The following is a 56,541-nucleotide window of genomic DNA, read 5'->3' as shown; positions in this document are numbered from 1 at the left end:
GTCGTCCAGGCGCAGGGTCAGGCCGATCCGCTTGCGCTGGACGTCCACGCTGGTGACCTTGGCGCGGACGATGTCGCCGGGCTTGACCACCTCGCGCGGGTCCTTGACGAAGTTCTTCGACAGCGCGGAGACGTGCACCAGGCCGTCCTGGTGGACGCCGACGTCGACGAAGGCGCCGAACGCGGCGACGTTGGTGACCACGCCCTCCAGCACCATGCCGACCTCCAGGTCGGAGAGCTTCTCGACGCCGTCCTTGAAGGTGGCGGTCTGGAAGGCGGGGCGCGGGTCGCGGCCGGGCTTGTCGAGCTCGCCGAGGATGTCGGTGACGGTCGGGACGCCGAAGGTCCCGTCGGCGAAGTCGCCCGGCCGCAGCGCGCGCAGCGCCGGGCCGTTGCCGATCAGTTCGCGCAGCTGCCCGCCGGTGGCGGCGAGGATGCGGCGGACCACCGGGTACGCCTCGGGGTGGACGGCCGAGGCGTCCAGCGGGTCGTCGCCGTCGGGGATGCGCAGGAAGCCCGCGCACTGCTCGAACGCCTTGGGGCCGAGCCGGGCGACGTCCTTGAGCGCCTTGCGGGTGCGGAACGGCCCGTTCGCGTCCCGGTGGGCGACGATGTTGTCGGCGAGCGTGCCGGTGATGCCGGAGACCCGGGTGAGCAGCGGCGCGGAGGCGGTGTTGACGTCGACGCCGACGGCGTTGACGCAGTCCTCGACCACGGCGTCCAGCGAGCGGGAGAGCTTGAGCTCGCTCAGGTCGTGCTGGTACTGGCCGACGCCGATCGACTTGGGGTCGATCTTCACCAGCTCGGCCAGCGGGTCCTGGAGGCGGCGGGCGATGGAGACCGCGCCGCGGATCGAGACGTCCAGCCCGGGGAGCTCCTGGGCGGCGAACGCGGAGGCGGAGTAGACGGACGCGCCGGCCTCGCTGACCATCACCTTGGTCAGGCCCAGCTCGGGGTGGCGCTTGATCAGGTCGGCGGCCAGCCGGTCGGTCTCCCGGGACGCGGTGCCGTTGCCGATCGCGACCAGGTCCACCCGGTACTGGGCGGCGAGCCGGGCCAGCGTGGCGAGCGCGGCGTCCCACTTGTTGGCGGGCTGGTGCGGGTAGACCGTCTCGTGCGCGACCACCTTGCCGGTGGCGTCGACCACGGCGACCTTGACGCCGGTGCGGAAGCCCGGGTCGAGGCCCATGGTGGCGCGCGTCCCGGCGGGGGCGGCGAGCAGCAGGTCGCGCAGGTTGGCGGCGAAGACCCGCACCGCCTCGTCCTCGGCCTCGGCGCGCAGCCGGGTGCGCAGGTCGATGCCGAGCCGGACCAGGATGCGGGTGCGCCAGGCCCAGCGGACGGTGTCGGTGAGCCACTTGTCGGCGGGGCGGCCGCGGTCGGCGATGCCGAAGCGGGCGGCGATCCGCTGCTCGTAGTCGCTCGCGCCGGGCAGGTCGGCCTCCTGCTCGCCGTCGTACGGGGAGAGTTCGAGGTCGAGGACCTCCTCCTTCTCGCCGCGCAGCATGGCCAGGATGCGGTGCGAGGGCAGCTTGGTGTACGGCTCGGCGAAGTCGAAGTAGTCGGCGAACTTGGCGCCGTCCTGCTCCTTGCCGTCCCGGACCTTCGCGACCAGCCGGCCGCGGGTCCACATCCGCTCGCGCAGCGAGCCGACCAGGTCGGCGTCCTCGCCGAAGCGCTCGACCAGGACGGCCCGGGCGCCCTCCAGGGCGGCGGGCACGTCGGCGACCTGCTCGTTCAGGTAGGTCGCGGCGAGCGCGGCCGGGTCCCGGCCCGGGTCGGCGAGCAGGGTGTCGGCGAGCGGTTCGAGGCCGGCCTCGCGGGCGATCTGCGCCTTGGTGCGCCGCTTGGGCTTGTACGGGAGGTAGATGTCCTCCAGCCGGGCCTTGGAGTCGGCGGCGAGGACCTGCGCGCGCAGCGCGTCGTCCAGCCGGCCCTGGGCCTCGATGGACTCCAGGACGGCGGTGCGGCGCTCCTCCAGCTCGCGCAGGTAGCGCAGCCGCTCCTCCAGGGTGCGCAGCTGGGTGTCGTCCAGGGCGCCGGTGGCTTCCTTGCGGTAGCGGGCGATGAAGGGAACGGTCGCACCCCCGTCGAGCAGGCCGACGGCGGCCTGCACCTGGTTCTCGCGGACGCCGAGCTCCTCGGCGATCTTGCGTTCGACGGGCATGGTCACGGTGCCGGTCACCCCTTCAGACGGTTGGGCGGTGTCGCCCGTGCATTCTGGCAGGTCCGACCGACGGACCTCCGGTGGACCGGGTGGCCGCTCCGGGCGTGGCGCGTTCCGGGGACGCGGGGGGACACGCGCCGGGGCGACCCGGAGGACGCCCGAATCGTCTGGTATGAGAGGTGAACGACTGTTTTGCGATCCTCCGTCAGCGCCGCTGCCGGAGCCCCCGTCAGCGCATGGGAGGACCAGGTGGCGCAGGCCCCCGCCCCGGCCGTCCGGACACCCGACCGGCCGGTCCGCTGGACCCGCCCCGCCACCTGGCCCCGCGAGGTGCTCGCCCTCGCCGCGTACTGGGTCGCCGGTCGGGTGCTGATGGTCGGGCTGATCCGCTCCGGCCGGACCGAACCCGCCATCGAGGTGCACCGGCTGTACCACGGCTGGTACCGGGTGCTGCGCACCGGCACCTTCCCGGTCGACGACGTCACCTGGCAGTACCCGCCGGGCGCGGCGCTGCCGATGCTCGCGCCGGGCCTGCTGCCGTTCCTCAGCTACCTCCAGGCGTTCGTGCTGCTGGCGCTGCTGGCCGACGCCGCCGTGCAGGCCGCCCTGCTGGCGGCCGGCCGCGGCCCGGGGCGCTCGGTCCGGGGGGCGTGGGCCTGGGCGCTGGCCCTGCCGCTGCTGCTCGGCCTGCCCTACGGGCGCTACGACCTGCTCGCCACCGCGCTCGCGGTCGGCGCGCTGCTGCTGCTCCCGGCCCGGCCCCGGCTCGGCGGGGCGCTGGCCGGGATCGGCGCGATGGTCAAGGTGTGGCCCGCGCTGGCCGTCCTGGGCACCCCGCGCGGCCGCACCACCCGGCAGGCGTGGACCGCCGCCGCGCTCTCCGCGCTGGCCCTGCTGCTGGTCCTCGCCGCCTGCTTCGACCACGCCCTCGGCTTCCTGCACGCCCAGGGCGGGCGCGGCGTGGAGATCGAGTCGCTGGGCGGCAGCGTCCTCCAGGTGGCCCGGCAGTTCGGCTGGTCCGGCCGGGTCGAGCAGCACTACGGCTCGTTCGAGTTCCTCGGCCGGTACGTGCACCGGATCTCGCAGCTGTCGCTGCTGCTGAGCGCCGCGGCCTTCGCCTGGCTGCTGCTGTGGCGGGTGCGGGCCCGCCGCTGGACGGCCGCCACCCCGTACGACGCGGCGCTGACCGCGGTGCTGCTGTTCACCGTCACCAGCCGGGTGATCTCCCCGCAGTACCTGGTCTGGCTGATCGGCCTGGCCGCCGTCTGCCTGACCGTGGAGAGCACCACGCAGTGGCCGGTCGCCCTGCTGCTGCTGCCGGTGGTCGGCGTCACCACCGTCGACTACCCGCTGTTCTTCGACGCGATGCAGGCCGGCGGCTGGTGGCCGACCGGGGTGATCCTGCTGCGCAACGGGCTGCTGCTGACCGCCGCGCTCTGGTCCGCCGCCCGGCTCTGGCGGGCCACCGCCTCGCCCGGGCCCGCGCCCACGCCCCGCGCGACCGACGCCGCCGGCACCGGCACCGGCACCGGCACCGACGCGCAGGACGATCCGCGCGGCGACCCGGACCCCGTCCCGACGGCCTGACGGACTGGCGGGCTGACGGGCTGCCGGGCTGCCGGGCTACCGGACTGACGGGCTACCGGACTGACGGCCTGTCAGGCCGCCAGGGGACGTACACTCCAGCAATGGCCGACACCGCACTGGACCGGCTCGCCGCCGGCAAGTACCTGCTGATCACCAGCTACAAGAAGGACGGCAGCGCCGTGCCCACCCCGGTGTGGGTGGTCCGGGACGGCGACGCGCTGGGGGTGTGGACCACCGCCGGGTCGTGGAAGGTCAAGCGGATCCGGCGGCGCGGCGAGGTACTGGTCGGGCCGTGCGACGTGCGCGGCAACCCGACCGGCAAGCCGCTGCCCGCCACCGCCGAGATCGCGGACGCCGCCACCACCGAGCGCTACCGGCAGCTGCTGGCCCGCAAGTACGGGCTGGTCGGGCGGCTCACCCTGCTCGGCAGCCGGCTGCGCCGCGGCAAGGACGGCACCGTCGGGATCACCGTCCGCCTCGACCGGGGCTGACCCGGCGTCAGCCCTCGTACGGCAGCAGCTCGGGGCGCTTGGCCGGGCGCCCGTCCCCGGAGGAGCGCCCGCGCAGGCGGCGGCCGATCCACGGGCCGACGTGGGTGCCCAGCCAGCGGGCGTCGGCGCGGGCCCGCTGGACGCGGGTGCGGGGGTCCGGCTCGGCCAGCGGGGCCCGCCAGTCCTCGGCGGCCGGGCGGCCGAGCGCCTCCAGCACCGCCAGCGCGACCCGACGGTGGCCCTCCGGGGACAGGTGCAGCCGGTCCTCGGCCCAGAGCCGGCGGTCGTCGAACACCGGCGCCGAGAACAGGTCGACCAGCACCACCCGGTCCGGGTGGTCCCGCACCACGCCCTCGACGAACGCCTTCATCCGCAGGATCGCGGGCAGCAGCCGGCGGCTGCCGGCCATCCGCCGGGTCGGGTCGGTGGAGGTGAACAGCACCACGGTGCGGTCCCCGGCGAGCAGCGCGCGGGTGCACGCGCCGAGCTGCCGCTCGACCTCGGCGATGTCGCAGCCCGGCCGGAGCACGTCGTTCAGGCCGCCCGCCAGCGTCACCAGGTCGGCGTCGGTCGCCGCGGCCAGGTCGACCTGCTCGTCCCGGATCTGGCCGATCAGCTTGCCGCGCACCGCCAGGTTCGCGTACCGGAAGCCGTCCGCCCCCGCCTCGGCGGCCAGCACGGCGGCGACCCGGTCCGCCCAGCCGCGGAACTGCCCGTCGGGCAGGGTGTCGTCGCACATCCCCTCGGTGAACGAGTCGCCCACCGCCACCATCGCCCGGTACTGCCGCACACCGCCTCCTGGAGTCGTCCGTCGCGGCCCCACCCTACCGAGGCGTACCGGACGGGCGGGGAGGGCGGCGGCGGTCAGGCCGAGGTGAGGGTGACCGCGGCCTCCGGGGTGTGGAGCTGGAAGGTGAGGGACTCCTGGAGGTAGAGGTGGACGGTGGTGTCGTCGTGGGAGAGGTAGCCGATCGAGAGGTCCTCGCCGAGGTGGAGCTCGAAGTCGCCGCCGCGGGCGGAGAGCAGGACGGCGCCCTCGACGGCGGGGGCCCAGATGATCTCGCCGTCGAGCAGGCGGGCCAGGTGGTTGTGGACCGGGTAGCCGTGGTCGGAGGTCTCGTTGACGGCGGTGAAGGTGTCGGCGCCGAGCAGCAGCGAGTAGGGGCCGCCGACCCCGGCCAGGCGCAGCACGGTGAGGGCGCGGCTGACGGCGTTGGGGTACGCGCGGACGTCGGCGGGGAGTTCGACGGGATGGTGGGAGGAGCCGTCGCGGATGCCGGTGATGCCGGCGGCCTGGTAGCCCTCGAAGACCGTGCGGTCCTCGGCGAGGGCGATGGTGCGGGCGGCGTCCTTGACCGGGTCCCAGTCGGAGTCCTTGGAGCCGCGTTCCACGTCGTCCACCGCGGCCCGGGTGACGGTGAAGGGGACCCGCAGCTCGACCACCCGGAGGGACTCGCGGGCGCGGGCCCGGACGCCGTTGCCGGGGGCGGCGATGTCGGCGAGGTGCCCGGTGCCGACGGCCGCCAGCTCGGGCCCGTCCGGTCCGGCCAGGTCGACCACCCGGCGTCCGGCGAGGTGCAGCCGGAAGGTGCGCCGGGCCTCCTCCTCGATCTCGGCCCAGGCGGCGGCGGAGACGGGCGCCAGGGCGCGGTGCAGGTTGTTCACGGTGCGGTGCTCCTTTTCAGACTGCCGATGCGGAGGCTGCCGTCCCGGACCGGCACGGGGACGGCCGGGGCTTCGGCCCGGGCGCCGGGGGCGGGCGGCGGGTCGTCCAGGAAGTCCGCGCTGGGCACGTGGAAGAAGGTGCCGGTGACGGCGGTGGAGAAGTCCAGCAGCCGGTCGTGGGCGGCGGGGCCGCGGCCCAGGAACATGTTGCGGAGCATCTCCTCGGTGACCTGCGGGTCGCGGGCGTAGCCGATGAAGTAGGTGCCGCACTCGCCGCCCTCGGCGAAGGAGCCGAACGGCATGTTGAGCCGCCAGATGTCGCGGTCCTCGCCGTCGGGGCCGGTGACGGTGTTCAGCGCGACGTGCGAGTCGGCGGGCTTGGCGGCGTCGTCGAGTTCGACGTTGTCGAGCTTGGTGCGGCCGATCACCCGTTCCTGGTGCTCGACGCTGATCGCGTTCCACCCGGCCATGTCGTGTAGGTACTTCTGCACGATGACGTAGCTGCCGCCGGCGAAGTCCGGGTCCTCGTCGCCGATCAGGACGGCCGCGGCGGCGTCCCGCCCGGTGGGGTTCTCGGTGCCGTCGACGAAGCCGATCAGGTCGCGGCAGTCGAAGTACCGGAAGCCGTGGGTCTCGTCCAGCACGGTGACCCGGTCGCCGAGCCGCCGGCTGATCAGGGTGGCCAGCTCGAAGCAGAGGTCCATCCGCTCGGCCCGGACGTGCAGCAGCAGGTCGCCGGGGGTGGCCGGGGCGAGGTGCCGGGGCCCGGCGAGTTCGACGAAGGGGTGCAGCTGGGCGGGGCGGGGCCCGGCGAACAGGCGGTCCCAGGCGTCGGAGCCGATGCCGAGCACCAGGCTGACGTCCTGGCGCGGGGCCCGGGAGCCGACCGAGCGGGTCAGGCCGCCGAGGTCCGGCAGCAGGTCGCGGACGGTCTGCTCGCCGCCGTCCTCGATCCCGAGCACCAGGAACACGGCGGCCCCGGTCAGCGTGGAGAGGACCGGTTGGGGCTGCGGCATGGCGGTGCTCCCAGAGGGCTGCCGGACGTTCGGACGCCCGCCGACCATACCCGGCAAAAGGTTCCAGACACCGCGATAGTGCCCGAATCGGGCGTGTCCGGCGGGGGCTTGGGCCCGCCGGGCTCGTCGGGGCCGCCGGGCTCATGGGGGCCGCCGGGCTCGTCAGGGCCGCCGGGCTCGTCAGGACCGTCTGGCCTGCCGCAGCTCGGCGAGCTCCTCGGTCATCCGGGTCAGGAAGCGCACCACGGTGGCGACCTGCTCCGGCGCGAACTCGGCCCGGACCCGGTCGGTGCAGTCCGCGACGGGGGCGAACCACTCCCCGGCGATCCGGGCCGCGTCCGGGTGGTAGTGCACGTGCACCTGCCGCCGGTCGGTGGCGTCCTTGGTCCGGTGGACGTGCCCGGCCCGCTCCAACCGGTCCAGCACCGCGGTCACCGCCCCCGACGTCAACCCCAGCTCGGCCCGCAGCCCCCCGGGCGTGATCCCGGGCGGATCGGCCGCCCGCAACACCGCCAGCAACGCCTGGACGTCCGTCGCGTGCAGGCCCGAGGCCGCCGCGAAATCATGTCCGAGCAGGTTCATCTCGGACGCCAGCCCCTGCAACAACCGCCCGAACTCCCGCTGCGCCACCGGCCGCTCCTCCACCACACCCCTCCACCCACCTGCCGCCCTGCCCGCCCGACCCTGCCGCCCCGACCCTAGCGCGACCACCTCCGACCGGCCGCGCAGGCACCGCAACGCGGCGGAACGGCGACAAGCACCCCCGGCGGGGCCCGGCGCACCCGGAACGCGGGCCCGCCCGGCCGGACGCGGGGACCGACGGCGAGCGACCACTTCGCCCCGCACCCCCGCCCGGCCCCGACTCCCGCCGGAGGCAACGACGTTCCCCTCACCGCCCCGCTCCACCCGCGCCCAGCGGAACCGGCAGACCGTAGGGACCGACCGCAGCGAGAACCCCCCGGCACTCCCCCCAGCCGACGCCGCGACACGAAGCGGACATCCACCCCGGACATCCCGGCCGAACACCAGGACCGACAGGGCCGACAGCGGGCGGGCACCCCTCACCACTCCCCCGCCCGGCCCCGACTCCCGCCGGGGGCAGGGGCGTTCCCCTCACCGCCCCGCTCCACCCGCGCCCAGCGCGCCCGTCAGCAGGGCGAGGGCGCCCGGGAGGTCGCGGGGGGCCAGGGCGTCGGGTGGGCGGGTGGTGCGGTGCCAGCCGGGGCCGGCGGCGAGGAGGGTGGGGCGGACCCGGGAGCCGCGGCCGCCCCAGGCGGTGGTGGCGGTGGCGCGGACGGGGACCGGGTCGGCGGTGGCGCGGGTCTGCGACCAGAGCAGGACGGCGGCGGGGCCGGTGCGGCGGACGGCTTCGGCGAGGGCCTCGGCGGGCACCGCGGCGCCGAAGACCCGGAAGGGCAGGCCGCGTTCGGCGAGGGCGGCGGCCACCGCCTCCAGCGGGAGGGTGTGCTGCTCGCCGGGCATCGCGGCCAGCAGCACGGGCGGCCCGGGGGCGGTGGCCGGGGGTTCGGCGACCCGGCGCAGCGCGCTGGAGACGTGCCAGGAGAGCAGGTGCTCGACCTCGACGTACCGCTCCCCGCTGCGGACCCAGCGGCGTCCGGCGGCGCGCAGCGCGGGTGCCATCACGTCCGTCCAGGCGGTGACGGCGCCGAGCCGTTCGACGCTGCCGTGCAGGATGCGGGCGACCTCGGGGCTGTCCAGGCGGCGGGCCGCGCGGGCCAGTCCGCGCACCTCGGGCCGGACCGCCCCGGCCGGTCCGGGGGCCGTCGGCGGCGGGCCGTCCGCCGTTCCGGCCAGCGCGGGGGCGAGCCGGGCGGCCTCGGCGGGCGGCACCCCGCGCGCGGTGAGGCGGCACATCGCCTCCAGCACGGCCACGTCCCGGGGCGTCCAGCGCCGGTGGTGCCCGGCTTCGCGTTCGGCCGGGCCGATGCCGTAGCGGCGTTCCCAGGAGCGGACGGTGGTCGGCGACACCCCGAGCCGCCGGGCGACCGCCCCGGTGCTCGTTCCCGCCTCGGCCGGTTCTGCTGACACCACGTCAGCCTAGGGCCTGCCGGGCACTCCGGACGCCGCTACCGCCGTCAACACCGCGTGGACTCGGTGCCCCAAATCTCTCAATGATTGAGATATTCTCCGCTCATGCCGACTCCCGCCCCGCCCGCACCCCCCGCGCCCGCGCCCCCGTCCGCCCCGCGCCGGCTGCGCTTCCTGCTCCCGCTCGTGCTGCTGCTGGTCTGGCTGGCGCTCGGCGGCGCGCTCGGGCCGTTCGCGGGGAGGCTGGGCGAGGTGTCGACCAACGACGGGGCGGCGTTCCTGCCGCGCAGCGCGGAGTCGACCCGGGTCGCGCAGCTGGAGAAGGACTTCCGGACCGAGGCGACGCTGCCGGTGGTGCTGGTCTGGGAGGCGCGGTCCGGGCAGGTCGACGAGGCGCTGCGGGCCGCCGCCGGGCAGGCGCTGGCCGCGGCGGCGGAGGTGCCCGGCACCACCGGGCAGGCGTCGCCGCTGCTGCCGTCCGAGGACGGGCGGGCGCTGGAGGCGGTGGTGCAACTGCGCTCCGACCTCGGACCGGATACCAAGGTCGCGGTCACGGCGATCCGCGAGCGGGCCGGGCAGGTGCCGGACGCGGTGGCCGGGGTGGCCGGACCGGCGGCGGTGCTGGCCGACCTGTCGGGGGCGTTCGCGGGCATCGACGGCCTGCTGCTCGGGGTGGCGCTCGGCGTGGTGCTGCTGATCCTGGTGCTGGTGTACCGGGCGGTGCTGCTGCCGGTGCTGGTGATCCTGGGCGCGGTGTTCGCGCTCGGCGTGGCCTGCGCGATCGTGTACGCGCTGGCGCAGCACGGCGTGGTGCGGGTGGACGGGCAGGTGCAGGGGCTGCTGTCGATCCTGGTGATCGGCGCGGCCACCGACTACGGGCTGCTGCTGTCCGCCCGCTTCCGCGAGGAACTCGCCACCGGACCGGACCGGTTCACCGCCGCCCGCACCGCGCTGCGCCGCTCGGCGGAGCCGGTCGCCGCCTCGGGCCTGACGGTCGGGCTGGGCCTGCTGGTGCTGCTGCTCTCGGACCTGACGAACAACCGGGCGCTCGGCCCGGTCGGCGCGATCGGCATCGCCTGCGCCGTGCTGTCCGCGCTGACCTTCCTCCCGGCGGTGCTCGCGCTGTGCGGCCGGGCCGCGTTCTGGCCGGCCCGGCCCGCCGCCGACGGCCGGGGCGGCTCGCACCGGGTCTGGCAGCGGGTCGCCGACCTGGTGGGCCGCCGTCCGCGCGCCCTGTGGGTGGGGACGGCGGCGGTGCTGGCGGCGCTCGCGGCCTGCTCCCCGCTGCTGGACGCCCGGGGCGTGCCGCAGTCCGAACTGTTCACCACCGCCCAGCCCTCGGTCGCCGCGCAGCGCCTGCTGTCGGCGCACTTCCCGGGCGGCTCGGGCAACCCGGCGGTGATCGTCACGAACGCCGGTCAGGCCCGGGCGGTGGCGGCGGCCGCGCAGGTGCCCGGCGTGGCCTCGGTGCGCCCGTACACCGGCGGCGCGCCGAGCGACCCGCCGGTGACCGCGAACGGCCTGGTGCGGCTGGACGCGACGCTCACCGACCCGGCCGACAGCGACGCCGCGCTCGCCACCGTCGGCCGGCTGCGCACCGCCGTGCACGCCGTGGACGGGGCCGACGCGCTGGTCGGCGGCTACTCGGCGCAGCAGGCCGACACCCGGGCCACCGCGGAGCGCGACCGGACGCTGATCATGCCGGTGGTGCTGCTGTGCATCCTGGTGGTGCTGGTCCTGCTGCTGCGCTCGGTGCTGGCGCCGGTGCTGCTGGCGGCGACGGTGGCGCTCTCCTACCTGGCCACGCTGGGCGTCTCGGCGCTGGTGTTCCCGCACGTGTTCGGGTTCTCGGCGACCGACCCGTCCGTCCCGCTGTACGGGTTCGTGTTCCTGGTCGCGCTGGGCGTGGACTACAACATCTTCCTGATGACACGGGTCCGCGAGGAGACCGCGGTGCTCGGCACCCGGGCCGGCGTCCTGCGCGGCCTGACCGCGACCGGCGGCGTCATCACCTCCGCGGGCGTGGTGCTGGCCGCGACCTTCGCCGCCCTCGGGGTGATCCCGCTCGCCTTCCTGGCCCAGATCGCCTTCATCGTGGCCTTCGGCGTCCTGCTCGACACCCTGCTGGTGCGCTCGCTGCTCGTCCCGGCCCTGGTGCACGACCTCGGCGGCCGGGTCTGGTGGCCGGCCCGCCGGGCGGACTGAGGGTGCTCAGGCCGGTTCCGGTTCCAGTTCCGTCCGCAGCCGCCGCAGGCCGTCCCGGACCCGGCTCTTGACCGTGCCCAGCGGGGTGTCCAGCAGCGCGGCGATCCGGGTCTGGGTGCAGCCGCCCCAGTAGGCGAGGGCGAGCGCCTCGCGCTGGGCGGGGGTGAGGGCGGCCAGGGCCGCGCGCACGGCGCGGCCCTCCAGCCGGCGTTCGGCCTCGGTGGCGACGCTGTCGTACGCGGGCCGGTACTCGCGCAGGGCGGCGGTGCGCTCGCGTTCGGCCCCGGCGCGGGCGGCGCGGACCCGGTCGACGGCGCGGTGGTGGGCGGCGGTCAGGGCCCAGGCGTACACGCTGCCGCGGTCGGGGCGGTAGCGGTCGGCGGTGCGCCAGAGTTCCAGGAACACCTCCTGGACGACCTCCTCGCTCTGCGCCCGGTCGCGCAGCACCCGCCGCACCACCGCCCCGACCGGACCGAGCAGGTGCCGGTACAGCGCCTCGAAGGCGTCCCGCTCGCCCCGGGCGACCCGGGCCACCAGTTCGCCGCCGCATGCTTCCACCGTCACCCTGCCACGGTCGTCCCACCCCGGGCCGGACGCCACTCGCAGCGTCCGTGCAGCGTTTCACCGGGTCGTGCAGCGTTTCACCGGGTGACGGCGACCAGCCCGGCCAGCAGGACGAGCAGCACGGCCAGGGCGCCGTGGACGACGAGGCGGTGGCGCCGACCGCGACCGGCCGCGGCACCGGTGCCGTCCCCGGCCACGGCGCCGGGCGGGTCGGTCAGCGCACCGAAGGCGGTCGCGGCGACCAGGACGGCCACCAGGTAGCCGAGGGCCAGTCCGCCGGAGGGCCCGTGCCCGGAGCCCTGTTCGACGCCGCCGGCCAACTGGGCCACCAGCATGGCGACGAGCACGAACACCAGCACGGAAATCAGCGTGGCCGACCGCCGGTTCCCGGGGCGGGCCTGCCAGAACGAGCCGAGGAAGCCCACCGCCGACATCGCCACGACGATCACCGCGCCCGACGGGAACGCACCGTCGCCGAAGACCGCCGACAGCCCCCAGACCGCCAGCGCGACGACCGCCCCGAGCCCCACCCCGGCCGCCCCGGCCCGGAACCCGGCCCGCGCACCCTCCAGCTCCGATTCGCCCACCCCCGGAACCTACCGCCCGACCCGCCCGCGTCACCACCGCCCCGCCCCGCCCGACCAGGGCTCGGGCACCGGCGGGTCCGGGGCCACCACGTCCGCCAACTACCATGGGTGAGCAACCGGTTGCCTGCGGTTGCGGCCGTTCGCCGCGCCGACGGGCCCGGCCGTCAAGACGCCCAGGAAGAGGTCCCCATGCGTGCCACCATCCGCCGGGCCGTGATCCCCGCGGCCGGCCTCGGCTCCCGGCTGCTCCCGCTCACCAAGGCCACCCCGAAGGAGATGCTGCCCGTCGGCGACCGGCCGGTGATCGAGCACACCGTCCGCGAGCTGATCGACTCCGGGATCACCGACATCACCATCGTCGTCTCGGGCGACAAGTCACTGATCCAGGAGCACTTCCGGCCCAACCCGGCGCTCGTCGCCCAGCTGCGCGCCGGCGGCAAGCCCGGCTACGCCGACGCGGTCGAGGAGATCGGCGAGCTGTCCCACCGCGGCCACATCACCTACCTGCACCAGCACGGCCCGTACGGCAACGGCACCCCCGTGCTGAACGCCGCCCGGGACTTCGGCGACGAGCCGTTCCTCGTGCTGTGGCCCGACGACGTGTTCGTCGCGGCGGTGCCCCGCGCCCGGCAGCTCGTCGCCGCGTACGAGAAGACCAACGCCCCGGTGCTCGCGCTGATGCCGATGGACCCGGAGGACTCCCAGCGGTACGGCGTCCCGGTGGTCAAGGAGGACCTGGGCGACGGCGCGCTGCGGATCACCGGCCTGGTCGAGAAGCCGGAGCCCGCGGACGCGCCCTCCCACTTCGCCGCGATCGGCGGCTACGTCCTGACCGCGGGCGTCGTCGACGAGCTGCGCGAGCAGTACCGCCGCCACCGGGAGAACCCGGTCGGCGAGCTGTACCTCACCGACGCGCTCAACGCGTACGCCGCCCGGCGCGCCGTGTACGGCCAGGTCATCGAGGGCCGCTGGTACGACACCGGCAACCCCGCCGCCTACCTGACCGCGCAGTTCGCCCACGCCCTGGCCCACCCCGAGTACGGGCCCGCCCTGCTGCGCCAGGCGCAGGAGCACGCCGCCCGCGCCACCACCGGGCGTTGAGCACCGCGAGGCCCGACTCGCCCGCCTCGAAGCCGGCCGGCAGCGCCTCCGGCGAGGCCACCGGGCCGGGGTGGTCGATCAGCAGGACGGCCCGGGCCTCGCCGTCCCGGTCGGCGGGGACGAAGTCGGTGGCCGGTTCGCGGCGCCGCAGCGGCAGCCACGCGTCCCGGCCTTCGGTGGGTACGTCGGCGAACTCGGCGAGCAGGTCGGGCTGTTCGGCGAGGCGGCGGACGAGGACGGCGCGGGTGGTGACCAGGGCGACGGCGAGCCGGTCGCCGGCGCGGGCGTAGCGGGCGGCCAGGTCGTGGGGCAGGAGGTGGTGGACGCCCTCCTCGCCCTCGTGGCCGTGGCCCAGGAGCCCTCGGACGGCCCGCTCGCCGGGCTCGGCGGAGGCGGTGTCGACGGAGAGCAGCACGCCGACGTCCGCCGCCCCGGACGGCGGGACGGCGGTGATCCGGATACCGGGAGAGGCGTTCACGGCCCCAGCGAAGCACGCCCCGCCGACGGCCGGACAGCAGCGGGAGGCCGAACAGCGGCGGCCCGCCTCCTAGTTGGCCGAGTTGCCGCCCGTCCAGCTGTGGTTGGCGGCGCGGTGGTGGCGGGAGACCGCGACGTCCCGGTCGACCTGGGCGCGGTGGGCCTCGGTGTGGTCGTACGCCTGGCGCTTGTGGCGGAAGGGCCGGGCAGCCGCGCGGGCGGCCGAGGCGGCGAGTGCGAGCAGGCGCGGCATGGTGGGACCCCCGTCCGTCGCCGGGCCCTGGACGCGGCCCGGATGCCGTCAGCGTACCCGGCAAAGGGGCGGTCAAGCCTCAAGGGAGGCTCAGGAGTTGGCGGGGGTGCGCCGGGACGGGCTCAGGAGCCGGCGGCGGTGTACCAGTGCTCGCGGACGGCGTCGGTGGGCCGCGGCTCGCCCAGGTCGGGGCCGCCCCAGTGGGCCAGTGCCTCGACCACGGGGCGCAGTTCGGCACCGCGGGGGGTGAGTTCGTAGACGGTGGCGTTGGCGGGGCGCTCCAGGCGGCGGCGCTCCACCAGCCCCTCGCCCTCCAGCTGCTTGAGCCGGGTGGCGAGGATGTCGGTGGAGACGCCGGGCAGGTCGGCGTGCAGGTCGGTGTAGCGGCGCGGTCCGCCGAGGAGTTCACGGACGATCAGGAGGCTCCAGCGCTCCCCCACCGCGTCCAGGGCGCGGGCGACGGCGCAGTACTGGTCGTAGCTTCGGCGTGGCATGTCGTCAGCATAGCCAATAGGTTGGACTTTCCAAGTCCTTACTTGGTAGAACGAAGCAAGCCGGCCGCAGGGGCTCGGTGAGGGTCGGGAGGCCGCTGATGGAGTTTCGCCAGTCCAGCAAGCTGAAGGACGTGTGCTACGAGATCCGTGGCCCGGTCGTCGACACCGCCAACGCCCTGGAGGAGGCCGGCCACAGCGTCCTGCGGCTGAACACCGGCAACCCGGCCCCGTTCGGCTTCGAGGCGCCGGAGGAGATCCTCCAGGACATCATCCGCAACCTGCCCAACGCGCACGGCTACTCCGACTCGCGCGGCATCCTCCCCGCCCGCCGCGCCGTCGTGCAGTACTACCAGCAGCGCGGCGTCCCGGGCGTCGGCGTGGACGACGTGTACCTGGGCAACGGCGCGTCCGAGCTGATCCAGATGGCCGTGCAGGCGCTGGTGGACGACGGCGACGAGGTGCTCGTCCCGGCGCCGGACTTCCCGCTGTGGACGGCGGTGGTGCGGTTCGCCGGCGGCAAGGCGGTGCACTACCTGTGCGACGAGGAGTCCGACTGGTACCCGGACCTGGACGACATCGCCGCCAAGATCACCCACCGCACCAAGGCGATCGTGGTGATCAACCCGAACAACCCGACCGGCGCGGTCTACCCGAAGGAGCTGCTGGAGGGCATCCTCGACCTGGCCCGCCGCCACCACCTGCTGGTCTTCGCCGACGAGATCTACGACAAGATCCTCTACGACGGCACCGAGCACCACTGCCTGGCCGCCCTCGCCGACGACGTGGTCACCCTCACCTTCAACGGCCTGTCCAAGTCCTACCGGGTGGCCGGCTTCCGCAGCGGCTGGCTGGTGGTCTCCGGCCCCAAGGAGCACGCCAAGGACTACCTGGAGGGCCTCACCATGCTGGCCGCGATGCGGCTGTGCCCCAACGTGCCCGCCCAGTACGCCGTGCAGGCCGCGCTCGGCGGCCGGCAGTCCATCGACGACCTGGTCCTGCCGAACGGCCGGCTCACCGAACAGCGCGACGTCACCTGGCGCGCGCTGAACGAGATCCCCGGCGTCTCCTGCGTCAAGCCCAAGGGCGCCCTCTACGCCTTCGCCAAGCTCGACCCGGCCGTGCACCGGATCGTCGACGACGAGCGCTTCGTCCTCGACCTGCTGCTCCGCGAGAAGATCCACATCGTCCAGGGCACCGGCTTCAACTGGCCCCGCCCCGACCACTTCCGCTTCGTCACCCTCCCGCGCGCCGACGAACTGGAGACCGCGATCAACCGGATCGGCCGCTTCCTGGCCACCTACCGCCAGTAGCGGGGGCGGTGACGGCGGCCCGGGTCCCGCCGAACGGCCGGAACGGGGTCGGGGACGCGGACGGCCGGGGCGAGCGGGTCGGCTGCCCCGGCCCGGCCGGGAGCGGGGGCGTCCGCCAGCCGTCCAGGGCCGGGGCGGGCAGCATCTCGCCGGATAGCCGGTCGGCCGCTCCGGCTCGGTCGGGCCGCACACGGCGGGCTTGTCGTCCTCGCTCCGCCCCCGTACGACTCGTGGTCCGACTCCTGCGCCGAGTGCCGGAACGCCCCGCCCAGCAGGACGAGCGCCCCCACCGCCCCGCGCACCGCGGTCGTCCGACCGACCCCCGCCACGTACTCCCGCACGACCCCTCCTCCGCATGGAACCCGGCGACCGCAGCACTTCCGTTCGAACCCGCACCGAGGTTCCTCACCAGGGAAGTCGGCGGCGAGGGCGCTCGCTCGCCGACGGCGTGCGGCGTGCGGGTCCCGGGCGTCCGCGCCTTCGCCGCCACCACCTCGACGGCCGGCTCCCCGGGTGCGGGCGGAGACGTCCGGGCGTGCGTGGAGGGGTGCTGCGCGGCGGTCCGGTTGCCGATCGGTAACGAAACCGTCACCCGGAGCGCACCGGTTGCACACACTCGGAAGGATGGCGACCCGTCCCGAAACGTCTCTGCGAGATGAGCCGAGTTGTCCCTCTCCCTCCGCCTGCGCCGGGCCTCCGCCGCGGGCGCGCTGCTGGCCGCCGCGCTGTTCGCCACCGCCTGCGAGCCGACCGACCAGGTCACGCCCGCGCCCGTCGCTTCGCACAGCAGCAGCGCGCCCGCGGCCGGTTCCAGCCCCACGCCGACGCCGACCCCCACGCCCAGCCCCAGCCCCACCCCGAGCCCAACGCCCACGCCGACCCCCACGCCGACGCCCGAGGCGAGTGTCGCGGCGACCACCGCGGCGCCGAAGGCGGCCACCCCCGCGCCCGCCACCACCAAGCCCGCCGCGGCCCGGACCACCAGCAAGCCGCCGGCGGCCGAGCCGACGCACACCCAGCAGGCGGCGGGCTGCCACCCGCTGTCCAACGCGGGCAACTGCTACAAGGCGGGCCAGTTCTGCCGGGCGTCCGACCACGGGGTGGCGGGCACCGACGCCTCCGGCCGGGTGATCGTCTGCGTGGACAAGAACGGCTGGCGCTGGGTCGCGTCCTGACCCGACCGGGCGGCCTCAGCGGCGCGGCCCGTACATGATCAGGCCGACGCCGGCCAGGCAGACCAGGGCGCCGGCCACGTCCCAGCGGGTGGGGCGGAAGCCGTCCAGGACCACGCCCCACAGCAGGGAGCCGGCCACGAAGACGCCGCCGTACGCGGCCAGCACCCGGCCGAAGTTCGCGTCCGGCTGGAGGGCCGCGGTGAAGCCGTACAGCCCGAGGGCGACCACGCCGAGCCCGGCCAGCCACCACGGGCGGGACTCGCGGACGGACTGCCAGACCAGCCAGCAGCCGCCGATCTCCAGGACGGCGGCCAGCGCGAACAGCAGGATCGAACGGGCGGCGCTCACCCCGCCACCCTAGTGCCGCGTCAGGCCGCCTTCGCCCCGTCGCGGCACTGGACGGTGCCCGCCCCGGACCCGGCAGCACCTGGTCCGGGGCGGGCGCCGTCCGGCCGGGTTCAGTGGCCGTGCTCGCCGCGGCCCGCGCGGCGGACGATCGAGTAGTGGTCGATCCGGGTGCCGTCCTCGGCCAGCGCGGTCACCTTCATCGTGCTGTTCGCGCCGGGGTGGGCCGGGGTGACGTCCACCTTGACGAAGGAGTAGCCGGTGTAGCGGACCCGCGACCAGTGCACTGTCTCGGGGACGTGCACCGCGCCCTTCTCGAAGTGGTACGTGACCACCTCGTCCTGGTGGTTCTCGTGGCCCTCGTAGCTGTCGGGGGCGTCGAAGGAGTACAGGCTGCGCCCGGCCGCGCCCGCGGTCACGTAGACCACGCCGTCCTTGGCCGGGTCGAGCGTCGCGCCGCTCGGCACCGCCTTGGCGACCTTGTTGCCGAGGATCGCGTCGGTGCGCTCGTACACGTGGTTGTGGCCGTTGACGACCAGGTCCACCCGGTACTTCTCGAACAGCGGCACCCAGGCGTCCCGGACCCCGCCCTCGGAGGCGTGCTGGTGGGTGGTGGAGAAGGCGCAGTGGTGGAAGAAGACCACCACGAAGTCGACCGTCTCGTCGGCCCGCAGCTCGCGCAGCCTGCGCTCCAGCCACTGGGTCTGCCGGCCGTTGGTGTAGCCGAAGTTGGCCGGGATCTCGTACGAGACGTCGTTGGCGTCCAGCGAGATCACGCCGACGTTGCCGTAGGTGAAGGAGTAGACGCCGGGGGCCTTGCGCGGGTCCGGGCCGTCGGTCGGCAGGGTGAAGCGGGCGTCCTCGCCGCCGTACCCGTTGTGCGAGTACCACGCCTCCATGTCGTGGTTGCCGTAGGAGACCATCCACGGGATCTTCGCGGACACCGGCTCGGTCTGCGCCAGGAAGGCGTCCCAGGTCCGGGCGTCGTACGCGGACCTGTCGCTGTCCAGGCCCTGGCCGGCCGGATCGGCGTAGCAGATGTCGCCCGCGTGCAGGTGGAACACCGGGTTCTGCGCCAGGATCACGTTGTCGTTGCCGGCCGCGTGCGCGGAGACGCCCTGGTCGCCGAAGGCGGTGAAGGTGAACGGCTCGAACGGGCGGCCCCGGCGGCCGGTGCGGGACGGCGCGGTGGTGAAGGTCTTCAGGGTGGAGATCGCCTGGTGCGAGGCCGGGTCGAAGCCCTCGTGGCCGACGCCGTAGTAGTAGGTGGTGCCCGGCTGGAGGTGGTCCAGCTCCACGTGCAGGTAGTACTGGTCGACCGGGGTGCCGCCGTCGACCAGCGCCGGGGTGTGCAGCGCGCGCACCTCGGCCTCGATCTTGTGGCTCAGCTCCCAGGGGTGGCGGCCGAAGCGCAGGAACGGCTTGCGCACCGCCGCCGGCACCTGCCAGGACACCCGCATCTGGGTGCCGGCGTCGGCGCCGAACTGCAGGTGGCGGCCGACCGGCGCGACCAGCGAACCGTCCACCCCGCCGGTCGCGGAGCCGGACGTCACGGACGGGTCGGCGAACGCCGTACCGGAGCCCAGCGCCCCGCCGACGGCCAGCGCGCCGGCCGTGACCGCGCCGGAGCGCAGCAGGGTGCGGCGGGAGAGCTTGCTGCGCAGGTACTCGTGCTGCTCCGCCATGCTCATGCGTGCGGCGAGCTCGGCGGGCACGCCCATGTGGGGGATATCCATGCGCGGGAGACTGTCAGTGGCCGGTGGCCGCCGCCCGGACGGTCGGTGAACGAGCGTCAACAGGCCGGTCTGGTACGGCACATGATCCGACCATGCGCGGGTAAAGCCGGTGGTGCGACCGCTCCCCGCCGCCCGCTCGCCGTGTCCGGTCCCTACAACCGCTCCCCGCATCCGGTCCCTGAGAGCAGTCCAGCAGTCCCTACGAGCGATCCCTACAGCCGCTCCCCCGGCACCGCCAGGTACGCCTCGCGCAGCCGCGCCACCTCCGCGGTGTCGAAGGCCCGCCCGTCCACCGCCGCCACCGGGCGCACCCCGACCGCCGCGTTGGTCGCGAACACCGCTTCCACGCCCGCCAGTTCCGGCCCGACCCGCTCCTCGGCGCCGCCGCACGCCCCGCGCAGCAGCGCCATCGCCGTCCCGGCCAGGTACGCGCCGCGCGGCCAGAGCACCTCGCCGCCGCGCAGGAAGCCGACGTTCCAGGTGCCGCCCTCGGTGACGCCGCCGTCCCGGTCCACGAACAGCGCGTCGTCGAACCCGGCCTGCTGGGCCAGTCGGCGCTGGCGCAGCGCCCCGAACAGCGCCACGCTCTTCACCTCCGGCAGTTCCCGCTCGAAGCGGGCCGTCCGCACCCGGATCGGCCCCGGCGCCCCGCTGCCCGCCGGACGGGCCGTCACCAGCACCCGCGGCTCGGCCTTCCCGCCGATGCTGCCCAGGTCGATCGCCGGGTCGAACACCGTCACCCGCACCGCCACCGCCCCCGCCGCGGGCACCGCCCGCCGGGCGAACCCCCGCACCCGCTCCCGGTCCGGCCGCACCCCGAACAGCGCCGCGCAGTCCCGCTCCAGCCGCTCCAGGTGCAGGTCGAGGCCGCGCACCCGGCCGTCCTCCACCAGCATCGTGGTGAAGTGCCCGTAGTTCGTCAGCGCCAGCACCTGCAACTGCGCCGCCGTCACCGGCCGCCCGTCCAACTCCGCCACCGCGGCTCCTGCGTTCACGCCCCCATTCTCGGTGATCGGCGGGCCGTCCCCGAAACCCCGGTGCGTCCGGGGGCCGGGCCCGGCTAGGTTCCCGGACATGACAGCCTTCGAAACGCAGCGCCGCCCCGTCCCCCGCGCCGACGGCGGTGAGCTCGACACCGCGCTCGCCTTCCTGGCCTTCGCCCGGGAGTGCGTGCTCAAGAAGACCGAGGACCTGACGGAGGAGCAGCTGCGCCGCGTCCTGGTGCCGACCGGGACGAACCTGCTGGGGCTGGTGCAGCACCTGACGGACGGCGAGCGGTACTGGTTCGGCCACCACGTCGCGGGCCTGGCGGAGCACCGGGACGTGGACTTCGCCATGGCCGTCCCGGACGACGTGCCCGCCCACCGGGTGCTGGCCGCCTACCGGCAGGCGTGCGCGGACAGCGACGCGATCGTCCGCGCCGTCGCCGACCCCGCCCGGCCGACCGCCACGGCGGTGGCCGGGGAGCCGCGCTCGCTGCGCTGGGTGCTGGCCCACATGACGGGCGAGACCACCCGCCACGCGGGCCACGCCGACATCCTGCGCGAGCAGATCGACGGCACGACCGGCCGGTAGTGCCGTGACCGCCGGCCGCCGGCCGCCGGGCCGCGGCCACCGGCCGCTACGCGGTGGCCCTCGCCGCCGCCCGGCCGGCGGCGCGGCCGGAGAAGAGGCAGCCGCCCAGGAAGGTGCCCTCCAGGGAGCGGTAGCCGTGGATGCCGCCGCCGCCGAAGCCGGCCGCCTCGCCGGCCGCGTAGAGGCCGTCCAGGACGGTGCCGTCGGCGCGCAGGACGCGGGAGTCGAGGTCGGTCTGGAGGCCGCCGAGGGACTTGCGGGTGAGGATGTTGAGCCGGACGGCGATCAGCGGGCCGGCCTTGGGGTCGAGCAGCCGGTGCGGGCTCGCGGTGCGGATCAGCTTGTCGCCGAGGTAGCGGCGGGCCCCGTGGATCGCGGTGACCTGGAGGTCCTTGCTGAACGGGTTGGCGATCTCGCGGTCGCGGGCCTCGATCTCGCGGCGCAGTTCGGCGCCGTCGATGGCGGGGGCGTCGCCCTGGCGCTCGTTCATGCCGCGGACGAGTTCCTCCAGGGTGTCGGCGACCACGAAGTCCGGGCCGTGCTGCTTGAACGCCTCGACCGGACCGGTGGCGCCGGGCAGCGCGCGGCCGAGCACCTGGCGGATCGAGCGGCCGGTCAGGTCGGGGTTCTGCTCGGAGCCGGAGAGCGCGAACTCCTTCTCGATGATCTTCTGGGTGAGCACGAACCAGGTGTGCTGGTGGCCGGTGCGCATGATGTGTTCGAGGGTGCCGAGGGTGTCGAAGCCGGGGAACAGGGGGACGGGCAGCCGCCTGCCGGTGGCGTCCAGCCAGAGCGAGGACGGGCCGGGGAGGATCCGGATGCCGTGCTTGGCCCAGATCGGGTTCCAGTTCTCGATGCCCTCGGTGTAGTGCCACATCCGGTCGCCGTTGATCAGGTGGCCGCCGGCGGCGCCCGCGACGTCCAGCATCAGGCCGTCGACGTGCGCGGGGACGCCGGAGAGCAGTTTGGCGGGCGGGGTGCCGAGCCGTTCGGGCCAGGCGGCGCGGACCTTGTCGTGGTTGCCGCCGATGCCGCCGGAGGCCACGATCACGGCCTGGGCGCGCAGTGCGAAGTGTCCGGCGACCTCGCGGGAGCTGGCCTCGCCGCGCTGCACGGCGGACGGGGCGAGCACCTCGCCGGTGACGGTGTCCAGGCTCCCGGCGCTGGCGGCGAGGCCGGTGACGCGGTGCCGGAAGCGCAGTTCGACCCGGCCGGCCCTGACCGCCTCGCGCACCCGGCGGGCGAAGGGCTCGACGATGCCGGGGCCGGTGCCCCAGGTGATGTGGAAGCGCGGGACGGAGTTGCCGGGGCCGGAGGCCAGCAGTCCGCCGCGCTCGGCCCAGCCGACCACCGGGAACAGCCGCAGGCCCTGGGCGTGCAGCCAGGCGCGCTTCTCGCCGGCCGCGAAGTCGACGTACGCCTCGGCCCAGCGGCGCGGCCAGGCGTCCTCCTCGCGGTCGAACCCGGCGGTGCCGAGCCAGTCCTGCCAGGCGAGGTCGCGGGAGTCCTTGATCCGCATCCGGCGCTGCTCGGGCGAGTCGACCAGGAACAGGCCGCCGAACGACCAGTGCGCCTGTCCGCCGAGCGAGCCGGCCGGCTCCTGGTCGAGCAGCAGCACCTTCCGTCCGGCGTCGGCGAGTTCGGCGGTGGCGGCCAGGCCGGCGAGGCCCGCTCCGATCACGATGACGTCGGCGTCGTGGGCCATGCGGGGCGTCCTTCCAGACCTGCGCGGGGGGTGCCATGATCCTCCGGCCTGCGGGCCCCGCGGTCAACCCACCGGTAACTTCCGGGAACGCGGCAGCCCCCGCCGGGACGGGCGGGGGCTGCCGGGCCGGGGGCCGTCAGGGCTTGATCCGGACCACCTGCGGGTCGTGGTCGGAGGCCTGGGCGGCGAACTCGCTGTTGATGTGCACCACGTCGTAGTGGGTCTTCTTGGGCTTGAGCGCGGGGCTGACCAGGATGTGGTCGAGCACCTGCGAGTTGCCCTGGTAGACGTAGGAGTAGCGCTCGTTCGCGGGCAGCTCGTTGACCAGGTCGCGCAGCACGCCGTCCTTGGTCAGGGTCTGGAGCGCGGGCGAGAACTGGTAGTCGTTGAAGTCGCCGAGCGAGACGATCCGGGCCTTGGGGTCGGCCTTGAGCAGCTTGGCGACGAACGCCTGCTCGACGGCGGCCTGCTTGACCCGCTGCACCTCGGAGGAGCGGGTGGGGGCCTGGAAGCGGCTGTCGATGCCCTGGTCGCCGCCCTTGCTGTTGAAGTGGTTGGCGATCACGAAGACCGGCTTGCCCTTGAACTCGAACTGCCCGACCAGCGGCTTGCGGCTGGAGGCCCACGCCTCGTTGCCGGGGTCGATCCGGCCGGGCGAGGCGGTGAGGCTGGTCCTGTTCTTCTTGCCGGTGACGTCGACGGCGGTGGTGGAGGAGCCGCCGGGGATGTCGGTGAAGGAGACCCGCTTCGGGTCGAACAGGAACACCTGGCGGATGTTGCCGCCGGGCTCGCCGCCGTCCTGGCCGTCGACCGGGTCGATCGAGCGCCAGTCGTAGGCCGGGCCGCCGGCCGCCTTGATCGCGTCGATGAAGGTCTTGACGGTGGTGGAGGCGCCCACGGTGCCGTCGTTGACCGCGCCGTTGTCGTCCTGGATCTCCTCGAGGGCGACGATGTCGGGCGAGGCCAGGTTGGTGACGATGCCCTTGGCGAGCTGGGCGAACTTCGCCGGGCCGTCGCTCGGGTCGAGGTTCTCGACGTTGTAGGTGCCGATGGTCAGTTCGTTCTTCTTGCCCTGCTGGGCGACCTCGGGCTTGAGCCCGTTGTCCTTGACCGCGCCCAGGGTGTTGGCGGCGATGGTGTAGCCGCCGAACTGGTTGTAGTCGAGCGGGCCGGTGGTGGCGCCGGTCAGCCGGTCGCCGACGTTGGCGACCGGGAAGGGCACCTCGGTCAGCGGCGGCAGCGACTGGATCATGATCCGGCCGTTGTTCGGCTTGTCGTAGCCGAGGTAGACCACGCCGCCGCGGGCGGTGCGCGGGTCGGTGGCGAGGGCGTCCACCCACAGCTCGTTGTACGTGTCGGTGGCCTGCACCACCGGCACGTCGGCGACCTGGACGTTCATGCCCTCCAGCGACTCGTACAGGTCGAGGGCGTACTTCGCCGGGTCCAGCGGCAGGGCGTCGATCGAGCCGCCGGCCGCGTCGGGGGCGTAGGCGGCCGGGATGTCGGCGCCGTTCAGCACGACGGGCGCGGGCACCGGGTTGCCGGAGGAGAGGACGGCGGTGGTCGGGCCGGTCAGCTCGGTGACCGACTGGGAGCCGCCCGAGCTGTTCGGGTAGTACTCGCTGACCTTGCCGGTGACCAGCACCGAGTCGCCGACCTTGACGGTCGGGGCGGCGGAGCCGGTGTAGACGAACACGCCCTCGCTGGTGGCCGGGTCCGCGTCCGGGTTCGGGTCCTGGATCCAGAAGCCCTTGGTGCCGTAGGCGCGCACGCCGGTGACGACGCCGGGCACGTTGGTGACGGTCCGGCCGTTCTTCGGCGAGACCCGGGTGGTGCCCTGGATGTCGTGGACGCGCAGGTCGCCGGGGGTGCCGGGCGGGGTGGTCGGCGGGGTGGTGGGGCCGCCGCCGGTGGTCTCGCCCTTGGAGTTGGTGGGCGTCGGGTCGCCGGCCGTGAGGTCCTTGGCGTTGTCGTCGGTGTCGGCGAGCGCGGCGCCGCGCGCCACCGAGGCGGTGTTGGACGCACCGGTGACCGGGCTGCCCTCGCGGACCACGGCGGTGCCGAAGCCCACCAGGTCGACGATCCGCGGGTCGGCGGCGCAGTCGGCGGCGGTCTTGCAGGTCAGCGCGGCGGTGCCGTTGACCAGCGCGACGGTGCCGGCGGTGGCGGACAGCGCCAGGTTGCCGCTCGCGTCGGCGGCCGGCAGGTCGGCGGTGCCGCCGGCGCCCGCGCCCTCGGCGACCAGGTAGCGGCCGCCGGGGGCGACCGACCCGCTCAGCGCGGTGACGCCCCACTGGCTGGAGGCGCTCGGGCTGCCGGGCAGGTACTGCACGCTGTAGCCGGTCAGGCCGAAGGCCGCGCCGGACGGGTTGCCCAGCTCGATGAAGTCGTTCTTCAGCGTCGCGCCGGAGTTGCCGCCGCCGCCGTAGACCTCGGCGATCACCGCGCCGGTGGACGGCGCGGCGAACGCGCCCGGCAGCGGGACGGCCAGCAGGGAGGCGGCGACCGCGGCCGTCGCGGCGGCGCGCAGCAGCGTGCGGCGGGAACGGCGGGCGGGAGTGGGGCTGGGCACCGTTGCGGGGCTCCTTCGTGGCAAGGCCATGGCCCGGGCGCGGCGGGGCGCTCCGGGTGGTGGTGAGGGTCCGTCAGAAGGCGTGCTGCCGGGGGCCGGTCCGGGTTCCGACCGGCTCCTGGCGGGCTACTCGCGTAGATCCGGTTCCCGAAGATACGCGCGTAGAAGTTGACCCGACAAGGGCGCCGACGTGAACACTTCCCGACCTGCGACGACCTCGCCGCCCAGGGAACGCCGGAGGGGCGCCCGCCCGGGCACCCCTCCGGTACGAACGGTCCGGCGGCTACGCCTGCTCGCGCAGCCCGGCGCCCCACTTCTGCTCGACCCGGCCGAACTTCCAGAACGCCAGCGCCCCGGCCCAGGTCACCACGAACAGGCCGACGATCACGTAGCCCACCAGGTTGAGGTCCAGCGCGCCGATCCAGCCGATCGGGCCGCCGGTGATGTCCAGCTTCTCGGACGCCAGCTGGAGCAGCTCGATCACGCCGATCACCAGTGCCACCACGACCGACAGGCCGGTCACCGTCAGGTTGTAGTAGATCTTCCGGACCGGCTTGGAGAACGCCCACTCGTAGGCGAAGTTCATGAACGAGCCGTCGATGGTGTCCAGCAGGCTCATGCCCGCCGCGAACAGGACCGGCAGCACCAGCAGCGCGTACCAGGGCAGCGAGAACGCGGCGGCGCCGCCCGCCAGCACCAGCAGCGAGACCTCGGTCGCGGTGTCGAAGCCCAGCCCGAACAGCAGCCCCACCGGGTACATGTGCCACGACTTGGTGACCGCCCGGGTGACCCGGCCCAGGATGCGGTTCAGGAAGCCGCGCCGGTCCAGCTGCCGCTCCAGCTCGGCCTCGTCGAAGTCGCCCTGGCGCATCCGCCGGAACACCTTGAGGATGCCGTTGAACGCGCCCAGGTTGATCAGGCCGATCAGCACCAGGAAGGTGCCGGAGACCGTGACGCCGATCAGCCCGGTCGCGTCGTGCAGCGTCGAGTCGTCCGACTCCACCTGCCCCGCCAGCGCCCGGATGCCGAAGGCCAGCAGCGCGCAGAGCCCGAACACGATCGACGAGTGGCCCAGCGAGAACCAGAAGCCCACCGAGAGCGGGCGCTTGCCCTGGCCCATCAGCTTGCGGGTGGTGTTGTCGATCGCGGCGATGTGGTCGGCGTCGAAGGCGTGCCGCATGCCGAGCGTGTAGGCCGTCAGGCCCATCCCGGCCCCGAACACCTGGCCGCCGACGTCGTAGTGCCTGGGCGCGATCACCGCGAGCAGGGTCACCCACCCCACCACGTGCAGGAGCAGGACGAACCCGGCCATGCCGGCCAGCCTGGTCCACTCCTCCCGGGTGAGCCGGTCGCGCAGACGGCTGGGCGCTGCCATGGGTCTTCCTTCCGAGCAGGGTGCCGCGAGGGCGGTGAGCTGGATTATCTTTCCGCTTATATGCATGCAATTGCAAGTCATGTGCAACTGCGAGCCGGGGGCGTACGCCGGGGGCGGAACGGGCTCGGAGCCCCCGAAAGGACTGTTCGGAAAGCTTCCTGACGGTTCGTGGGTCGAAATCCTTGACCCGGACGAATGGTCCAGTCCAATCTAGGTGACGCGCTCACCCCGGGGCGCGCAGGCTCCCACCTGGTCCCCACGGCCGCCGCACCTACCGGACAACCCCACTTCTCCGGAGGTTCCTCCATGCTTGAACGGGCCACGCCCACCCCCGAGCCGACCCCGCGCCGGGCCCCCTCCCGCCGTCGCGCCGGCGCCCTCGTGGTGGCCGCCGCGATGACGATCGGCTCGACCGCCCTCGCGCTCTCGCTCGGCTCCGCCTCGGCGGCCACCGTCAACCTGCTCGCCAACGGCGACTTCGAGTCCGGCACCCTGAGCGGCTGGTCCTGCACCGGCGGCTCGGTGGTCACCACCCCCGTGCACGGCGGGTCCTACGCGCTGGGCGGCAACGCCACCGCCGCGGACACCGGTCAGTGCCAGCAGACCGTCACCGTGCAGCCGAACACCAAGTACACCCTCTCCGGCTTCCTCAAGGGCAGCTACGTGTACCTGGGCGCCACCGGCACCGGCGTGAACGCCTCCACCTGGACGCCGGGCGCCACCGCCTACACCCAGCTGAGCACCACCTTCACCACCGGCGCGTCCACCACCTCGGTGACGGTGTTCACCCACGGCTGGTACGGCACCGGCGCCTACCAGGCGGACGACCTGGTGCTGACCGGCCCGGGCGGCGGCACCACCGGCCCGAGCGCCTCCGCCTCCGCCAGCCCCTCGCAGAGCGCCTCGCCGAGCCCGAGCCCGAGCACGAGCCCCTCGGGCTCCACCTCGCCCGGCCCGTCCACCTCGGCCTCCCCGTCGCCGTCCGCGAGCTCCAGCTCCGGCACCGGCAACGGCCCGACCGGCGACGGCAAGATCACCGTGCCGGGCGGGGTGGCGGTCACCAGGACCACCTCCAACGCCGTGGTGCTGAAGTGGAACGCCTCGACCGACTCGACCGACAACTACGTCGGCTACAAGGTCTGGTCGAAGGGCCAGCTGGTCGGCACCTCGATGGGCACGAACATCGCGGTCTCCTCGCTGCTGCCGAACACCGCGTACACCTTCACCGTCCAGGCGTACGACAAGGCCGGGCACGCCTCCCAGCAGTCCGCCGCGGTGAACGCCACCACCGCCGCCGCGCCCGCCGCCAAGCCGCTCAAGTCGGCCTACTTCGACCAGTGGTCGGTGTACGACGCCGCCTACTACCCGAAGAACGTGGACACCTCGGGCGCCGCCGCCAAGCTGGACGTGATCTCCTACGCGTTCGAGAACATCCACCCGACCAACCTCAACTGCTTCGAGGCGGTCAAGGCCTCGGACGCCGCGAACGAGAACAACCCGAACGCGGGCGACGGCGCGGCCGACGCGTACGCCGACTACCAGATGGACTACTCGGGCGCCATCTCGGTCGACGGCTCCACCGACGAGTGGGAGCAGCCGCTGAAGGGCAACTTCAACCAGCTGCGCCAGCTCAAGGCGAAGAACCCGAACCTGCGGGTCACCCTCTCGCTGGGCGGCTGGACCTACTCCAAGTACTTCTCCGACGCGGCGGCCACCGACGCCTCGCGCAAGAAGCTGGTCTCCTCCTGCATCGACATGTTCCTCAAGGGCAACCTGCCGGCCAACGTCGCGGGTGACGCCGCCGGCGGCGCGGCCAGCGGCGCGGGCATCTTCGACGGCATCGACATCGACTGGGAGTACCCGGGCTCGGCCGGCGGCCACACCGGCAACCACTACTCCGCGGCCGACAAGCAGAACTTCACCGCGCTGCTCGCCGAGTTCCGCAGCCAGCTCGACGCGTACGGGCAGACCGTCGGCAAGAAGTTCCTGCTCACCGCGGCCCTGCCGTCCGGCCAGGACAAGATCCAGTACCTGGAGACCGACCGGATCGGCGCGTACCTGGACTACGCCGACATCATGACGTACGACATGCACGGCTCGTGGGACGCCACCGGTCCGACCAACCTCCAGGACCCGCTGCACGACAGCCCGGCCGACCCGACCACGCCGATCGCCCCCGGCACCGCCAAGTACAACGTGGACACCACGCTGGCCGCGTACACCACCGGCCTGCCCGAGTACGGGATCAAGGGCGGCTTCCCGGCCAACAAGATCATCCTCGGCATCCCGTTCTACTTCCGCGGCTGGACCGGCGTCCAGGCCGGCGGCAACTACGGCCTCTACCAGAACGCCACCGGCGCCACCCCGGCCAAGCCCGGCAGCCAGGAGGCCGGCCTGGCCAGCTGGCGCGAGCTCACCCTCACCGCCCAGAACACCCACTGGGACCCGGTGACCGAGAGCACCTGGGTCTACGACGGCACCAACTTCTGGACCGGCGACGACCCGAAGGCCATCCAGGCCCGCGCCGCGTACGCCAAGAGCAAGGGCCTGGGCGGCATGTTCGCCTTCGCCCTGGAGAACGACGACAACAACTCCACCCTGCTGAACACCCTCTACAACAGCCTGGGCTGACGCCGCACCGGCCCGCCACGGACCGACGGCCCGCCGCACCTTCCCCGTGGGTGCGGCGGGCCGTCGCCGTCCGGGCCCCGGCTGGGAGCGCCGACGGGCCTGCGCCGCAGGTGAGTTGGGGCGGGCTTGGGGCGGGCTTGGCGAAACCGTGAACCGGCTGGGAGCCGGCTGGGAGATCCGTGAAGGCGTACCTTACGATCATCGGGTGCCCAGCCTGACCGGACTCCCCCTGCAGATCATCGCCACCCTGGTGGCCGTCGCCGCGTTCGCCGCCACCATGGGGCTGTGGCCCCGGCTCGGCGGGCGGGGCTGGCGGGCCTGGCTCGGCCGGATCGCGGCGTTCCTCGGGACGCAGGTCACGGTGCTGGTCGCGATGGGCCTGGTCGCCAACTCCTACTTCGGGTTCTACTCGACCTGGAGCGACCTGCTCGGCCTGGACGGCAGCCCCGGCACCGTGGTCGACCACCAGCCCGGCGGCCGGGCCGTCTCGGTCACCGGCGAGCAGCGGATGTACTCCGCGCAGGGCTCCGCCCAGGACCGCTCCGGGGTGATCCAGCGGGTGGAGATCCACGGGACCGGCTCCGGGCTGACCGGCACCCCCGCGTACGTCTACCTGCCGCCGCAGTACTTCCAGCCCGCCTACGCGAACAGCCGCTTCCCGATGCTGCTGGCGCTGTCCGGCTACCCGGGCACGCCGGAGAAGCTGATCTCGCTGCTCCAGTACCCGGCGTCCGCCCTGAAGGCCGTCGAGACCGGGAAGATGCCGCCCACCGTGCTGGTGATGATGCGGCCCACCCTGGTCGGCAACCGGGACACCGAGTGCATGGACGTGCCCGGCGGGCCCCAGGTGGAGACCTTCTTCACCGAGGACCTGCCGAAGGCGATGTCCGCCGCCTACCGGGTCGACGACCGGCCCGAGGCGCGGGCCGTGATCGGCGACTCCACCGGCGGCTACTGCGCCGTCAAGTTCGCGGTGCGCAAGCCCGATTCGTACCGGGCGGCGATCGCGCTGTCCGGCTACTACGAGGTGCACAACGACCCCACCACCGGCGACCTGTTCGGCGGCAGCGAGCAGGTCAGGCAGGACAACGACCTGCTGTGGCGGCTGCGCAACCACCCCGCCCCGCCGGTCTCGCTGCTGCTGGCCACCAGCCGCAACGAGGAGAACTACCGGCCCACCCAGGAGATGGTCGCCGCCTTCAAGGCCCCGACCCGGCTCTCCACCATCACCCTGGACAGCGGCGGCCACAACTTCCACACCTGGACCCGCGAGATCCCCCCGGCCCTCGCCTGGCTCGGCACCCGCCTCGCCCCGCCCACCCCGGACCCGGCCGGTGCGGGGGCCGCCGCCGCCACCCTCAGCTGACGGTCCGTCACCGCGCGCGGAGGCGGACGTCACCCGTCCGCCGGGAGACTTAGAGCGCCCTCATAGCCGCCTCTCATCAACCTCTCAGCCGGGCCTCCGAGCGTAGTGCCCATGACCACGTCCAGTTCCGTTCCTCCGACCAGCGAGCCGTGGCCCGACGCCGCGAACTACCCGCCCCCGGCGGTCGCGGCCCACGCCGCGGCCGGGCCGACCGAGTGGCCCTCCGCCGGGCCGCTCCCGCCCGCCGGGGCCGAACGCGAGCGGCCCGCTGAGACGCTGTTCCCGCCCGTCGCGCCGCCGCCCACCGGCCCGAAGGGACCGGCCTCCTGGGCCGGCCGGCTGCGCACGCTGCCCGCCCGCACCTGGCGCGGGCGCCCGGACGACCCGCGCTGGGTGCGTCCGGCCTTCCTCGGCCTGCTGCTGGCGACGGCCGTGCTGTACTTCTGGAACCTGACCGCCTCCGGCTGGGCGAACGCCTTCTACTCGGCCGCCGTCCAGGCCGGTTCGGTCAGCTGGAAGGCGATGTTCTTCGGGTCCTCGGACTCGGCGAACTTCATCACCGTCGACAAGCCGCCGCTGGCGCTGTGGCCGATGGCGCTCTCCGCCCGCCTCCTCGGCCTCAGCTCGTTCAGCCTGCTGGCCCCGCAGGTGCTGATGGGCGTCGGCACGGTCGCCGCCGTGTACGCCACGGTGCGCCGCCGCTTCGCCCCGCTGGCCGGCCTGGTGGCGGGCGCCGCGCTGGCGCTGACCCCGATCGCGGCGCTGATGTTCCGCTTCAACAACCCGGACGCGCTGCTGGTGCTGCTGCTCACCCTGGCCGCGTACGGCACCGTCCGGGCCACCGAGACGGCGTCCACCCGCTGGCTGGTGTTCGTCGGCGTGATGTTCGGCCTGGGCTTCCTCACCAAGACGCTCCAGGCGTTCCTGGTGCTGCCCGCGTTCGCCCTGGTGTACCTGGTGTGCGCGCCCACCGGTCCGGGCCGCCGCCTCCGGCAGCTGCTGTACGGCACCGTCGCCATGGTGGTGGCCGGCGGCTGGTGGGTGGCGATCGTCGAACTGATGCCGGCCTCCGCCCGCCCGTACATCGGCGGCTCGCAGGACAACTCCTTCCTCTCCCTGACCTTCGGCTACAACGGCTTCGGCCGGATCACCGGCGACGAGACCGGCTCGGTCGGCGGCGGCGGTGGCGGCCGGGCGGGCGGCGGGGGCGGCATGTGGGGCTCCACCGGCGTCACCCGGCTGTTCGACGGCGACATCGGCGGCCAGATCGCCTGGCTGATGCCCGCCGCGCTGATCCTGCTGGCCTTCGGCCTCTGGGCCACCCGCCGCCACCCGCGCACCGACTCGGCCCGGATCGGCTTCCTGGTCTGGGGCGGCTGGCTGCTCTCCACCGCGCTGACCTTCAGCTTCATGTCCGGCATCTTCCACCAGTACTACACGGTGGCCCTCGTCCCGGCGGTCGCCGCCCTGGTCGGCATGGGCGCCGACGGCCTGTGGCGGGCCCGCCACCGCCTCCCGTACGCGGCCGTGCTGGCCGTCACGGTCGCGGTCACCGCCTGGTGGGCGCACCAACTGCTCGGCCGCAGCGCGCAGTTCGTGCCGTGGCTGCGCGACGCGGTACTGATCGGCGGCGTCCTCGCCGCGATCGCGCTGCTCCTCGCGGGCCGCATCCCCGGCCTCACCGGCCGCCGGATCGCCACCGTCGCGGGCCTCACCGCCCTGGCCGCCACCCTGGCCGGCCCGGCCGCGTACGCCCTCGACACCGTCTCCACCGGCCACAGCGGCTCCATCGTCACCGCGGGCCCGGCCGTCCAGAGCGGCGGCTTCGGCGGTCGCGGCGGCGGCTTCCCCGGCGGCGGGGCCGGTTTCCCCGGCGGCGGCCGGGCGGGCGGCGGCACCGGCGGCATGCCCAACTTCCCGGGCGGCACCGGCACCGGCGGCACCGGCGGCAGCAGCAACGGCATGCCGGCCTTCCCCGGCGGCCCCCAGAACGGCACCGGCACCGGCACCGGCAGCAACGGCGGGACGGGTGCCTTCCCGGGCTTCCCGGGCGGCGGCACCGGCACCGGCACCGACGGCGAGCGCCGCACCGGACGCGGCGGCTTCGGCGGCGCGGGCGGCGGCGGCATGGGCGGCATGGGCGGCCTGCTGAACGGCGCCCAGGTCTCCACCGAGGTGGCCGACCTGCTCAAGCAGGACGCCGGCAAGTACACCTGGGTCGCCGCCGCGGTCGGCTCGCAGAACCAGGCCAGCTACCAACTCGCCAGCGGCGAACCGGTGATGGCGCTGGGCGGCTTCAACGGGAGCGACCCGTCGCTCTCCCTGAACGGCTTCAAGCAGCTGGTCCGGGAGGGCAAGGTGCACTGGTTCATCGGTGGCGGCGGCATGGGCGGCGGCAGCATGGGCGGCTCGAACTACTCCGCGGAGATCAGCTCCTGGGTGGAGGCCACCTACACCGCCAAGACCGTCGGCGGCACCACCCTGTACGACCTGACCGCGACCCCCAAGAGCCCCGGCCTCTGACCGGCGCCCCTCCCCCGCGCAGCCCCCGAGGCCGTCCGGCTCCCCTCCCCCGGGGAGCCCGGGCGGCCTCGGGGCCGTCCGCCCCGCGCCGCCGCGCCGCCGCCAGCGGTCGCCAGCCGGCGTCAGCGGTCGTCAGCCGCCGCAGAGCGCGAGCATGGTCTTCTTGTCGGCGGGCGTCACCGGCAGCTGGTACTTCAGCGACACCTGCGCCCACCGGATCGCGTACGAGCAGCGCACCTCGGTGTTGGCGGGCAGCCAGGTGGCCGGGCCGGAGTCGCCCTTCGCGGCGTTCTGCGAGCCGTCGGCGGGGATCAGGTTGAGCGGGTCGTTGGCGATCTGCACCCGCTTGGCCTTTTCCCACTTGGCGGCGCCCTGCTGCCAGTCGTAGGACAGCGGCATCACGTGGTCGATCTGGATCTTCGACGCCTGCTGCTTGTTCCACTGCACCGTCTTGCCGGTGTACGGGTCCCAGATGGTCATCCCGGTGACCACGCAGGCCGAGCCGTCCTTGTGCTCGACGTCCTTCCCGTCCCGGGCCAGCACGTCGTCCCGGGTGCCGCAGTTGTTGTGGCCCAGCGGCACGCCGTCCACGTTGTCCGTCCAGGCCGGGCCGAACTGGTCCCGGTCGTAGCCGGTCTTCGGCCCGGGGTCGGCGGTCCTGACCTGGGTGATCAGGTCCAGGCCGGCCTTGCGGTCGGCGTCGCTGGTGACGGGCGCCAGGCCGGGCTTGGTGCCGTCCGGGTTCTGCAGCGGGTTGGTCCCCTGCGAGACCGCCCCGGGGGAGGTGGCGCCGCTCGACCCCTTCTTCCCACTGGTGCACCCGGTGAGGGCCAGTGGAGCGAGCAACAGGACGGCGACGACGGCGGTACGGCGGGCTCGCACGGTATTCCTCTGCGGCTGGGCGACTCTGACGGCCCACCAGGAGACCAGCCCCGCCCCGCCGGGTCAAGCCGTCCGGACCACCGCATGACATATCTCTCCTTTCCCCCCGATCCCGGCATTCCGGCTGGGAGAATACGTCGCCCGCACCCGCGGACCCGCCGCCCTCGGCCTCCCCTCGGCCTCCCCTCTGCCCCCTCAGCCGTCCTCAGCCGCCGATCGCGGACATCGGCCGCTCCGGCCGGACGAAGTCGGCGTCGCCGATCCGGTGCCCGGCCCGCTTGCCGGCGACGCAGGCCCGCCAGGCCCGTTCGATCCGCGCGTCGTCGGCGCCGCCGCGCAGCAGGGCGCGCAGGTCGGACTCCTCGGTGGCGAACAGGCAGTTGCGCAGTTGCCCGTCGGCGGTGAGCCGGACCCGGTCGCAGCCGCCGCAGAACGGGCGGGTGACCGAGGCGATCACGCCGACCACGTGGCCGGTGCCGGCCAGCCGCCACTCCTCGGCGGGCGCGTTGCCGGGCCGGCCGACCGGGACGAGGCGCCAGCGGGCGGCGAGCACGTCGAGGATCTCGGCCGCCGTGACCATCGCGGCCCGGTCCCAGGCGCCCTGGGCGTCCAGCGGCATGGACTCGATGAACCGCATCCGGTAGCCGCCGTCGACGGCGAACTCGACCAGGTCGACGAGTTCGTCCTCGTTGACGCCGCGCACCGGCACCGCGTTGACCTTCACCGGTTCCAGCCCGGCGGCCTTGGCGGCGGCCAGCCCGGCCAGCACGTCGGCCAGCCGGTCCCGGCGGGTGAGTGCCGCGTAGCGCTCGGGGCGCAGGGTGTCCAGGCTGACGTTCACCCGGTGCAGGCCGGCCCGCTTCAACTCCGGTGCGCGGCGGGCGAGTCCGATGCCGTTGGTGGTGAGCGAGAGTTCCGCGCCGAGGTCGCCGAGCCGGGCGAGGAGGTCGGGCAGGCCGCGGCGCAGCAGGGGTTCGCCGCCGGTGAGCCGCAGGGTGCGGATGCCGAGGCGGTGGACGGCGATCCGGGCCAGGCGCAGCAGTTCGGCGTCGGTGAGGGTCTGGTCGCGGGGCAGCCAGTCGAGTCCTTCGGCGGGCATGCAGTAGGTGCAGCGCAGGTTGCACCGGTCGGTGAGGGAGAGCCGCAGGTCGGTGTGGACCCGGCCGTGCCGGTCGACCAGCGGTGCGGGCGCACCGGCGGGAGCGGCGGCGGGGACGTCAGTGGTGCGCGGTGCCATGGGGCCAGTGAACGGGGGCGGCCGGGGGCCGGTCCAGGGACGGAACGGCCGGGAGCGGCGGGCGGGCGGCGGGGGCGGCCTGTCGGATCGTCCAAGGCGGGGCGGCGGGGGGCGGGGGGCACACTGGCGGCATGGCGGAACTGCGGGTGCCGGCCCTGGTGCTGGCGGCGGGCGGCGGGTCGCGCCTCGGCGGGCGGCCGAAGGCGCTGCTGCCCTACCGGGGGCGGACGCTGCTGGAGCACGCGCTGGCGGTGGCGGCGGAGGGCGGCTGCGACGGCGCGGTCGCGGTGCTGGGCGCGGCGGCCGGGGAGGTGCGGGCCCGGACGGACACCGGCGACTGTCGACTCGTCGACAATCCCGACTGGCGCACCGGCATGGCCTCCTCGCTGCTCGCGGGCCTGGCCGCGCTGCCGCCGGGGGCGACGGCCGCGCTGGTCCTGCTGGTGGACACGCCGGGCGTCACCGCGGCGGCGGTCCGCCGGCTGCTGGCCGTGCACGCGGGGCCCGCGGACCTCGCCTCCTGCGCCTACGCCGGGCGCCGGGCGCACCCGGTGCTGATCGGCGCCGCGCACTTCCCGGCCCTGCGCACCACCGCCACCGGCGACGCGGGGGCCCGGGCGCTGCTGGCGTCCCGTCCGGTGGCCCTGGTCGACTGCACGGACGCGGCCGTCCCGGACGACCTCGACACCCCGGCCGACCTGGTCCGCTGGGGCATCGGCTGACGCCACGCCACCCCCGCCGGTGCCCGTCCGCCCCGGAGGTCACGGCGGTCGTGCGCGCCCCCCGGCGCGTGACCGTCCGCGCACCTTTTCCCCACCTCAACTCCGCTGGAGGAATACCTCATTCCGTACCGGTCGGGGCGCCGATCGGCCAGGATGGAGACCCACCCCTCCCGCCGATTCCCCTCCCGCCGATTCCCTCCCACCCCGATCCGAACGGACGGTGACCACATGCCGCTGCCCGAGGACGCCGCCGGCGCCACCGACGAGATGGGCCCGAACGGGTTTCCCCCCGGTTCGCCGTCGGGAGCGAGCCAGTTGCGCTGCCCGGCCTGCCGGGCCGAGCGCCGGTACGAGCCGCCGAGCCTGCCGTGCCCGTGCGGGGCGCAGCTGCGGGTGCCGCTGCTGCGCGGCGGGGTGCCGGTGCAGGTGCGGTTCCGGTCCTGGGAGGACTCCTGGCTGAACATGCGCTGCCCGCACTGCGGGCGCAGCGACCAGTGGCCGCAGCCGGAGTTCACCTGCGACTGCGGGGCGACCGTCCGGCTGCCGGTGGACCGGGCGCCGCGCCCGCAGGGCACCGGGCCGCGCTCGGTCCGCCCGGTGGAGAGCGCCCGCCCGTACACCACCGCCGTCCCGCCGGCCGCCCCGGCCCCGGTGGCGGACCCGCCGGCCGCCGGTTCGGGCCCGGCCCGCGCGCTGCGCCCGCCGTTCCGCCCGCAGCCGGTGCGCACCCCGCAGGACGCGGTGCTGACGGCGGCCCGCTACCTGCAGTGGCTGGGCTTCGCCGACCTGGAGCCGGCGCCGGGCCCGGAGCGGGACTCCACCACCCTGCTGGGCGGGCGGATCGTGGCCCGGGTGGACACCTGGACCGAGCCCGCCGACGTCAAGGCGGTGGAGTGCCTGTGGCTGGAAACCCTCCACGGCGAGGACGTCGCGGCGGCCATGTTCACCGTCTCCGGCTACTCCCGGCAGACCGTGGTCCGCGGCGAGCAGCTGCTGGTCGCCCTGTTCACGCTGGACGCGGCGGGCATCCCGCAGCCGTCGAACGGCGCCGCCGAGGCCCTGATGGAGACCGGCTGGACGTCCTGAGGCCCCACCGGCACGCCACCGTCCGGATCGGGCCGTTCCGGATTTCCTCGCGCTCGTGATCTGGTGCACAAGCTCCGGCGCGTGTTGAATTGCCGCCACGGCGCGGGCGCTTGGGGAGGCCGGCGGGTCGTTGCATGGCGCGCACAAGGAGGTGGCGTTGTCGGTGCACGGGACTGCCCCGGGGGGCATGGCGGACGTCGTCTGGCGGCTGAGGTCGCGCGGCTGCTGGCAGGAGGCGGCCGACCTGCTGCGCCCGCAGGCCGGGCGGGACCCGGCCGCGGCGCTCCAGCGGGCGGAGCTCCTGATCGAGCAGTGCCTGTTCACCGCGGACCACTGGGAGCGGGCGGAGGACGCGCTGCGCCAGGCGGAGGCGTCGGTCGCGGGCATCGAGGCGCGGGCGGCGGCCTCCTGCGCCCGGGGGTTCCTGGCGTACGTGGCGAGCGTGCTGGGCCGCCGGGACCGGCTGGACGAGGCGCAGGCGGCGCTCGGACGGACCTCGGCGCTGCTGGCGCCGCGGGCGCCGGGGCGTCCGCTGCTGGACTTCCGGCGCGGGCTGGTCGCGGAGAACCTGCTGCACGACCCGGCGGCGGCGCACAGCGCGTACGCCCGGGCGCACGAGGGGGCCCGGGAACGCGGGGACGAGCTGCTGCGATCCTCGACCTGGCGGCACCTGGCGGGCCTGGCCCAGGCGGCGGGCGACCGGGAGCGGGCGCGGGCCGGGTTCGCGGCCTCGCTGCGGCTGCGCGAGCAGCTGGGTTTCACGGTGGGGGTGGCGCCGGCGCTGGCCTCGCTGGCGGAGGTGTCGGAGCCGGCCGAGGCGGAGCGGCTGCGGGCGGAGGCGGCCCGGCTGGTGCAGGCGCTCGGCGGGGTGCCGGTGTGGCTGGCGAGGCGGCTGGCCCAGGTCCCGGCGCAGCCCGGTCCCCCGGACGGCGGCGCACCGAGCGACCTGCGGCGCGGCATCAGCTAAGGTGAGCCTTACCTGTCCGGGGCGAGCAGTGGCCCGGGCAGGTCCACCTCGCCGTGCCCGGGCCCGCTCCCGGGAGCACCACCCAGGGAGCCCGCGTGACCACGTACCAGGTCGAGCAGTCCCCCGCCGCCCCCACCGCCTCCTCCGTGCCCGCCGCCCGCGACGCCCTCCCCTGCCGGGGGAGCTGGCTGCGGCTGGGCCAGGTCTTCCCCGACCTGCGCATCCACCACGCCGCCCCGCGCACCGGCCCCGGCTGGACCACCGCCGCGGCGCTGGCCGGGGACGCGGCGGCGCTGGAGGCGATGGTCGCCTTCGACGAGCGCCTCGGCCTCGACCTGTACGGCGCGCCGACCCGGCCGGACGTCACCGCCGGGTTCAGCCTGCACCGCTACGCCTGGCCGGTCGCGCTGGCCTTCACGCTGCCCTGGCTGCTGGAGCGCCGGGTGCCGCTGCTGCCGCCGTCGCGGGTCTCGATCAACCGGACCACCGGGGAGCTGACCGCCCGTCCGGCCGGTTTCCACTGCCTGCCCGACGACCCGGCCGCGGGCCGCGCCGACGCGCGGGTCGTGCCGGACCGCCGGGCGCTCGACGCCGCCCTGCGCACCGCGCTCGCCGAGCACTTCGCGCCCGTCCTGGACTCCTTCCGCCCCCTGGTCCGCCGCGGCCCGCGCACCCTGTGGGGGCTGGTGACCGACGACGTGGTGGACGGCCTCTGGTACGTGGCGGGCCTGCTGGGCGAGGAGCCCCGGGCGGTGGCGGCGCTGGAGGCGCTGCTGACCGGCGACGCCGCGGCGGCCCCGTTCGTGGGCACGCCGGGCTTCCGCGCCGAGGGCGGCGGGCGGGCCCGGACCAGGGTCAGCTGCTGCCTGTACTACACCGTCCGGCCGACCGAACTCTGCGTCAGCTGCCCGCGCGCCAAATAGGTCTGACCATCATTCATTTCCGGGGGATGACCCGGGGAAATTCCCCCCTATCGGGGTAATGACCCCGATCCCGCCTCGATCGCCGAATTTCTCCGCCATGATGGTCCCCGCCATCACGACCCGGAAAGCGAGGCTGGATCAGGTCATGAGACTGTCGGACATACCGCTGGGCTGGGCCGTCGCCGGTACGGCCGCCCTGGTGGCCGTCGTCGCCCTGCTGGCCTTCGCCCGCAGCCGCACCGGCTCCGCCACCACCGCGGGCAGCGGGCCGGACTCCTCCTGGGAGCGGGCCGAGGAGCGCCGCCGCCGCACCGAGTCCCTCTACGGCGGCGCCTCCTACCTGCTGCTGTTCTGCTGCGCCGCGGTCGCCGCCGCGCTCTCCTTCCACGGGCTGGTCGGCTTCGGCGTCCAGAACCTGGGCCTGTCCGGCGGCTGGGAGTACCTGGTCCCGTTCGGCCTGGACGGCGCGGCGATGTTCTGCTCGGTGCTCGCCGTCCGCGAGGCCAGCCACGGCGACGCCGCGCTCGGCTCCCGCCTGCTGGTGTGGCTGTTCGCCGCCGCGTCCGCCTGGTTCAACTGGGTGCACGCCCCGCGCGGCCTCGGCCACGACGGCGCCCCGCAGTTCTTCGCCGGAATGTCGCTCTCGGCGGCCGTCCTGTTCGACCGCGCACTGAAGCAGACCCGGGTCGCCGCCCTCCGCGAGCAGGGCCTGGTGCCCCGCCCGCTGCCGCAGATCCGGGTGGTCCGCTGGCTGCGCGCCCCGCGCGAGACGTACGCCGCCTGGTCGCTGATGCTGCTGGAGGGTGTGCGCACTCTGGACGAGGCGGTCGAGGAGGTCCGCGACGACAAGCGGACGGCGGCCGAGGACCGCGAGCGCCGCAGGCTGGCCTCCCGCCGGGAGCGGGCCGAGATCCGGGCGATCGGCCGCCAGCCGGGCGCCGGCTGGCGCCACCGCACCGCCCGCCAGCTCGAACCCGCCGCGGCCCCCGCGCCGTCCGCCCCGACGGAGCCCGCCATAGCACCCGCCGGCCTCCCCGCCACCCCGGCGGCGCACCGCAGCATCGACCTCACCCCGGAGGAGGACACCGTGACCCTGCCGCGGCTCGACTCGCTGGAGCAGAAGCTCAAGGACCTGGAGCAGCAGTTCGGGTGAGGGCGCCCGTCGACACCTGACGCCCGGGGCCCCGGGGCTGCGCTAGCTGCTGAGCTCGAACCACATCCGCTTGCCGGTGCCCCGGGGCTCCACGCCCCAGGTGTCGGCGAGCGCCTCGACCAGCATCAGGCCGCGGCCGGAGGACGCCTGCTCGCCGGGGGTGCGGCGGGTCGGCCAGAGGTCGGACTCGTCCTCGACCTCGACCCGCAGCCGGGCCCGGCCGTGCTCCTGGTAGAGGCGGGCGGTGAACATCGCGTCGCGGTCGGTGTGCCGGATCGCGTTGGTGACGAGTTCGGAGGAGAGCAGCTCGGCGGTGTCGATCAGTTCGGGCACGCCCCAGCGCCGCAGCGCGTCCCGGAGTTCGCCGCGCAGTTCGGCGATCCGGGCCAGGTCGGCCTGGCCGATCCGGCGGCGCAGCTGCTGGGCGGCGCGCCCGCCCGCGGGGCCGTCCCAGCGCAGCAGGAGCAGGGCGATGTCGTCCTCGCGCTCGCTGCCGTCGGCGGCCTGGGAGGCGATCCGGTCGGCGAGTTCCTCCAGCGGTTCGCGGGGTGACTCGTCGATGCCGGGGAGCTCGCCGGAGACGGTCTCGCAGAGCCGGGCGAAACCGGTGTCGAGGTCCATGTCGCGGGCCTCGACCAGTCCGTCGGTGCAGAGCACGACCGTCTCGCCGGGGTCGAGGCTGAACCGGGTGACCCGGTACTCCTCGTCGGGGTCGACGCCCAGCGGCAGGCCGCCGGCGACCGGGACGGGGTGCGCGGTGCCGTCGGCGCGGCGCACCACCGGGTCGAGGTGCCCGGCCCGGACGGCGTAGACCACGCCGTAATCGACGTTGACCTCGGCGTAGGTGCAGGTGGCGAAGTGGTCGGTGTCGAGGTCGGCGAGGAAGCGGGAGGCGCGGGCCATCACCGCGGCGGGCGGGTGGCCCTCGGCGGCGTAGGCGCGCAGCGCGATCCGCAGCTGGCCCATGATGCCGGCGGCGTGCACGTCGTGGCCCTGGACGTCGCCGATGACCAGGCCGACGTGCCCGCCGGGGAGCGGGACGACGTCGTACCAGTCGCCGCCGATCTGGAGGCCGGAGCCGGCCGCGAGGTAGCGGACGGCGGTGCTGACGCCGGGGACGGCGGGGACGGTGCGGGGCAGCATGACGCGCTGGAGGCCGGCGGCGAGTTCGTGCTCGGCGTCGTGCAGGCGGGCCCGGGCCAGCGACTGGGCGACCAGGCCGCCCAGGGTGGAGAGCAGGGTCCGCTCGTCGGCGTCGAGTTCGCGGTCGTCGTCGAAGGAGACCACGCAGATGCCGGTGGGGCGGCCGCTGGCGATCAGCGGCAGGAAGGCCCAGGAGGAGCGGCCGCTCCGCTCGGCCCAGTCCCAGGCTTCGGGGTAGCGCTCGCGGTACTCCTCGCGGCTGGAGACGAAGACCGGGGCGCGCTGCCGGATCGCCTCGGCGGCGGGGTGGGTGGGCGCCAGCGGGATGCGGTCGAACTGGTTGCTGAGGCCGTTGTGGTAGCCGGTGGAGCCGAGCAGCGCGATCCGTCCGGCCTCCAGCGAGGCCAGCGCGAGGCCGTCGGGGCCCAGGCCCGGCAGCGGCAGTTCGGTGAAGACCCGGGCGACGTCCCGGACGGTGACGGCCTCGGAGAGCGCCCGGGCGGCCTCCTTGATGAACCGGGAGCGCTGCTCGCGCAGCACGGCCAGTTCGTCGGCGCGCTCGCGCTTGTGCAGTTCGACGGTGGCGTCCCAGACGAAGCCGACCATCCGGGACGGGCGGCCGAAGGCGTCGGCGAGCACCCGGCCGCGGAAGCGCACGGCGTGCAGTTCGCCGTCGGGGAAGACGGTGCGGTAGTAGGCGCCGCACTGGCCGAGCTCGGCGACGGCGCGCTCGACCCGGCGGCGCACCACGGGCGCGTCCTCGGGGTGCAGCAGGGCCAGGAAGGAGGCGAAGGTGCGGTCGAAGGGCTGCCCGACCAGGCCGAGGATCGCGCAGGCGCGCTGGTCGCCGACCAGCGCGTCGCGGCGGATGTCCCAGTCGAACGAGCCGATGCCGTTGGCGGCCATCGCCGGTTCCAGCCACTCGGGGCTAGAGTCGCCGGTGCGGGTCGGCAGGCCGCGCCCGGAGGACGGCACGGGGCGGCCGACGGACGGGCCGGGGGCGGTGCGCAGCGGGTTCGCGGGGGTCTCGTTCCTGGTGGCCTGGGCGGGCGGGGTGCGGCGGGCGGGCCCAGGCGCCTCGGGCTCTGTGGCCATGCTTCTCCTGCCGGTGTGCCTTGCCCGGCGGCCGCGGGGGAACCCGTGTCCCCTGCCGGGCCGGCCGGGCCGCGATGATGGTGCGTGCCTCCTGGCACACATTCTCACTACCCTCTCGTATGTTCGGCAAGGCGGCAATGCCGCTGGGCCGAACGGTACGGATCGCACACGATCACGTCCGGCATATTCACCCGCGGCCCCGTCCGCGCGGCGCTCGGACCCCGTACACGCGGTGCTCCGGACGGGCCCGTGCGGTGCTCCGGGCGGGTCCGTGCGGCACTTCGGGCGGCCTCCGGCGGCGGGCCGGAATGACCGGTTCAGGCCGCGGACAGTTCGAACCAGGTGGTCTTCCCGTCCGCCCGCAGCTGCACGCCCCAGTCGTCCGCCAGCGCCTCCACCAGCAGCAGGCCGCGCCCCGAGGTGGCCGTCTCGGAGGCCGCGCGGCGGTTGGGCACCCGGCCGCCGGCGCCGTCCTGCACCTCGACCCGCAGCCGGGCGGCGTCGGTCAGCACCGCGTCGAACACCGCGCCCCGGCCGGTGTGCACCAGCGCGTTGGTGACCAGCTCGGAGGCGAGCAGCTCCGCGGTGTCGGCGAGCTCCGCGGGGACGCCCCAGTGCTCCAGCGCGGCCCGCAGCCGGCGGCGGACCGCGCCGACCGCCGGCAGGTCCGCCGCGTCCAGCGCGGCGTGCAGCCGGCGGTGCAGCGCGCACCCGGGCAGGTGCGCCGCCGGTGCCTCCGGCACCGGCCCCCGGTGCTCGGCCCCCTCCCGCCACGACGCCGACCGCTGCCGCGGGAACCTCGCCTGACCGTCCATCAACCTCGTACGCCCCCCCGCCGTGGCTCCGCACCGCGCCGCCCCCGCTCCCCCGGCGGTCCGGCAGCCGCTCCTCGCCTTTCCTCATGCCCACTCCGCACCCGGAAAACCCCTCGGGCCGCCCGGGCGCCGCGGTCCGCCGTCCTCCCGGTCCGCGCGCCGGGTTCTCCCACCCGTGTGCCCGGGGTGTCGGCGGTGCTAAGTTTGAACGACGTTCTAACATCTGTACCGGCTCATCCCCGCCACCCCGGCACACCCGCCACCCCCGCGACCCCCGCAAAGCGAGGCACCGTGCGACTGACCCCCACCGAACGGGACCGGCTGCTGATCTTCACCGCGGCCGAACTGGCCCGCGCCCGCCGGGCGCGGGGCGTGCGGTTGAACGTCCCCGAGGCGACGGCGCTGATCGCGGACACGGTCTGCGAGGCGGCCCGCGACGGCCGGCGGCTCGCCGAGGCGATCGAGGCCGGCCGCAGCGTGCTGAGCGCCGCGGACGTGCTGCCGGGCGTCGCGGACGTGGTGACGGTGGTGCAGGTGGAGGCGGTGTTCGAGGACGGCACCCGGCTCGCGGTGGTCACCGACCCGTTCCGCGGGGCGGGCTCGCTGGGCGAGGACGCGCCGGGTGCGGCGCTGCCCGGCGCCGGGGCCGGGTACGACCCGGTGGAGGAGTCGCTGCTGCTGCCGGTGCACAACACCGCCGCGGTGCCGATCTCGGTGACCTCGCACTTCCACTTCTTCGAGTCCAACCCGCGGCTGGCCTTCGACCGGGCCGCCGCGTACGGCACCCACCTCGCGGTGCCGGCCGGCTCCTCGGTGCGCTTCGACCCGGGCGCCACCGTCGAGGTCGGCCTGGTGCCGATCGGCGGGGCCCGGGTGGCGATCGGGTTCGCCGGGCTGGTGGACGGCCCGCTGGACGCGCCGGGCGCGAAGGAGGCGGCGCTCGCGAAGGCCCGGGCCACGGGCTACCTGACGGAGTTCGACGACGCCGGGCTCGACGACGCCGGGCTCGACAGCACCGGTCCCGACGACGCCGAGCCCGCCCAGTGACCCCCTCGACCAGCCGGAAGGACCCCGCATGAGCGCCATCACCCCGCACGACTACATCTCGGTGCACGGCCCGCGCGCGGGCGACCGGGTCCGGCTCGGCGACTCGGGGCTGATCGTCCGGGTCGAGTCGGACTCGCAGGCCCCGGGCGACGAGTTCCTGGCCGGGTTCGGCAAGACCGCCCGGGACGGGCTGCACCTGAAGCCGGCCGCCGTCCGGGAGACCTGCGACGTGGTGGTCTCCAACGTGCTGGTGATCGACGCGGTGCAGGGCATCCGGAAGACCTCGATCGGCATCCGGGCCGGCCGGATCACCGGGATCGGCCGGGCCGGCAACCCGGACACCCTGGACGGCGTGGAGGTGGTGGTCGGCACCGGCACCACCATCGTCTCGGGCGAGGGCCTGATCGCCACCGCCGGCGCCGTCGACACCCACGTCCACCTGCTCTCCCCGCGCATCATGGAGGCGTCGCTGGCCTCCGGCGTGACCACGATCATCGGGCAGGAGTTCGGCCCGGTCTGGGGCGTGGGCGTCAACTCGCCCTGGGCGCTGCGGCACGCGTTCAACGCCTTCGACGCCTGGCCGGTCAACATCGGCTTCCTGGGCCGGGGTTCGTCCTCCGACCCGGCCCCGCTGGTGGAGGCGCTGGCCGAGGGCGGCGCCTCCGGCTTCAAGGTGCACGAGGACATGGGCGCGCACACCCGGGCGCTGGACACCGCGCTGCGGGTCGCCGAGGAGTACGACGTCCAGGTCGCGCTGCACACCGACGGGTTGAACGAGTGCCTGTCGGTGGAGGACACCCTCGCGGTGCTGGAGGGCCGGACCATCCACGCCTTCCACATCGAGGGCTGCGGCGGCGGCCACGTGCCGAACGTGCTGAAGATGGCGGGCGTGGAGAACGTCATCGGCTCCTCCACCAACCCCACCCTCCCGTTCGGCCGGGACGCGCTGGGCGAGCACTACGACATGATCGTCTCCGCCCACGACCTCAAGCCCGACCTGCCCGGCGACGCCGCGATGGCCCGGGACCGCATCCGGGCCGGCACCATGGGCGCCGAGGACGTGCTGCACGACCTGGGCGTCATCGGCATCACCTCCTCCGACGCCCAGGGCATGGGCCGGGCCGGCGAGACGGTGCGCCGCACCTTCGCGATGGCCGGGAAGATGAAGTCCGAACTCGGCCCGCTGGACGGCACCGGCTCGTACGGGACGGCCGAGGGCGGCGACGACAACGAGCGGGTGCTGCGCTACATCGCGAAGCTGACCATCAACCCGGCCATCGCGCACGGCCTCGCGCACGAGGTCGGGTCGATCGAGGTCGGCAAGCTGGCCGACCTGGTGCTGTGGCGCCCCGACCACTTCGGCGCCAAGCCGCAGCTCGTCCTGAAGGCCGGCTTCCCCGCGTACGGCGTGGTCGGCGACCCGAACGCCTCCACCGACCGCTGCGAACCCCTGGTGCTGGGGCCGCAGTTCGGCGCGCACGGGGCCACCGCCGCGGACCTCTCGGTGGCGTTCGTCGCCCAGGCCGCCGCCGACTCCGCCTACCTGGACGTGGCCAGCGACCAACTGCCCACCCGCAGGCGGCGGGTGGGCGTGCGCGGGACGCGCGGCATCGGGCCGCGCTCGATGCTGCGCAACGGCCGGCTCGGCCGGGTCGACGTCTCCGCGACCGGACTGGTCTCGCTGGACGGCGAGCCGCTGCGCTCGGCGCCCGCCGACTCGGTCTCACTCAGCCGCCTCTACTTCCTCTGAACACCCTTCCCCCACCTAGGAATCCACCCTCATGACCGACTCCCCCGCCCCCACCCCGGCCGAGCTCGGCTTCCGGATGCCCGCCGAGTGGCACCCGCACCAGCGCACCTGGATGGCCTTCCCCACCGCCAACCCGACCTTCGACGGCGCCGAGCAGCTCGACGCGGCCCGCCGCGCCTGGGCCGAGGTCGCCAACACGATCGTCCGGTACGAGCCGGTCACCCTGGTGGTGAACACCGGCGAGACCGAGGCCGCCCGCCCCCACCTCTCCGCCGAGGTGGAGATCGTCGAACGGCCGCTCGACGACGCCTGGATGCGCGACATCGGCCCGTCCTTCCTGATCGACGGGAACGGCGAAGTGGCCGCCGCCGACTGGGTGTTCAACGGCTGGGGCGCGCAGTCCTGGGCCCGCTGGGACAAGGACCAGGACGTCGCCGAGCACGTCACCGACCTGGCCGGCGTGCGGCGCTTCGCCTCCCGGCTGGTCAACGAGGGCGGCGGCATCCACGTCGACGGCGAGGGCACCGTCCTGGTCACCGACACCGTGCAGCTCGGCGAGGGCCGCAACGCCGACTGGACCCGCGAGCAGGTCGAGGCCGAGCTGCACGCCCACCTGGGCACCAGCAGGGCGATCTGGCTGCCGCGCGGACTGACCCGCGACTACGACGAGTTCGGCACCCGCGGCCACATCGACATCGTCGCCGCCTTCGTCCGCCCCGGCACCGTGGTCGTCCACTCCCAGCCCGACCCGGCCCACCCCGACCACGCCGTCTGCCGGGAGCTCGCCGACCTGCTGCGCACCGCCACCGACGCCCGGGGCCGCACCCTGGAGGTGATCGAACTCCCGGCGCCCACCGTGCTGTGGGACGAGGACGGCGAGCCGGTCGACTACTCGTACATCAACCACTACGTGGCCAACGGCGTGGTCGTGCTGTGCGCGTTCGACGACCCGCGCGACGAGCAGGCCAAGGCGATCCTGGAGAAGGCGTACCCGGGCCGCACCGTCGAACTGGTCGACGCCCGCGAGATCTTCGCCAACGGCGGCGGCATCCACTGCATCACCCAGCAGCAGCCGCGGGCCTGACCCGCCGCAGCCTGACCTGACCTGACCTGACCTGCAACGGCCGCGGGCCGGAACTCCCCTCGGAAGAAGGGGAGTTCCGGCCCGCGGCCGCTGTTCGTTCGCCCCGGCCCGTCGGCCCGCCGTCAGGGCAGCGGCGGGTCGAACACGCCCCACTCCTCCTCCCGGCGGCGCTCGCGCCGGCGGCGTTCGGCCATCGCGGTGACGGCGTCGGTCAGGAAGGCGTCCCAGCAGTCCCGTTCCAGGACGGGGGCGCGGCCGGTCCCAGCTGTACAGCGCGGACACTCCCGGCACGGCCGGTAGCGGTGGTCCGGGCTGCCCGGCTGCGGCCCGGCCTGCGACTGGTCGGCGGTCACGGCTCCTCCTCGATCTGGGCCCAGATGACGGTCTCTCCGTCGGCGGTGACCGATCCCCAGCGGTCGGCGGTGCGCAGGGCCCGGAGCAGTTCTCCCCAGGTCAGGGCGTCGTCGGGTGGACAGGGAATGCTGATCCTGGTGCTGCCGACGGCGCATCGCACGTCCGCCTGTGCGCCCGAGGCCCGTTCGATAGCCGTCCGCAGGTCGGACGCGCGCGTGCTGATCTGCACCACTCCCCCAGAGTACACATAGGGCAAAGCTCTACACGTAGAGTAGTGCCACCCGGGATACTGTGTCACCGATCGGCTGGACCACACACCTTTCGGAGGATGTTCCATGACCGGCAGCGGGCCCTCCGCTTATCTCCAGGTCGCCGAGCAGCTCCGCGACCGGATCGCCTCCGGCGAATATCCGCCGGGCAGTCAACTCCCGTCCCTGGCCGACCTGCGGGCCCAGTACGGCTTCTCGCACGGCGTCGGCCAGTCCGCGTACCGGCTGCTGGAGCAGGAAGGCGTGGTGCTCGCCAAACAGGGGCGCGGCTACTTCGTCCGGGACCAGGAACCGCCCCGTCCGCTGGTCCGCCTCGCCGGTGCCGCCGGACCGGACACCACCGGGCTCGCCGAACAGGGCGTCACCCCCTCCTGGCGCAGCCAGTCCACCACCGAGGCCGCCAGCCCGCAGATCGCCGAACGCCTCGGCATCGCACCCGAGGACCCGGTGATGCACACCTCGTACGTCTACCTGGTCGACGGCGAGCCCGGGTACCTCGCCGAGTCCTGGGAGCCGATGGCCGTCACCGGCCAGGCCCTGATCGTGCTGCCCGAAGCCGGGCCGTACTCCGGGATCGGCATCGCCGCGCGGATGGCCCGCATCGGCATCGAGGTCGGCGAGCCCGTCGAACAGGTCAGCGCCCGCAATCTCACCCGCGCCGAGGCCCAGGCCCTCACGCTGCTGCCCGGCGTGCCCGCCCTCGCCATCCGCCGCACCCACTACGACCGGGCCACCGGCCGTCCCGTCGAGACCGCCGACCTCGTCCTGCCCGGCGAACGCTGGGCCACCCGGTACGGCCGCCCGCCCGGCGCCTGACCCCCGGCCGCGGGCGGGCGCCCGGCGGAAGGGCGCCCGCCCGCGGGAAGCGGTGCGATGGACCCACGGCCCTCGAGAACCCGGACGACCCGACCGCCGGACTCCTGCGCCCGGCCCCCGGCCTCGGCCCCGCCCTGCTCCGCCGCGCCCACCGCGCCGGACTCGCCGACGGCCGCCGGGAGACCGCCGGGAGACCGCCGGGAGCCGCGAGCACGGCGGCTGGTGAACCCCGCGCGCGCCGTGCGGGAGACTTCCCCTGCGGGAGACTTCCCGTACGGGGGCTTCCGCACCAGGAGCTTTCCGGGCGGGAGGCCCCGGGACGGGCGCTTCCCCGCCCCGGAGGTCCCCCGTCCCGGGGCCTCCCGCACCGGAGCGGCCCCCGACAAGCGACACACCGAGGAGTACGGATGGCGCAGCCGCGCACCCGCCGCCCGGCGCGCCCCCGCGAAGAGGTCTACGCCGCCGCCCGCGCCGCGATCGCCGAACACGGCCTGGCCCGGCTCACCATGGCCGGCCTCGGCGAACAGCTCGGCATGAGCGCCGGACACCTCCTCTACTACTTCGGCAGCAAGGACCAGCTCCTGCTGGAGACCCTCCGCTGGAGCGAGGCCCAGCTCGGCGAGCGCCGCGGCCGCGCACTCGCCCGCCGCGAGGACCCCGTCCTCGAACGGCTCGACCGCTACCTGGAGCTCTACCTCCCGGAGGGCCCCGGCGACCCCCGGTGGATCCTGTGGATCGAGGTGTGGAGCCGCTCCCCCGGCACCGCGGAGCTCCGCCAGGGCCAGCTCGACATCGAGACCCCCTGGCAGGACGACCTCACCGCCCTGCTCGCCGAGGGCCGCGACACCGGACTCCTCCCCGCCCCCGGCGCCACCCCCGCCCGCGCGGCCCAACTGCGCGCCCTGCTCGACGGCCTCGCCGTCCCGCTCGCCATCGGCCTGCCCGCCACCACCCGCGACGGGGCCCTCGCCCAGGCCAGGTCCGCGGCGCACGCCCTGCTGGGGCTGCCCGCCTAGGGCGTCCTCGAACCCCCGGCGCCGGGCCGCGGACCGGTTGCTCCGTCCGGCCCGTCCGGCCCGTCCGGTCCGTCTACTCCGTCCAGACCGCGGCCGCGGTGCGGTCGTCCGCGTAGCCCTTGGCGCGGACCTGGATCTGGCGCAGGAAGTCGACGGTGCCCGGCGGGTGCGGGTGCGCCCAGTGGCTGGAGAGGAAGTGGGCGACGGCCGGCTCCTCGGCGATCGGCGCGGCCAGGCCCGGCGTGCACAGGAGCAGGATGTCGCCGGAGGTGGCCGGGACCAGGCGGAAGCGGAACGGCCGGGGCGCGGGCGGCGCGGCCGGCGGGAGCGGCGGCTGCCCGTCGGGGTGGTGCAGCAGCCGCGCGGCGTAGGCGTCGATCCAGTGCCCGGAGCGCAGCAGGTAGAGCCCGCCGGGGCCGGTGCCGAACGCGGCGCGGTGGGTCGCGGCCGGGTCCGCCGACATCAGCAGGCAGTGCAGCGAGGCGGTCTCCTCCGGCGGCAGCCCGGACGTCCCGTCGCCCTCCCCGTGCTGCGCGGCCTCGTGCGCCGCCTCGTGGGCGGCCGTCTCCGCGGCGCTGCGCAGCTGCACGACGGCCTGGAGGGCGATCCGCTGGAGGCCGTAGCGCAGGCGGTCGCGGGCCCCGGCCCGCAGGTCGGCGGCGAGTTCGGCCCGGCTGCGGCCGATCGCGGCGGCCAGCTGCCGGGCCGCCTCGCCCGCCGCGACGGACCCCCACTGGGCGTTGGCCCGGCGGGCGGGCGCGGCCAGCACGGTGAGCACCAGCGCCTCCTCGCCCTCGCCGAACCGGACGGTGAGCAGGGCGTCGGTGCGCGGCTCGCCCCGGTAGCGGGCCGAGTCGCCGCGGATGGACACCGCCCGCAGCGTGGTGCCCGCGAACCCGGCCCCGTCGACGGCCGTGTCGGGCACCACCGCGGCCAGCCCCGCCGGATCGGCGGCGGGCAGGTTGGTCGGCTCGGGCGCGTACGTCGGGGGCCGCTCCCCCACGTGCGGCACCGCCGGCGCCTGCGGACGCCCCAGCCAGGGCGCGGACGCGGCCCGCTCCGGCGACGGGTGCTCCGCGACGACGGTCGGCTCGGGGCGGGGGGTGGGGGTGGGTGCGGACGCGGGTGCGGGTTCCGACGCCGGGGCGGGTTCCGGCACCGGCGCGGGGACGGGTTCGGGTGCCGGGACGGGCTCGGGCGCGGCCTGGGGTTCCGGCTGCGGCTCGGGCTGCGGCTCGGGCTGCGACTGGGGCTCGGGCTCGGGTTGCGCGGCCGGTTCCGCTGTCGGCTGCGTCCCCGCTTCCGCCTCCGTGCCGGCGGTCGGCAGGTCCGTCAGGGTCGGCGTCGGCACGGGGGCGGCCGGTTCCTTCGAAAGGTCGGGCCAGGCGGCCTCGGCCCAACTGCGCGGCGGCGGACCGGGCTGCGCCTCGACCGCCGTCTCCACCGCCTCCCCGGCCGCACGCTCCGGCGCCTGGGCCGGGGCTGGTGCCGGTGCCGGGGCCCGAGCTGGTGTCGGGACCTGCGCCTGCGCGGGTGTCGGGGACGGTGCGGGTTCCGGTTCCCGGACCGGTTCCCCGGCCGAGGCGTCCTCCTCCGGGCGGCGTTGCGGGGCGATCAGTCCGGCGGCGGTGGTGAACCAGTCGTCGACGGTGCCGGTGCCGGCGTCCGCGGCGGGGGTGTCGGGGAGGGTGCCGGCGGGGCCCGCGTAGACGGTGTGCCACCAGGCGTCGTCGGGACGGGGCTGCCGGGGCGGGCCCTGCTCGTTCAACTGACCGCTCCTGATCCGTGAGGGGGGCCGGACGTCAGGCCATTCTCGCGAAGTGCGACGACGGTGTCCGGGATTCGGAAGATCGCGCGGACGTCCGGGTAGGGGTTCCGGCCACAGGTGGCGCGGGTGGGCGAGGGACGGGGGCGGGTGGGCCCCAACAGGGCCTTCGGGGGCGGGGCCGTGGGGCGTTCGGCCGGAAAATGAGAGCCCAAGGGGGGCATCGCTTCACCCGATCGGCTGATTAATATGTGCGCATGACCGCGCCAGGATCTCGTACCCGCCCCGGAGGAGCCGCATGCGCGGTGCTCCGTCCGGCGGCGGTGCTGTGGTCCCTGCTGCTGGCCGCGCTGCTCGCGCTGCTGCCGTGCGCGGCGACCGCCGCGACCGCGCGGCCGCTGAGTTCCCCGTCGGCCGGGCAGGAGGCGCACGGCGCGTCCGCGCAGCCGGGGGCGGTGCCCGTCGCGGGCCCGTCCGCCGGGACGGTCGGGGCGGCGTCCGCGGCGGTGTCGCACCACCTTCCGCCCGCGCCGCACCCGGCGGCGGACCCGGCGGCGGAGGCCCCCGGGGCGACGTTCATCCTGTGCACCGCGGAGAACCCGGGCCCGGTGCCCGGTCACGGCTGTTCCAGCCACCCCTTCTGCGGTCCGGAGTCGCACCTGCCGAACGCGCCGCCGGAGCCCGGCACGGCCGTCCGGCCCCGGCTGGTCGCCCCGCCGGTGACGCCCGCCGCCTCGGCCGACGGCACGCCGACGGGGTCGCACCACGCGCCCGACCTGCACGCCCTGCAGGTTCACCGGTCCTGAGCGGAACCCACCGCCGACCGCCGCCCCGCCGCGCGGGGGAGGCCGGCGGCTCCGCTGCCCCCACCCCACCGCAGACCGCCGTGCTCGCCACGGCGGGGACAAGGAAGACACCCATGGGTTCCGCCTCGAAGCAGTCCAACCCCACCGGCAAGCAGCCCAAGCCGGGCAGCAAGTCCGCCCAGCAGGCCGACCGCCGGGCCCGGATCGCCGAGCTGCGCGCCGTCGAGCAGCGCCGCGAGCGCCGCAACAAGCTCCTCACCATCGGCATCTCGTCCGCCCTGGTGCTCGCCATGATCGGCGGCGGCACCTGGCTCGCGCTGGACGCCAAGGACAAGAACGACAAGAAGAAGGCCGCCGCCGCGGCCGCCGCCGACGCCGCGCAGAAGGCCAAGGACGACGCCGCGAAGGCCGACATCCCGGGCCTCCAGACCTTCGGCAAGTTCACCCAGAACCACGTCCAGACCGACGTGAAGTACCCGCAGACCCCGCCGGTCGGCGGTGACCACAACCCGGTCTGGCAGACCTGCATGGGCAACGTCTACGACAAGCCGGTCAAGAACGAGAACGCGGTGCACTCGCTGGAGCACGGCGCGGTCTGGGTCACCTACAACGGCAAGGCCACCCCCGAGGACATCAAGACGCTCAGCGACAAGGTCAAGGCCACCCCGTACAGCCTGATGAGCCCGTACCCGGACGAGCAGGGCACCATCACGCTGACCGCGTGGAGCAACCAGCTGATCGTGGACTCCGCCAGCGACCCGCGGATCGACACCTTCTTCGCCAAGTTCGTGCAGGGCCCGCAGACCCTGGAGCAGGGCGCCAGCTGCAGCTCGGGGGCGATGTGACCGCCGCCCGCACCGGCGAGGGGCCGGAACCGGACGACGACGAGGCGTACGAAGCACACGAGGCGTCCGCCGGGTACGAGCCGCAACGGTCCGCCGCCCGTCGCGGCCGGCGGGCGTTCTGGTGGCCCGCCGCGCTGGCCGCCGTGGTCGCGCTGGGGCTCGGCGTCCCGGCGCTGGTCTCCGGCAGCACCCCGGCGTCCGGCAGTTCGGCGACCGCCTCGACGGCCCCGGCCGCGCCGAGCACCGACTCGGCGGAGGCCGGGTTCGCCCGCGACATGGCGATGCACCACCAGCAGGCCATCGACATGTCGTTCATCGTCCGGGACCGCACCCAGGACGAGGCGGTGCGCGGCCTCGCGTTCGACATCATCAACACCCAGGCCAACCAGCGCGGCATGCTGATGGGCTTCCTCGACCAGTGGGGCCTCTCGCAGAACAGCAACGCCAAGCCGATGACCTGGATGGGGCACACCTACGAGGCGCACGACGGCTCGCTGATGCCCGGCATGGCGACCAACACCGAACTGGACAAGCTCCGTTCGCTCAGCGGCCGGGACGCCGAGGTGTTCTACCTGCAGCTGATGATCAAGCACCACCGGGCGGGCGCGGAGATGGCCCAGGCGTACGTGGACGCGGGGGCCAACGCCCCGGAGAAGCGGCTCGCCCAGGGCATGGTCGACGCGCAGCACGCCGAGATCCAGCTGATGACCGACATGCTCACCGAGCGCGGCGCCCAGCCCGCTCCCTGACACCGCGACGCGACGCGACGCCACCGCAGCGCGGCGCGGCGCACCGCGTCAACGCCACCACGTCGCCCCCGGAGGGCGCCGGCCGGAATCCCGGGCGGCGCCCTCCGGCGTTCTCCCCGCCACCCCGCGCTCTCGTTGCCCTCCAACCCCCTGGCCCCTCCTCTCCCCTCCCGCGCCGCTCCCCTTGCCCGCTCAGTCCCGGCAGAGTCGGACCGCCAGCACGGCGACCGCCGCCAGCAGCAGAACGGCCCGGCCCCCCGCCGCCGCCCCTCAACTCCTTTGCTCGTCAACCCCTTCCCCCCCCTCCCCTCCCCCGTTCAGCCCCGACAGAGTCGGACCGCCAGCGCGGCGACCGCCGCGAGCAGCAGCAGGACGGCCCGGCTGCCCGCCGCCGTCCCGGCCTGGTGGACGGCCAGGACCGGGAGCGCGGTGCCGAGTGCGGTGCCGAGGCTGCGCACCATGTTGACCAGCCCGCCGCCGACGGCCGAACTCTGCGCGGGTATCGCCCGCATCACCAGGGCGTTGTTGGCGGGCAGCAGCAGCCCCAGGCCGTAGCCGGTGAGCAGGAGCGCCGCGGCCGTCGTCCACGGGCCGGGGGCGGGCAGCGCGGCCAGGGCGAGCAGTCCGGTGGCGGCGGTGAGCGCGCCGCAGCGGCAGCGGGCCGCGTCGTTCCAGCGGCGGGGCAGCAGCGCGCCGCCGGCGGTCGCGGCGAGGGCGAACGCGGCGGGCAGCGCGGTGATCGCGGCGCCCGCGGCGGTGGCGGTGGTGCCGCGTCCGGCCAGCACGACGGGTTCCAGCACCAGCGGGCAGAACAGCAGCAGGTAGCCGCTCAGCGCGACCAGCAGGCCGGCCCGGATGCCGGGGGTGTTGACCAGGCCGGGCGGGATGATCGGACGGTCGGCGCGGCGCTCCCGGCGGACCAGCGCGAGCGTCCCGGCGGCGGCTGCGACCGGCAGCCCGGCCACCGCCCAGCCGGGCAGCGGCAGGCCGGAGGCGGCGGACAGCGCGAGCAGCAGCGCGGTGGAGGAGGCCGCCAGCAGCAGGAGTCCGGCCAGGTCGAACCGTCCCTCGCGGGCGGCGCGGGCCGGGCGGCGGCCGTCCGGGAAGGTGCGCGGCAGCAGGAACCAGCCGGTCAGCACGCCCAGTGCGCCGATCGGCACGTTGACCCAGAACGCCCAGCGCCAGGACGCGTGCGCGACCAGCAGCCCGCCGAGGGTCGGTCCGAGCGCCAGGCCGAGCGCCTGGGCGGCGGCCTGCACGCCGAGGGCGGTGCGCATCGCCCGCTCGGGGACGCCGCGGGCGACCAGGGCGACGCTGTTGGCCTGCATCATCGCGCCGCCGACCGCCTGCACGGCCCGGCAGGCCACCAGGGCACCCAGGTTCCCGGCCAGCCCGGCACCGAGCGAGGCCGCGGCGAACACCGCGAACCCGCCCAGGTACATCGCCTTGCGGCCGACCAGGTCCGACAGCCGCCCGACCGGGGCCAGCAGCGCGACCAGCACCAGCAGGTACGCCAGCGAGACCCACTCGACGGCGGCGAACGCGGCGTCGAAGTGCCCTTCCAGCGCGGGGAAGACGAGCGAGGTGACGCTGGCGGTGAGCTGCCCCAGGAACGCGCCCAGGCAGACGGTGCCGACCGCCAGCCAGTGCGCGTACGGCCAGCGGGCGACGGCCCGGGGGCGGGGGCGTTCGGCGAGTCGCAGGGTGTCGAGCAGCCGGGAGGCGGCCACGGGTTCAACCATGGGGTAAACATATCTGCTACCGACATAATCGCTCAAGGAGCGTCTCTACCACCGATCAATGCCCCCCGGCCCCTTCCCCGCTTCCTTGCCGCCCTTCCCCTCCCCCCACCCCCTCCACCCCCCTTCACCCCTCCCGTCCCCTCCCTCCCTGGCCAGGGCACTGTTCCGGCCGGTCGACGGGTGGACTCCCGATGGCGCGCGGGTGGCCGGACGCTACGCTGTCCGCCATGTCCTCGCAGCCCCAGCCCGTCCCGCAGCCGCCCGGACCCGTGGACGCGGGCGCCGACGCGCTCGCCGGGGCCCAGCAGCTCACCGACGTGATCACCCGCCTGCGCCGGGCACTGCGGAGCTCGATCAGATCCGAGTTCCCCTGGGAGGCGCTGCCGATGGCCCAGGTCGAACTCCTCCAGACCCTCGCCGCCTCCCCCCTGCGGGTCGGCGAACTGGCGGCCCGCCAACGCCTCGCCCCGAACACCGTCAGCGGCCTCATCTCCAAGCTCCTGGAGGCCGGCCTGGTCGACCGCCAGCCCGACCCGGGCGACCGCCGCACCGCCCGGATCGCCCTCACCGAAGCCGGCCACCAGCAACTGCGCGACTGGCAGAGCGCCCACGAACGCCGCCTCGCCACCGCCCTCGAAAGCCTCGCCTCCACCGACCGCGAAGCCGTCATGCGCGCCCTCCCCGGCCTCGACCGCCTCGCCCACTCCCTCGCGGGCACCGACCCGGCGCGGTGACACCGCGCCGAACGGCGACGGCCCGCCCCCTTGCCGGGGGCGGGCCGTCGCCGTTCGAAGCGGGCGGATGGTGTCAGCTCAGGCCACCGCCGCCTTCGCCACGGAGGAGCGCGTCACACACGAGATAGATCGGTATCCAGTTCAGCACGACCAGGAGCGCGCCGTACACGCATCTCTTCACCGTCGCTCCTCCCCGGAAGGAGAGGAAAGCACTGACCCGGCCGTACCACTAACTGATCATTTCAAAATGAGGTCCGGAGTTTCCGCAGGCAGATGATGCTGCAGGCGAGTTGGAGCAGGCCGAGGTGGAGGTCGGCGCGTATCTCGTAGCGGATCCGGAGCCGTTTGAACTGGTGGAGCCAGGCGAAGGTCCGCTCGACCACCCAGCGGGTCTTGCCGAGTCCGCAGCCGTGGGCGACGCCGCGGCGGGCGATCCTCGGCGTGATCCCGCGGCGTCGGAGGATGCGGCGGTACTTGCCGTAGTCGTAGCCGCGGTCGGCGAAGAGCCTGCGGGGGCATCGGCGGGGCCTGCCGCGCAGACCGCGGATCGGCGGGATCGCGTCCAGCAGTGGC

Annotated in this window: 48 protein-coding genes and 1 pseudogene (1 of these 49 only partly in view); 24 read left to right on the top strand and 25 right to left on the bottom strand. The window is 74.9% G+C overall.

Features of this window, described 5'->3' with window-relative positions:
* Nucleotides 1–2,166, bottom strand: the 5' portion of a protein-coding gene (locus tag ACIP60_RS27170) for a Tex family protein (protein ID WP_400689263.1). It extends 159 nt beyond the left edge of the window; only the first 2,166 of its 2,325 coding nucleotides appear in the window; its start codon is at nt 2,164–2,166; its stop codon lies off the left edge, out of view.
* Between the two features lie 249 nt (nt 2,167–2,415).
* Here ACIP60_RS27170 and ACIP60_RS27165 point away from each other — a divergent pair, with 249 nt between their 5' ends.
* Both ACIP60_RS27165 and ACIP60_RS27160 read left to right on the top strand, forming a co-directional pair.
* Nucleotides 2,416–3,753: a glycosyltransferase 87 family protein gene (locus ACIP60_RS27165; protein WP_400688783.1), complete on the top strand. Its 1,338-nt coding sequence runs from the start codon at nt 2,416–2,418 to the stop codon at nt 3,751–3,753.
* Nucleotides 3,754–3,854: 101 nt separating this feature from the next.
* Complete coding sequence (locus ACIP60_RS27160; protein WP_100835638.1) at nt 3,855–4,244, top strand: PPOX class F420-dependent oxidoreductase; 390 nt, start codon at nt 3,855–3,857, stop codon at nt 4,242–4,244.
* A gap of 7 nt (nt 4,245–4,251) precedes the next feature.
* Here the strand turns inward: ACIP60_RS27160 and ACIP60_RS27155 are convergent, their stop codons facing one another.
* The 5 genes from ACIP60_RS27155 to ACIP60_RS27135 all read right to left on the bottom strand — a co-directional run bounded on the left by ACIP60_RS27155 (nt 4,252) and on the right by ACIP60_RS27135 (nt 8,974).
* The gene (locus ACIP60_RS27155) at nt 4,252–5,034 is read right to left on the bottom strand and encodes an SGNH/GDSL hydrolase family protein (protein ID WP_400688779.1); all 783 of its coding nucleotides are present in this window, start codon (nt 5,032–5,034) and stop codon (nt 4,252–4,254) included.
* Nucleotides 5,035–5,108: 74 nt separating this feature from the next.
* A complete protein-coding gene (locus ACIP60_RS27150) occupies nt 5,109–5,909 on the bottom strand; it encodes a family 1 encapsulin nanocompartment shell protein (protein WP_400688776.1) in 801 nt (266 codons plus the stop codon).
* Entirely contained in the window at nt 5,906–6,925 is a 1,020-nt protein-coding gene (locus ACIP60_RS27145) for a Dyp-type peroxidase (RefSeq protein ID WP_400688773.1), read from the bottom strand. Before ACIP60_RS27145 ends, ACIP60_RS27150 begins: the two co-directional genes overlap by 4 nt.
* 180 nt (nt 6,926–7,105) lie before the next feature.
* A complete protein-coding gene (locus ACIP60_RS27140) occupies nt 7,106–7,555 on the bottom strand; it encodes a MarR family winged helix-turn-helix transcriptional regulator (RefSeq protein WP_282205341.1) in 450 nt (149 codons plus the stop codon).
* Nucleotides 7,556–8,038: 483 nt separating this feature from the next.
* A complete protein-coding gene (locus tag ACIP60_RS27135) occupies nt 8,039–8,974 on the bottom strand; it encodes a MerR family transcriptional regulator (RefSeq protein ID WP_400688770.1) in 936 nt (311 codons plus the stop codon).
* A gap of 105 nt (nt 8,975–9,079) precedes the next feature.
* Here ACIP60_RS27135 and ACIP60_RS27130 point away from each other — a divergent pair, with 105 nt between their 5' ends.
* A complete protein-coding gene (locus ACIP60_RS27130) occupies nt 9,080–11,179 on the top strand; it encodes an MMPL family transporter (RefSeq protein WP_400688767.1) in 2,100 nt (699 codons plus the stop codon).
* Between the two features lie 6 nt (nt 11,180–11,185).
* On the opposite strand, the gene ACIP60_RS27125 is transcribed toward ACIP60_RS27130, so the two are convergent.
* Complete coding sequence (locus ACIP60_RS27125; protein WP_400688764.1) at nt 11,186–11,743, bottom strand: sigma-70 family RNA polymerase sigma factor; 558 nt, start codon at nt 11,741–11,743, stop codon at nt 11,186–11,188.
* Nucleotides 11,744–11,820: 77 nt separating this feature from the next.
* Nucleotides 11,821–12,330: a hypothetical protein gene (locus ACIP60_RS27120; protein ID WP_400688761.1), complete on the bottom strand. Its 510-nt coding sequence runs from the start codon at nt 12,328–12,330 to the stop codon at nt 11,821–11,823.
* Between the two features lie 189 nt (nt 12,331–12,519).
* Here ACIP60_RS27120 and ACIP60_RS27115 point away from each other — a divergent pair, with 189 nt between their 5' ends.
* On the top strand, nt 12,520–13,431 hold the full coding sequence (locus ACIP60_RS27115) for a UTP--glucose-1-phosphate uridylyltransferase (protein WP_400688758.1): 912 nt from the start codon (nt 12,520–12,522) through the stop codon (nt 13,429–13,431).
* A 547-nt stretch (nt 13,432–13,978) separates the two neighbouring features.
* Here the strand turns inward: ACIP60_RS27115 and ACIP60_RS27110 are convergent.
* Complete coding sequence (locus ACIP60_RS27110) at nt 13,979–14,161, bottom strand: hypothetical protein (protein ID WP_100835647.1); 183 nt, start codon at nt 14,159–14,161, stop codon at nt 13,979–13,981.
* 140 nt (nt 14,162–14,301) lie between these two features.
* A pseudogene (locus tag ACIP60_RS27105) lies at nt 14,302–14,655 on the bottom strand (winged helix-turn-helix transcriptional regulator); the annotation flags it as partial.
* 98 nt (nt 14,656–14,753) lie between these two features.
* Here ACIP60_RS27105 and ACIP60_RS27100 point away from each other — a divergent pair.
* Together ACIP60_RS27100 and ACIP60_RS27095 are read left to right on the top strand one after the other, a co-directional pair.
* Nucleotides 14,754–15,965: a pyridoxal phosphate-dependent aminotransferase gene (locus ACIP60_RS27100; protein WP_100835649.1), complete on the top strand. Its 1,212-nt coding sequence runs from the start codon at nt 14,754–14,756 to the stop codon at nt 15,963–15,965.
* 665 nt (nt 15,966–16,630) lie between these two features.
* Nucleotides 16,631–17,140, top strand: coding sequence for a hypothetical protein (locus ACIP60_RS27095; protein WP_400688752.1), 510 nt, complete (start codon nt 16,631–16,633; stop codon nt 17,138–17,140).
* A gap of 15 nt (nt 17,141–17,155) precedes the next feature.
* Here the strand turns inward: ACIP60_RS27095 and ACIP60_RS27090 are convergent, their stop codons facing one another.
* The 3 genes from ACIP60_RS27090 to ACIP60_RS27080 all read right to left on the bottom strand — a co-directional run bounded on the left by ACIP60_RS27090 (nt 17,156) and on the right by ACIP60_RS27080 (nt 20,198).
* Entirely contained in the window at nt 17,156–17,488 is a 333-nt protein-coding gene (locus ACIP60_RS27090) for a YnfA family protein (protein WP_400688749.1), read from the bottom strand.
* Between the two features lie 110 nt (nt 17,489–17,598).
* The gene (locus ACIP60_RS27085; RefSeq protein ID WP_400688747.1) at nt 17,599–19,221 is read right to left on the bottom strand and encodes a purple acid phosphatase family protein; all 1,623 of its coding nucleotides are present in this window, start codon (nt 19,219–19,221) and stop codon (nt 17,599–17,601) included.
* Nucleotides 19,222–19,433: 212 nt separating this feature from the next.
* Nucleotides 19,434–20,198 carry an aminotransferase class IV gene (locus ACIP60_RS27080; RefSeq protein WP_400689260.1) on the bottom strand — a complete coding sequence of 255 codons (765 nt, stop codon included), beginning with the start codon at nt 20,196–20,198 and terminating at the stop codon, nt 19,434–19,436.
* A 97-nt stretch (nt 20,199–20,295) separates the two neighbouring features.
* Here ACIP60_RS27080 and ACIP60_RS27075 point away from each other — a divergent pair, with 97 nt between their 5' ends.
* Nucleotides 20,296–20,796, top strand: coding sequence for a DinB family protein (locus ACIP60_RS27075; RefSeq protein ID WP_400688744.1), 501 nt, complete (start codon nt 20,296–20,298; stop codon nt 20,794–20,796).
* Between the two features lie 46 nt (nt 20,797–20,842).
* Here the strand turns inward: ACIP60_RS27075 and ACIP60_RS27070 are convergent, their stop codons facing one another.
* From ACIP60_RS27070 to ACIP60_RS27060, 3 genes are all read right to left on the bottom strand, one after another.
* Nucleotides 20,843–22,501 carry an FAD-binding dehydrogenase gene (locus tag ACIP60_RS27070; protein WP_400688741.1) on the bottom strand — a complete coding sequence of 553 codons (1,659 nt, stop codon included), beginning with the start codon at nt 22,499–22,501 and terminating at the stop codon, nt 20,843–20,845.
* 136 nt (nt 22,502–22,637) lie between these two features.
* Nucleotides 22,638–25,073, bottom strand: coding sequence for an endonuclease/exonuclease/phosphatase family protein (locus tag ACIP60_RS27065; protein ID WP_400688739.1), 2,436 nt, complete (start codon nt 25,071–25,073; stop codon nt 22,638–22,640).
* A gap of 283 nt (nt 25,074–25,356) precedes the next feature.
* Nucleotides 25,357–26,448 carry a HoxN/HupN/NixA family nickel/cobalt transporter gene (locus ACIP60_RS27060; RefSeq protein ID WP_400688737.1) on the bottom strand — a complete coding sequence of 364 codons (1,092 nt, stop codon included), beginning with the start codon at nt 26,446–26,448 and terminating at the stop codon, nt 25,357–25,359.
* 306 nt (nt 26,449–26,754) lie between these two features.
* On the opposite strand from ACIP60_RS27060, the gene ACIP60_RS27055 reads away from it, so the two are divergent.
* From ACIP60_RS27055 to ACIP60_RS27045, 3 genes are all read left to right on the top strand, one after another.
* Complete coding sequence (locus tag ACIP60_RS27055) at nt 26,755–29,079, top strand: glycosyl hydrolase family 18 protein (RefSeq protein WP_400688734.1); 2,325 nt, start codon at nt 26,755–26,757, stop codon at nt 29,077–29,079.
* 205 nt (nt 29,080–29,284) lie between these two features.
* Nucleotides 29,285–30,445 (top strand): alpha/beta hydrolase, encoded by a 1,161-nt coding sequence (locus tag ACIP60_RS27050; RefSeq protein ID WP_400688730.1) that lies wholly within the window; start codon nt 29,285–29,287, stop codon nt 30,443–30,445.
* Between the two features lie 111 nt (nt 30,446–30,556).
* On the top strand, nt 30,557–32,968 hold the full coding sequence (locus tag ACIP60_RS27045; RefSeq protein ID WP_400688728.1) for an ArnT family glycosyltransferase: 2,412 nt from the start codon (nt 30,557–30,559) through the stop codon (nt 32,966–32,968).
* Between the two features lie 132 nt (nt 32,969–33,100).
* Here the strand turns inward: ACIP60_RS27045 and ACIP60_RS27040 are convergent, their stop codons facing one another.
* Together ACIP60_RS27040 and moaA are read right to left on the bottom strand one after the other, a co-directional pair.
* The gene (locus ACIP60_RS27040) at nt 33,101–33,850 is read right to left on the bottom strand and encodes an HNH endonuclease family protein (protein WP_400688726.1); all 750 of its coding nucleotides are present in this window, start codon (nt 33,848–33,850) and stop codon (nt 33,101–33,103) included.
* A 205-nt stretch (nt 33,851–34,055) separates the two neighbouring features.
* On the bottom strand, nt 34,056–35,087 hold the full coding sequence (gene moaA / locus ACIP60_RS27035; RefSeq protein WP_400688724.1) for a GTP 3',8-cyclase MoaA: 1,032 nt from the start codon (nt 35,085–35,087) through the stop codon (nt 34,056–34,058).
* Between the two features lie 131 nt (nt 35,088–35,218).
* Between moaA and ACIP60_RS27030 the strand changes: the two genes are divergently transcribed.
* The 5 genes from ACIP60_RS27030 (at nt 35,219) to ACIP60_RS27010 (ending at nt 39,938) form a co-directional block, all read left to right on the top strand.
* Nucleotides 35,219–35,809, top strand: a complete 591-nt coding sequence (locus ACIP60_RS27030) for an NTP transferase domain-containing protein (RefSeq protein WP_400688720.1) — start codon at nt 35,219–35,221, stop codon at nt 35,807–35,809.
* 228 nt (nt 35,810–36,037) lie between these two features.
* The gene (locus tag ACIP60_RS27025; RefSeq protein ID WP_400688718.1) at nt 36,038–36,895 is read left to right on the top strand and encodes a hypothetical protein; all 858 of its coding nucleotides are present in this window, start codon (nt 36,038–36,040) and stop codon (nt 36,893–36,895) included.
* Between the two features lie 187 nt (nt 36,896–37,082).
* Complete coding sequence (locus tag ACIP60_RS27020) at nt 37,083–37,862, top strand: hypothetical protein (protein ID WP_400688715.1); 780 nt, start codon at nt 37,083–37,085, stop codon at nt 37,860–37,862.
* Nucleotides 37,863–37,957: 95 nt separating this feature from the next.
* Nucleotides 37,958–38,785, top strand: coding sequence for a (2Fe-2S)-binding protein (locus tag ACIP60_RS27015; RefSeq protein ID WP_400688712.1), 828 nt, complete (start codon nt 37,958–37,960; stop codon nt 38,783–38,785).
* Between the two features lie 145 nt (nt 38,786–38,930).
* On the top strand, nt 38,931–39,938 hold the full coding sequence (locus ACIP60_RS27010) for a DUF2637 domain-containing protein (protein ID WP_100835663.1): 1,008 nt from the start codon (nt 38,931–38,933) through the stop codon (nt 39,936–39,938).
* Nucleotides 39,939–39,980: 42 nt separating this feature from the next.
* Here the strand turns inward: ACIP60_RS27010 and ACIP60_RS27005 are convergent, their stop codons facing one another.
* Both ACIP60_RS27005 and ACIP60_RS27000 read right to left on the bottom strand, forming a co-directional pair.
* Nucleotides 39,981–41,987 (bottom strand): SpoIIE family protein phosphatase, encoded by a 2,007-nt coding sequence (locus tag ACIP60_RS27005; RefSeq protein ID WP_400688709.1) that lies wholly within the window; start codon nt 41,985–41,987, stop codon nt 39,981–39,983.
* A 506-nt stretch (nt 41,988–42,493) separates the two neighbouring features.
* Nucleotides 42,494–42,919 carry an ATP-binding protein gene (locus tag ACIP60_RS27000; protein WP_400688706.1) on the bottom strand — a complete coding sequence of 142 codons (426 nt, stop codon included), beginning with the start codon at nt 42,917–42,919 and terminating at the stop codon, nt 42,494–42,496.
* Nucleotides 42,920–43,282: 363 nt separating this feature from the next.
* Here ACIP60_RS27000 and ureA point away from each other — a divergent pair, with 363 nt between their 5' ends.
* From ureA to ACIP60_RS26985, 3 genes are read left to right on the top strand one after another with little or no spacing between them, the layout of a single operon-like run.
* Nucleotides 43,283–44,038 carry an urease subunit gamma gene (gene ureA / locus ACIP60_RS26995; RefSeq protein ID WP_400688703.1) on the top strand — a complete coding sequence of 252 codons (756 nt, stop codon included), beginning with the start codon at nt 43,283–43,285 and terminating at the stop codon, nt 44,036–44,038.
* Nucleotides 44,039–44,066: 28 nt separating this feature from the next.
* The gene (locus ACIP60_RS26990) at nt 44,067–45,788 is read left to right on the top strand and encodes an urease subunit alpha (RefSeq protein WP_400688700.1); all 1,722 of its coding nucleotides are present in this window, start codon (nt 44,067–44,069) and stop codon (nt 45,786–45,788) included.
* 31 nt (nt 45,789–45,819) lie between these two features.
* Entirely contained in the window at nt 45,820–46,872 is a 1,053-nt protein-coding gene (locus ACIP60_RS26985) for an agmatine/peptidylarginine deiminase (RefSeq protein ID WP_400688697.1), read from the top strand.
* Between the two features lie 122 nt (nt 46,873–46,994).
* On the opposite strand, the gene ACIP60_RS26980 is transcribed toward ACIP60_RS26985, so the two are convergent.
* On the bottom strand, nt 46,995–47,225 hold the full coding sequence (locus ACIP60_RS26980) for a hypothetical protein (RefSeq protein ID WP_400688693.1): 231 nt from the start codon (nt 47,223–47,225) through the stop codon (nt 46,995–46,997).
* Nucleotides 47,222–47,458, bottom strand: a complete 237-nt coding sequence (locus ACIP60_RS26975) for a hypothetical protein (protein ID WP_159073034.1) — start codon at nt 47,456–47,458, stop codon at nt 47,222–47,224. Before ACIP60_RS26975 ends, ACIP60_RS26980 begins: the two co-directional genes overlap by 4 nt.
* 103 nt (nt 47,459–47,561) lie before the next feature.
* Here ACIP60_RS26975 and ACIP60_RS26970 point away from each other — a divergent pair, with 103 nt between their 5' ends.
* Nucleotides 47,562–48,311 (top strand): GntR family transcriptional regulator, encoded by a 750-nt coding sequence (locus tag ACIP60_RS26970; RefSeq protein WP_400688690.1) that lies wholly within the window; start codon nt 47,562–47,564, stop codon nt 48,309–48,311.
* A 407-nt stretch (nt 48,312–48,718) separates the two neighbouring features.
* Nucleotides 48,719–49,327: a TetR/AcrR family transcriptional regulator gene (locus ACIP60_RS26965; RefSeq protein ID WP_400688686.1), complete on the top strand. Its 609-nt coding sequence runs from the start codon at nt 48,719–48,721 to the stop codon at nt 49,325–49,327.
* A 73-nt stretch (nt 49,328–49,400) separates the two neighbouring features.
* On the opposite strand, the gene ACIP60_RS26960 is transcribed toward ACIP60_RS26965, so the two are convergent.
* Nucleotides 49,401–51,095, bottom strand: coding sequence for a hypothetical protein (locus ACIP60_RS26960; protein ID WP_400688683.1), 1,695 nt, complete (start codon nt 51,093–51,095; stop codon nt 49,401–49,403).
* 302 nt (nt 51,096–51,397) lie between these two features.
* Here ACIP60_RS26960 and ACIP60_RS26955 point away from each other — a divergent pair, with 302 nt between their 5' ends.
* The 3 genes from ACIP60_RS26955 to ACIP60_RS26945 all read left to right on the top strand — a co-directional run bounded on the left by ACIP60_RS26955 (nt 51,398) and on the right by ACIP60_RS26945 (nt 53,492).
* A complete protein-coding gene (locus tag ACIP60_RS26955; protein ID WP_400688679.1) occupies nt 51,398–51,898 on the top strand; it encodes a hypothetical protein in 501 nt (166 codons plus the stop codon).
* A gap of 113 nt (nt 51,899–52,011) precedes the next feature.
* Nucleotides 52,012–52,743: a DUF3105 domain-containing protein gene (locus tag ACIP60_RS26950; RefSeq protein WP_400688677.1), complete on the top strand. Its 732-nt coding sequence runs from the start codon at nt 52,012–52,014 to the stop codon at nt 52,741–52,743.
* A gap of 134 nt (nt 52,744–52,877) precedes the next feature.
* Nucleotides 52,878–53,492, top strand: coding sequence for a DUF305 domain-containing protein (locus ACIP60_RS26945; RefSeq protein ID WP_400689257.1), 615 nt, complete (start codon nt 52,878–52,880; stop codon nt 53,490–53,492).
* A 317-nt stretch (nt 53,493–53,809) separates the two neighbouring features.
* On the opposite strand, the gene ACIP60_RS26940 is transcribed toward ACIP60_RS26945, so the two are convergent.
* Entirely contained in the window at nt 53,810–55,234 is a 1,425-nt protein-coding gene (locus ACIP60_RS26940; protein WP_400688674.1) for an MFS transporter, read from the bottom strand.
* A gap of 227 nt (nt 55,235–55,461) precedes the next feature.
* On the opposite strand from ACIP60_RS26940, the gene ACIP60_RS26935 reads away from it, so the two are divergent.
* A complete protein-coding gene (locus tag ACIP60_RS26935; protein ID WP_400688671.1) occupies nt 55,462–55,968 on the top strand; it encodes a MarR family winged helix-turn-helix transcriptional regulator in 507 nt (168 codons plus the stop codon).
* A gap of 242 nt (nt 55,969–56,210) precedes the next feature.
* Here the strand turns inward: ACIP60_RS26935 and ACIP60_RS26930 are convergent.
* The coding region (locus ACIP60_RS26930; RefSeq protein WP_400688668.1) for a transposase at nt 56,211–56,541 on the bottom strand (331 nt) is incomplete at its 5' end.

It is taken from the genome of Kitasatospora sp. NPDC088783 (assembly GCF_044750705.1).
Lineage (GTDB): Bacteria > Actinomycetota > Actinomycetes > Streptomycetales > Streptomycetaceae > Kitasatospora > Kitasatospora fiedleri.
This window is presented reverse-complemented; position numbering and strand designations above follow the sequence as displayed.

What these genes read in the sequence shown, in the direction of transcription:
- ACIP60_RS27160 (WP_100835638.1), top strand. Translation starts at nt 3,855, where the DNA reads ATGGCCGACACCGCACTGGACCGGCTCGCCGCCGGCAAGTACCTGCTG.
- ACIP60_RS27145 (WP_400688773.1), bottom strand. Translation starts at nt 6,925, where the DNA reads ATGCCGCAGCCCCAACCGGTCCTCTCCACGCTGACCGGGGCCGCCGTG.
- ACIP60_RS27130 (WP_400688767.1), top strand. Translation starts at nt 9,080, where the DNA reads ATGCCGACTCCCGCCCCGCCCGCACCCCCCGCGCCCGCGCCCCCGTCC.
- ACIP60_RS27115 (WP_400688758.1), top strand. Translation starts at nt 12,520, where the DNA reads ATGCGTGCCACCATCCGCCGGGCCGTGATCCCCGCGGCCGGCCTCGGC.
- ACIP60_RS27110 (WP_100835647.1), bottom strand. Translation starts at nt 14,161, where the DNA reads ATGCCGCGCCTGCTCGCACTCGCCGCCTCGGCCGCCCGCGCGGCTGCC.
- ACIP60_RS27100 (WP_100835649.1), top strand. Translation starts at nt 14,754, where the DNA reads ATGGAGTTTCGCCAGTCCAGCAAGCTGAAGGACGTGTGCTACGAGATC.
- ACIP60_RS27085 (WP_400688747.1), bottom strand. Translation starts at nt 19,221, where the DNA reads ATGGATATCCCCCACATGGGCGTGCCCGCCGAGCTCGCCGCACGCATG.
- ACIP60_RS27075 (WP_400688744.1), top strand. Translation starts at nt 20,296, where the DNA reads ATGACAGCCTTCGAAACGCAGCGCCGCCCCGTCCCCCGCGCCGACGGC.
- ACIP60_RS27070 (WP_400688741.1), bottom strand. Translation starts at nt 22,501, where the DNA reads ATGGCCCACGACGCCGACGTCATCGTGATCGGAGCGGGCCTCGCCGGC.
- ACIP60_RS27060 (WP_400688737.1), bottom strand. Translation starts at nt 26,448, where the DNA reads ATGGCAGCGCCCAGCCGTCTGCGCGACCGGCTCACCCGGGAGGAGTGG.
- ACIP60_RS27055 (WP_400688734.1), top strand. Translation starts at nt 26,755, where the DNA reads ATGCTTGAACGGGCCACGCCCACCCCCGAGCCGACCCCGCGCCGGGCC.
- ACIP60_RS27045 (WP_400688728.1), top strand. Translation starts at nt 30,557, where the DNA reads ATGACCACGTCCAGTTCCGTTCCTCCGACCAGCGAGCCGTGGCCCGAC.
- moaA (WP_400688724.1), bottom strand. Translation starts at nt 35,087, where the DNA reads ATGGCACCGCGCACCACTGACGTCCCCGCCGCCGCTCCCGCCGGTGCG.
- ACIP60_RS27030 (WP_400688720.1), top strand. Translation starts at nt 35,219, where the DNA reads ATGGCGGAACTGCGGGTGCCGGCCCTGGTGCTGGCGGCGGGCGGCGGG.
- ACIP60_RS27025 (WP_400688718.1), top strand. Translation starts at nt 36,038, where the DNA reads ATGCCGCTGCCCGAGGACGCCGCCGGCGCCACCGACGAGATGGGCCCG.
- ACIP60_RS27020 (WP_400688715.1), top strand. Translation starts at nt 37,083, where the DNA reads ATGGCGGACGTCGTCTGGCGGCTGAGGTCGCGCGGCTGCTGGCAGGAG.
- ACIP60_RS27010 (WP_100835663.1), top strand. Translation starts at nt 38,931, where the DNA reads ATGAGACTGTCGGACATACCGCTGGGCTGGGCCGTCGCCGGTACGGCC.
- ACIP60_RS27005 (WP_400688709.1), bottom strand. Translation starts at nt 41,987, where the DNA reads ATGGCCGCCAACGGCATCGGCTCGTTCGACTGGGACATCCGCCGCGAC.
- ACIP60_RS26990 (WP_400688700.1), top strand. Translation starts at nt 44,067, where the DNA reads ATGAGCGCCATCACCCCGCACGACTACATCTCGGTGCACGGCCCGCGC.
- ACIP60_RS26985 (WP_400688697.1), top strand. Translation starts at nt 45,820, where the DNA reads ATGACCGACTCCCCCGCCCCCACCCCGGCCGAGCTCGGCTTCCGGATG.
- ACIP60_RS26970 (WP_400688690.1), top strand. Translation starts at nt 47,562, where the DNA reads ATGACCGGCAGCGGGCCCTCCGCTTATCTCCAGGTCGCCGAGCAGCTC.
- ACIP60_RS26965 (WP_400688686.1), top strand. Translation starts at nt 48,719, where the DNA reads ATGGCGCAGCCGCGCACCCGCCGCCCGGCGCGCCCCCGCGAAGAGGTC.
- ACIP60_RS26950 (WP_400688677.1), top strand. Translation starts at nt 52,012, where the DNA reads ATGGGTTCCGCCTCGAAGCAGTCCAACCCCACCGGCAAGCAGCCCAAG.
- ACIP60_RS26940 (WP_400688674.1), bottom strand. Translation starts at nt 55,234, where the DNA reads ATGGTTGAACCCGTGGCCGCCTCCCGGCTGCTCGACACCCTGCGACTC.
- ACIP60_RS26935 (WP_400688671.1), top strand. Translation starts at nt 55,462, where the DNA reads ATGTCCTCGCAGCCCCAGCCCGTCCCGCAGCCGCCCGGACCCGTGGAC.